Genomic DNA, 56,439 nt, shown 5'->3' with positions numbered 1-56,439 from the left:
TCAGCGCCAGGCCGCCCGCCGCAGCCGTGATGAAAAACGGTTGGCAAACGATCCGCTCTACATCTCGGCAGCCCACGAACGCGAGGATGACTGCGATGACGCTCTCTGGACCTCTGTCCGCACCCTGCCCGAAAAGCAGCGTGACGCGGTCCTGCTCGTTTATGCCGAGGGTCTCAGTCACGCAGCGGCGGCTGATGTCATCGGCTGCTCCGAAAAGACCGTGTCCTGGCACCTGCACGAGGCGCGCAAACGATTGAAGGACCTTCTGAGGAAGGAGGCAGTCTGATCATGACCGATGAATTCGACAGATTGCGGAACAGTCCGCCGGCCCCCAAGCCGTCTGAGGCTGCGCGTTCGCGCGCGCTATCCGCCGCCATGCAGGCTTTCGATGCCGAGGAAAAAAATGCGGACCAGACCCAAGGAACAAGCTGGCTGCGCCGTCAAAGCTCCATCCTCAACCGGATCTGGAGCAACAACATGATTACCCGGCATCATTATCTCGCAGGCTCGGCGCTCGCCACGCTTCTGCTCGTTCCGTCTGCCGCCTATCTCACTTTCGAGCTGACCCGCGGCAGCCTGCCGGTCGCGACCGAAATTTCTGCCTCGCCGCCGGCGGAGACACCCGCACCACAGGCTCAAAAACAGGAGAGCAGCCCGGATGTCCGGCAGCAAAGCAACTTCACCGCGGATGAAGTCGCGAGGTCGCTGAACAGTGAAGGTGCATCCGGAGGAGGCGCGAAGCGGTCTTCCCAGATGCTGGCCAAGCCATCGACAGTGCCGATGGTCGAGCCTGTGTCACCTTCACCCGCTGCCCCCTTGGCCTCTGGTGCCGCGCCTCAGGCGGATGCGCGTTACGGCAATATCGCGACCCTTGATGCCATCGCACCGCCTGATCAAGGTCGTGATCGTTTCGCCAATGCCGACACCAATCCGGTCAAGAGCGTCGCCACCGATCCGGTCTCGACCTTCTCCGTCGATGTCGACACGGCGTCCTATTCGATTGTCCGTCGTGCGCTGCTGCAGGGGCTGATTCCGGATCCCGACAGCGTTCGTGTCGAGGAATTGGTCAACTATTTCCCCTATGACTGGCCGCGTCCGCAATCGGCCGACACACCGTTCCGCACCACCGTCACCATGACGCCGACGCCTTGGAACACCGGCACACAGCTGATGAGTGTGGCAATTAAGGGATATGACGTGGCACCGTCAGCGGCACCGCCCGCCAATCTGGTTTTCCTGATCGATGTCTCGGGTTCGATGAACGCGCCCGACAAGCTGCCGCTCCTCAAAAGCGCCTTCCGCCTTCTGCTTGGCAAGCTCAGGCCTGAGGACAAGGTCTCGATCGTCACCTATGCCGGTTCCGCCGGCACGGTGCTTGAGCCTACATCGGCAGGCGAGCGTGAAAAAATCCTGAACGCCATCGACACGCTGCAACCGGGCGGCTCGACGGCCGGTGCAGAAGGGATCGAGGCCGCCTACAGCTTGGCGCGCCAGGCCTTCATCAAGAATGGCGTCAACCGCGTCATGCTGGCCACGGATGGCGATTTCAATATCGGTGCATCGAGCGATGAGGATCTTAAGCGCCTGATCGAGGATCGCCGCCGCGACGGTATCTATCTTTCGGTTCTCGGTTTGGGCCAGGGCAATCTCAACGACAGCCTGATGCAGACGCTCGCCCAGAACGGCAACGGCACGGCGGCCTATATCGATACGCTGGCCGAAGCGCAAAAAGCTCTGGTGGAAGAGGCGGGGTCGACGCTTTTCCCGATCGCCAAGGACGTAAAAATCCAGGTCGAGTTCAACCCGGACCGGATCGCCGAATACCGGCTGATCGGCTACGAGACCCGGGCGTTGCGGCGTGAGGATTTCAACAACGACCGCGTCGATGCCGGCGACATCGGTTCCGGCCATACGGTGACGGCAATCTACGAAGTGACGCCGAAGGGCAGTGAGGCCGTGCTCAACGATCCGCTGCGCTACAGAAAGCCATCTGCCGAAACGCCGCCCGCATCAGCCTCCGATGAACTGGCCTTCGTAAAAATCCGCTACAAGCAACCGGATGGTGACACGAGCAAACTCATCACCACGGCGGTAACGCAGGCGAATTCTGTCGGTGATTTCAACGCTGCCCCGCAGGACGTCCGCTTTGCCACAGCCGTCGCCGCCTTCGGGCAGAAGCTGCGCAGCACCCAGGCGCTGGACGCCTATTCCTACGGCTCGATCCTCGACATTGCCCGCAATGCCAGAGGCGAAGACCCGTTCGGTTATCGAGCCGGATTTCTCGATCTGGTCCGGCTCGCCGATACGCTAAAGCATTAGAAGAGACGTTTTATACGGGTGCCTTCGGGTAGGCCCGCTCCAGACCGCCGGAGCGGGTCAGGCCCTGCTTGAAAGCCTGATAGGCGGGATGCTGACCGGATTTTGCCGCTTCGGCCAGACGGATCTGCAGGCGGTCAGGGGCTGCATTGCCCAGCCATTCGCCGCATTTCTCTAGCTTCAGCGTGTTCAGGAACCGCGCTTCGGAAGCCTTGTCGAGATAGAGATGCAGACCGGCCAGCATCAGGTCGTCCTGCACCGGGTTTTCCATCAACAGCTTCAGCCAGCCCTGTTTTTCGTCCGAAAGATCGGTCAGTCCTTCGGCGATGGTTTCGCGGCTTCCGATTGTCGATACGCTGGTCATGCTTCAAAGTCCCCGTTGCCTTCAGCCCCGGCGACGACGGCGCTCCCGGCCGGAATCGCCACCGGATTCGCTGGCCATCTTATTGCGGAGCGGGCCTATCTTGTCGACGATTTCCTCGATCGTCGGGCGAGGACGCGGTGTATAATCGTCGAGAGCCGAACGCATTGCCGCCAGATGTTCGCAGGACGTACCACAGCATCCGCCGATAATCTTTGCGCCGGCATCGCGGGCAAGCCGTGCATATTCCGCCATCAGCGGCGGCGTGCCGGAATAATAGATTTCCGAGCCACGAAATTCCGGAATACCGCAATTGCCCTTGACGATAGTGATCGCATCCGGGTCGGCTTCCGTCATGTCGAGCAGCGAAGAGAGAATGTCGGATGCTCCGACGCCGCAATTGGCGCCGACGGCTTCCGGTCCGCTGCCGATATCGGCGGCAACCCCGTGGATATCCTTGGGGTTCAAGCCCATCATCGTCTTGCCGGCCGTGTCGAACGATCCGGTATAAGTATAGGGCAGGCCGACCTTTACCGCCGCTTCCGCCGCCGCCCGAATTTCGTCGGCTGCAGACATGGTTTCGATCCAGGCGACATCAACCCCGCCGGCCTTCAATCCTTCCATCTGCTCGGCAAAGGCCTGAACTGCATCCTCATAGGATAATGCTCCAAGCGGAATCAGCAATTCACCGGTCGGCCCGACCGAGCCCGCGACGATCACCTTTCGGCCGGCATTGTCGGCCACTGCACGGGCAATCTCTGCAGCGCGCTTGTTGAGGTCAAATACCCGGTCCTGAGCGTGATGCAGCTTCAGCCGGTGGCGCGTGCCGCCGAACGTGTTGGTGAGGATGATATCGGCACCCGCATCGACGAAATCCTGATGCAGTTTTGTAATCCGCTCCGGATTCGCCTCGTTCCACAATTCCGGCGCTTCGCCGGCTTCCAGACCCGCAGCAAACAGATTGGTTCCAGTCGCACCATCCGCCAGAAGAAAGCCTTTTTCGGCAATCAGAGCAGTCAATGGATTGGTTGTCGGCATGGCACCCTCCTGAAAGCTGAATATCAGATATAAAGATCCCTTTATATCCTTTCAAGAAAAAGGGCATGCGCCGGCTGCGACGCCGGCGCTTCTGTTTCCGTCTTTACTCGGCGGCCATCATCGATGCGTCGGAACCGGCAGGCGTCACCATCGCTGCCATCATCGTCTGCAGGTCGAGTGTGCCGATCGGCGTTCCCGCCTCGTCAATGATCGTTGCCTTGGTCTGGCCGCTCTCGGTCATCGCTTTGGCGGCGGCTTCGAGCGTGGTGGTCGCCTCGATACGTACTCCATCAGCCGCTCCGTCGAACGGCTTCATCACCGTCTTGGCCTGGATCACACGGCCGCGGTTCACCTCCTTGACGAAGGCGGTGATGTAGTCATCGGCTGGTGACAACACGATTTCCTGCCCGGTTCCTTGCTGCACGACCTGACCATCGCGGAGAATGGCGATCTTATCACCAAGCCTGAGTGCTTCGTCGAGGTCATGGGTGATGAAGACCACGGTCTTTTTCAGTTCCGCCTGCAGGTCGAGAAGCACGGTCTGCATGTCGACGCGGATCAACGGATCGAGCGCCGAATAAGCCTCATCCATCAGCAGGATGTCGGCATCGTTGGTGAGAGCCCGTGCAAGCCCAACGCGCTGCTGCATGCCGCCGGAGAGTTGGTTCGGATAGTGATGTTCGAACCCGGACAAGCCCACCCGGTCGATCCAGTACTGTCCCTTCTTCAGGCTTTCCGAGCGGGAAACGCCTTGGATATCGAGCCCGTAGACGGTGTTTTCGATCACCGTGCGATGCGGCAAAAGAGCGAATTTCTGGAACACCATCGCCGTCTTATGGCGGCGGAATTCGCGCAGATCCCGCTCGTTCATGCCGCAGACATTGACCCCGTCATAGACGACTTCACCGTAAGTCGGCTCGATCAGCCGGTTGATATGACGGATCAGTGTCGACTTTCCCGAACCCGATAGACCCATGACAACGGTAATGCCGCCGGCCGGCATGGAAATGTTGATATCCTTCAGCCCCAGCACATGCCCGTAGCGCTCGTTGAGTTCCGCCTTGGAAAGCCCGTTTCTGACGGCCTCCACATGCTGGCGGGCATTCGATCCGAAGATCTTGTAGAGGCCTTTGATCTCGATGCCGTGACTAGCCATGCACCACCTCCGTATGACGCTGAAGACGCTTGCCGAAGGCCTGGCTCGTCCGGTCGAAGATGATGGCGATCGCCACCAGTGCAAAACCGTTGAGGAAGCCGAAGGTGAAGAACTGGTTGTTGATCGCTTGCAGCGTATTGCGGCCCAGCCCGCCGACGCCGACCATCGAGGCGACGACCACCATGGCGAGCGACATCATGATCGTCTGGTTGATACCGGCCATGATCGTCGGCAGCGCCAGCGGCATCTGCACGTTCCACAGTTTCTGGCCACGCGATGAGCCGAATGCATCGGCCGCCTCCAGCACTTCCTTGTCGACCAGCCTGATGCCGAGATTGGTGAGGCGGATCATCGGCGGAACGGCATAGATGACCACCGCAATCAGACCCGGCACCTTGCCGATGCCGAAAATCACCACGACCGGAATGAGATAAACGAAGCTTGGCATCGTCTGCATCACGTCGAGTATGGGATTGATCACGCCCTGCACGCGCTCCGACCTTGCCATCAGGATACCGATCGGCAGACCGATGATGATCGCGATCAAGGTCGATACGGTAACGATCGCAAGTGTCGTCATCGTATCTTCCCACAGGCCGAACAGGCCGATGAGCAGCATGCCGATCGCCGTGCCGATGGTGATGCGGATGCTGCGACTACCGAAATAGACGACCAACAGCATGACGATCAGAACCACCGTCCAGGGAGAGGTGGTGAACAGCCTCTCGAGATAGTTCAGGAACCACTGCAATGGCGCCTTGAGCGCGTCGATGATGTAGCCGTATTCACGCACAAGTCCCCTGAAACCGTCGTCGATCACCTGGCGTAGCTGGCGGATGGTGCTGTCGCTGATGGCCGGGAACCGACAGAAGGCTCGCGGCAGAAACTCGCAGATAGCCATGCTTTTCCCCTTGTTTTGCCTGTTTTGATCTCGCCCGTGCAGTCTTGTCGAAGCGTCTCGCCGGCATGGCTTTCCGGCATCGCCTTTTAGCTCGGGCAGGCAATCATTGCGGACGACTTTGCGCGCCGCCCTTCCATGAACGACATCATGTTGTCGCGCTTTGCGACGTCATCCGGTCGAGAGGCGGCAGTGATCCGCCACCTCTCTCGTCCGTATCAAAGCGATGCCTTGACCTTTTCGGCAATCTCCGGAGAGACCCACTTGGTCCAGACATCCGGTTGGGTTTCCAGGAAATGCTTGGCAGCGTCGGCATTGGTACCCTGGTTGTCGGTCTGCCAGGCAAGGATGCCGTTGACCGTGGCATTGGTCCACTTGCGGGCCTTGATGTAGTCCATCGCAACGCCGGCCTTGTCGGCGAAGGCCTTGGTCACGACGGTGAATGCCTGCGAAGTCGGGTAGGAATTGACCTTGGGGTCGGCGCAATCGGGCACGGCGGTGCAGGCATCCCAGTTTGCCTTGTCATGCGGCACGTCGAAGGACAGTTTCACCATCTCGTATTTGCCGAGAATGGCGGTCGGTGCCCAATAATAGCCCAGCCAGCCGGTCTTTTTCTCGAATGCGTTGGCGATGGAGCCATCAAGGCCTGCAGCCGAACCGGTATCGACAAGGTCAAACCCCTTGTCCTTGGCACCGAGTGCTTTGTAGAGATTGGCGGTCGAAACCTGGCAGTTCCAGCCTGACGGGCAGTTGGTCACGGCAGCCTTGGACGGATCTTCGGGAGCAGGGAAAAGTTCGGGATGCTGGAGCGCCTGCTCGACTGTCTTGATGTCGGGATGGGCGTCGGCGAGGAATTTCGGTATCCACCAGCCTTCGACCGCGCCGTCGGCGAGAATTTCGGCAGCCTCGATGAGACGGCCTTCCTTGACGGCAGCATCGAGCGGGGTGCGCACGGCATTTACCCAGAATTCCGGCGCCATGTCCGGCTGGGCTTTTTCGTTCATCGAGGTAAAGGTCGGCATCGTGTCGCCGGTGACCAGCTCGACGGTACAGCCGTAACCCTCTTCAAGAATGATCTTGTCGACATTGGCGGCGACGCCGGCCGAGGCCCAGTTCATTTCAGCAATCGAGATTGAACCACAGTCCGCATAGGCTGCCCCGGCAAACCCATAAAGACCGGCTGCAAAGACGGTGGAAGCGAGGAGTTTTTTCATCGTAAGACCTCCCAGTCTTAGTGTTGACAATCGATACGTGGAGCCGGTGCTACCGAAATCCGTAATGAAAGCGCCTGGGAGCGACAGGATCGCGCCCTCTGAATGGTCGCTGTCCCCATGCGTCTTTTTCTATCTGTCAAAAGCCGCAGATAGGGCGCATTTTTCTGTCAGCACGGGCAGCCTACGGCTTAAATCAAATAAATCAACAGCAGCTGTCAGCGCCGCTTATCCGAGATTTTCTCGTAACGCGTTGGAAGAGAATGATTTGTGTGCGATGAAGGCCTAAAAACGGTCAAATGCCGCCTAATCGCGCTGTCCGTCTCTGGGCAATTTGGGTGCGATCAGAAATGTCGGCAAAGTCACGCCCGAGTTTTGACGTGTTATAGCCGATTAGCGGCGTGGAAAAAAATCTGAGAAAATTACAGCGCAGTGAAAAAAACCGCTTTGGAGCAACATTAAAGGCTGCCTTCGCACCCGCCAATAACCATCCGGTAAGGAAGTCACGCTAGATGTTGGGACGCGGACGAAAGTCCCGTCAGTGGCGCCGGATTATTGTAATGCGTGCCGGTCGCCCCTTCTACGGCTTCAAGCCGCTCCCTGTATCGAAAATTCACGATGGCCGCTTGCCGCATTTTGCGACTTGCCGCATTGCCGTGGGCGTCGATCAACAGTTTCCAACCGTAAAAGACACGGTTGGAAAAACAGTGAAAGCGGAGCAGGCCGAATTCAGCCGGAATTCGAGGTTCTGATAAATCCGAAGATCGACATGCGTCGTGTGCTGTCTGACGGACGCGCGTTCCTGAAGGCCTTGGGAGCCTCCGAATTCCAGGCGATCTGCAGGCCGTTATTGTTCCTGAATACGTAGAGCATGTGGGTGTTTCCTCGGTGGCTGCGATCTCGTCGCGAAGCCTTGTCTTTTGTCGATCCAATACGCCGAAGAACACGCCGCGCCTCGCCGCAAATCGTCACTCGATGTCGCAAAGTGAATAGTGCGTCCAAATGCGCCGAACGCCGGTAATCGGCTCCCGTTCAACGAGACCGGTTGACTTCCCGCCAAGCACGTCCGATCATTCATCTGCAATGCGAATCCAGACAAACCCGAACACGGACCGGACGCCTCTGACATCTACGAATCGTCCGGTTTCGTCTGGCCTCCACGCGACCTTTCCCCAATGATCCTATCCGGCAAAACTGCTCTCGTACTTGGTGGTGCCCGTTCCGGCAAATCGGCTTTCTCCGAGCGCCTGGCGCAGGCGACTGGCCTTGAGCGCCACTATATCGCGACCGGTCGCGCCTATGACGACGAGATGCGTGAGCGGATAGTCCGCCATCAGGACGATCGCGGACCGTCCTGGGTGACGCATGAAGAGCCTGTCGAACTGATCCGCACACTTCGGGAAATCGACAGGCCTGGACGCGTTGTCCTCGTCGATTGCCTGACGCTCTGGGTCACCAATCTGATGATGGCAGGCGAGGACATCCCGGCGCGTTCCGCTGACCTCGCCGCACAACTCCTGAGCCTCGAAGCCAAAATCATCTTTGTTTCGAACGAAGTCGGCCTGGGGATCGTGCCTGAGAACAGGATGGCGCGCGAGTTTCGCGATCACGCCGGACGGCTGCATCAGCAGATGGCGGCCGCAGCCGACGAGGTGTTTTTCGTCGCCGCCGGCCTGCCTCTTCGCATGAAGGGCTGACGGCTTACCAGCCGAGCCAGAGCCGGGCAGGGTGGTTCGGGTCAGTCAACAGTTTTGTCGCCAGCACCAGACATGACAGTACCAGAAGCGGCTTGATGATCTTGGCGCCCTTTTTCATTGCCAATCCGGAACCGATCTGGGCGCCGATGAACTGGCCGACACCCATCATCAGTCCGATTTTCCAAAGGATCGATCCTGTCGCGACGAAGACCAGGAATGAGCCGAAATTCGAGCCGAAATTGATGAGCTTCGTATGGGCGGTTGCCTTCAGCATGCCGAAACCGGCGAGAAGCACGAATCCCAGCATATAGAACGAGCCTGCACCCGGCCCGAAAACGCCGTCATAAAGTCCCACAAGCGGCACGACGGTCAGGCCAAAGACAAACGGCGTCACCCGCCGCCGACCATCCGCATCCGAAAGGCTGGGTTTGAAGGCGAAGAACAGGGCGATTGCGATAAGCAGGAAAGGGATAGCGGCTGCCAGGGCCGAGGCAGGCACGATCGAGGCAAGCACTGCCCCCACGGCACCACCCACAGCAGCCGTCAGCGCCATGGGCAACTGGCTGCGCAGGTTGATATGGCCCTTGCGCGCATAGGCAATCGTTGCCGAGGCTGCGCCGAACTGGCCTTGCAGCTTGTTGGTCGCGATCGCCTCCAGCGGCGGTATGCCTGCAATCAGCAGAACGGGAATGGTGATCAGTCCGCCGCCGCCGGCGATCGAATCGACGAAACCGGCGAAAACGGCGGCAAGAAACAGGAGGAACAGAAGTTCGAATGCGATATCGGGCACGGGATGAGGCTCGGAGGAGGGGTAATTTCAGGAAGGAGCCGCCTTCTTCCACGGAACGCCCGGTCGGGCAAGTCCACTCGACTGCATAGCCGTTCTGCGTTGCGCCAGTGAGCACAGCGGGATTGCACCAGTCGGAGCAGTGGGCGTCTGCGGGATTGCGCCTCGTTCGAATGCCGTTATGGTGCGCGGCTTCGCATTCGTATGAAAGACTGGATAAGCCCGCATGCTCAAAGTGATATTCGACACCGACCCCGGCGTGGATGATGCCATGGCGCTCCTCTATCTGCATCGGCATCCGGGCATAGATCTCGTTGGGGTCACGACGGTGTTCGGCAATGCGCCGATCGAGATCACCACCCGAAACGCACAGTTCCTGCATCAGAAGTGGAATATCGAGGCACCGATCGCCAAGGGGGCAGGGCGGGCCTATGACGATGGCCGCGATGCCGCACATTTCGCGCCGGTCGTGCATGGCGAGGACGGTCTCGGCAATATCGGCGTTCCACTGGAAATCGACCATCCTCTCGACGAGCGCTCGGCGGCGCAGTTCATCATCGATACGGTCAGGGCCGATCCCGGCAATGTCACGCTTGTCGCCGTCGGCCGCATGACCAACCTCGCACTGGCGCTGAAGGCCGATCCCGAATTCGCAAGCCTGGTCAGGGAAGTGGTCATCATGGGCGGCGCCTTCGACGTCAACGGCAACGTCACGCCGGCGGCCGAGGCCAATATCCACGGTGATCCGGAAGCCGCCGATGTCGTTTTTACCGCCCCCTGGAAAGTGACGATCATCGGTCTCGACGTGACCCTGAAAACCACCATGTCGTCGGACTATCTGGCGAAAATGGTCGAGGCCGGACCTTCGGAGCTCAAGCTCCTGTCGGACCTCTCGCAATATTACATCGACTTCTATCGCCAGCGCGTCGGCCTTGACGGCATGGCGCTGCATGACAGTTGCGCCTGCGTCTATCTCACCGAACCGCATCTTTTCGAGGTTCGCACCGGCCCGGTCCGCGTGGTTTGCGGCGGCCTGGCCGATGGCAAGACCATCCAGGCGCCGGATCAAGGACGCAAGTTCGTCGGCAGCGCATGGGATGGCGTGCCGAGCCAGATCATCGGCACCGGCGTTCAGCCGGATGGAGTTTTGGAAGCTATCCGCGCCGTTCTCGTTGAAGGACGCGCGCCTTAACTCTCTCGCATGAAGATGACGCGGGCGGTCAGTCGCCGCCCGCAGTCACGGCCAGCTTTTCCAGATCCGGCACAAAGATCTGCCGGTTGTTCTCGATCTGGATGAGCCCGTCCTTGCGCAGCTTGGTCATCTGGCGGCTGACGGTCTCTATCGTCAGTCCGAGGAAATCGGCGATATCGGCGCGCGACAGCGGCAATTCGAAAGCGCAGGAACCGAACTGATCGCCGTCCGTGTGGGATGCCACCAGCACCAGCAGGCTGGCCACCTTTTCTCGGGCGGATTTGCGCCCGAGCGTCAGCATCCAGTCGCGTGCTTCGTCCAGTTCCGTTAGCGCCTGGTTATGCAGGCGGCTGCCGAGTTCGGCTGATTCGGCAATCATCCGTTCGAGAATTTTTCGCGGCAAGACGCAAAGTTCAGCGTCCGTTGCCGCTTCCGCCGCCATCAGGCTTTCGCCAAGAAAAGGGCGGCCCATGAAATCCGGCGCAAATTGCAGGCCGACGATCTGCTGGCGTCCATCCGCCATGATTTTCGACAGTTTGATCACGCCCCTGAGAATGTTGGAATAGGAGTGAACCTGCTGTCCCTGGCCGATAAGCTCGGTGCCTGCCTCCACGGCCTTGCGCTGGGAATGCTTGTTCAGTTCGTTGAGCTGGAGCGGGCTAAGCGTGGAACAGACGCCATTGTGCCGGGCATCACAGGCGCGACAGACGAGCGGCACCTCGTGAATGTCCAGTATTTTTAGCTGCGCATCCATTCCCATTCCCCCACACCGGCGCATCCGCCCCGAAAATCGGGATTGATTTTCGGGTGCCTGACGCACTGCTCAAAAGCTACAGCATCCCTGATGCACCTGAATCGAGGTGCAATGCTGCAGGCGGCGTTTAATGGTCCGAACTTGGTTCAGTTGCTCTTCTCATGCTTGATCCAAGTCAAAGTCGCTAAAATATTCCGCAGGTAGCTCTTGAGGCACATGAGAAGAGGTGTGCGATGAGCGAAAGATTGCTTGCGAAATATTCGGGCTCTGTGCCGCGATACACTAGCTATCCGACTGCGCCGCATTTTCACACTGGTGTAAATTGCGACATCTATTCGCAGTGGCTGTCAAAACTCGGCTCTTCGAGCAATCTGTCACTCTACCTTCACATACCCTATTGCGACCGGCTCTGTTGGTTCTGCGCCTGCCATACGAAGCAGACGCTGCGTTACGAGCCGATCACCACCTATCTCGCATCTCTTCGCCAGGAGATTGCCGCTGTCGGGGCCAAAATACCTGCCGGTGCCAGGGTAACTGCCATCCATTTCGGCGGCGGCTCGCCCACCATGCTGAAGCCTGAGGACATGGTCGATCTGATGGCCTGTCTGAGGGCATCGTTCGATGTTGCGGGCGATGCCGAAATCAGCGTCGAGATGGATCCCAATGATCTGGACGAAGCCCGATACGACGCTCTCGCCGCGATCGGCCTGACGCGCGCCAGCCTCGGCGTTCAGGATTTTGATCCGACCGTACAGAAGGCGATCAACCGTATCCAGACGTTTGAGCAGACGAAATCCGTCGTCGACGCGGTGCGGGCGCGCGGCGTCAATTCGGTCAATTGCGATGTGCTTTACGGGCTTCCCCACCAGACGCTTGAAGGCGTTGGCCGCACGCTTTCCGATATTCTGTCCCTGTCGCCCGATCGTGTTGCGCTTTTCGGTTATGCGCATGTTCCGTGGATGAAGAAACATCAGACGATGATACCCGAAACGGCCTTGCCGGATGTCGGCGAACGTTTCCGTCAGAGCAATTTTGCCGCCCGGATGCTTCTGGATGCAGGCTACCAGCCGATCGGTATCGATCATTTTGCCAAACCGTCTGATTCTATGGCTGTCGCCGCAAGAGCCGGCCGGTTGCGGCGTAATTTCCAAGGCTACACGACAGATAGCGCCGATGCGCTGATCGGTCTTGGAGCCTCCTCAATCAGCCAGTTGCCGCAAGGCTATGTGCAGAACATGCCGGCCACCGGTGAATATCAGCGCATCGTGGAAGGTGAAAATCTGGCGGCGGTGAGGGGTATCGAATTGTCGGAAGACGATCGTATGCGTGCTTATGTGATTGAGCGCCTGATGTGCGATTTCGGCTTCGATTTCATGCCCTTGCTGGCAAATTTCCCGACCGGTGCTCATGCGTTGATTGCTGAGGCTCGCGCTTTTGCCCACAGCAATCCGGACGATATCTGTCGTGTCGGAAATGCGTCATTCACAATCACCCCGGAGGGACGCCCGTTCACCCGCACCATCGCCGCGGCGTTCGATCGTTATCTTGAAAACGGTCGTGGTCGGCACTCTATTGCGGTCTAGGCCGCAAGCCTTCATCATTGCGCTCTGGACGATTGCTGTTTAGGCAACAGTTTCGGTGCAAATTTTGCGCCTGAAAGACGAAGCCATTGGCATTTGGAACCGTTTTCCCTATGTGGGGCTACGAATTACCTATTTTCAAAGGACATGGGCGTGACTGCTACATTCGACAAAGTTGCCGACATCATTGCTGAAACCAGCGAAATCGAGCGGGACACCATCACCCCCGAAAGCCACACGATCGACGATCTCGGCATCGACAGCCTCGACTTCCTCGACATCGTCTTCGCGATCGACAAGGAATTCGGCATCAAGATCCCGCTCGAGCAGTGGACCCAGGAAGTCAACGAGGGCAAGGTTTCGACGGAAGAATATTTCGTCCTGAAAAACCTCTGCGCCAAGATCGACGAGCTGCGCGCAGCCAAGGGCTGATCTGTCATGCTGCTTGAATATTTCCAGATGATCGATCGGGTGGAATCACTCGATCTCGATGGAAAGACGTTGAAGGCGCGCTCGACTGTGCCGGCGAAAAGCCCGGTATTCGAAGGGCATTTCCCCGGCATGCCGCTTGTGCCGGGTGTTCTTCTCATCGAAACCATGGCGCAGGCCTCCGGCATGCTCGTGCTTGCTGCGACGGATTTTGCCGCCATGCCGTTCCTGATGTCTGTCGACGGCGCCAAGATGCGCTCTTTCGTCGAGCCGGAAGCCGTGCTCGACATCGAGGCGTTTCTGGAGCACGAGGGCTCGGGTTATGCCGTCACCAAGGCGAAGATTACGTCTGGCGGCAAGAAGGTGTGTGATGCGCAGTTGAAGCTGCGTACCATGCCGTTTTCGGAAATCCCGCTGGCGCCGATCGTGCGCAAGCGCGCCGAGGAAGTCGGCTTGGTTGCAGCCATGAATGCCGGCGCCTGAAGAAAATTGCGCCGGCGCGCAACACGACCGTTGCAACGGCATGCGATGAAACAAGCAATTGAAGCGTGAACCGCGATCCTGATGGATCGCGGTTTGCCTTGAAGACGCGGTCGAGGCCGCTAGTCCGCGAATGAGGACAGAGATGAAGTCTGACAATGATGTTGTGATCACCGGTATCGGTATCGTCACCTGCCAGGGCGTCGGCAAGGAAGCGCATGTTGCGCTCCTGTCGGCAGCCGCAGTTGCCAAGCCGGCCATCGAAGCCGAGCGTTTCGCTCCCTATCCGGTCCATCCGCTGCCCGAAATCGACTGGTCTGCCCAGATCGTCAAGCGTGACCAGCGCCAGATGGAAAACTGGCAGCGCCTCGGCGTCTTTGCCGCCGGTCTGGCGCTTGATGACGCGGGCCTGAAGGAAGATGCGGAAGCCTGCGCCTCGATGGACATGATCGTCGCCGCCGGTGGTGGTGAACGCGATATCAAGGTCGATTCGCTGATCGTCGATGAAGCGCTGAAGCGCAATGATCGCGATATCCTCCTGAACGAGAAACTGACGACCGAACTGCGCCCGACGCTGTTCCTCGCGCAGCTTTCAAACCTGATGGCCGGTAACATCTCTATCGTTCACAAGGTCACCGGTTCCTCGCGCACCTTCATGGGCGAAGAGGCGGCTGGAATTTCCGCCGTCGAAACCGCCTATCACCGCATCAAGGCCGGCCAGTCGAGCCACAGCCTCGTCGGCGGTGCTTTCATTGCCGAGCGCGCCGATATTCTGCTCCTCGTCGAAGGCATCCGTGCCCATGCAACGGGTGAATGGCAGCCGCTCTGGTCCCGTTCGAACGATAACGGCGGCGGGATGATCACCGGTTCGGTCGGCGCATTCCTCGTGCTCGAATCCCGGACCCGTGCCGAAGCCCGCGGCGCCCATATCTATGCCGTCATCGACGCCGTCGAAGGTGATCGCGGTAACCGTGACGAAGGCAAGTTGGAGAAGCGCTTGTCGCGTCTTTCCGCTACGGCCTCCGGCCTGAACGGCGAAGACACGGTGGTTTTTTCGGGCGCGAGCGGCCTGGTTGATCTCGCTACCCGCGAAAAAACGGTGCTGGAGAAAGAATTTGCAGGCGCTGCGATCCGCGGGTTCGGTGGCGTCACCGGCCACGCGCTGGAAGCGCAGTTCCCGCTCGGTCTGGCGCTGGCGGCCCTGTCGCTGGATGGCCAGAGCCTCGTGCCGGCCTTTGATGAGACAAATGAAAAGCCGATGGCAAAGCCGGCAGATCACGCCGTGGTTACAACGGTCGGTTACACGCGCGGCGAGGGCGTTGCCGTCCTCTCGAAGAACGCGTGAAGGAGTAGATCATGAGTGACAACCGCTTCACCGATCATCTCGGTCGCCCGCTCGTAGCCGTCACCGGCATGGGCGTCATCACCTCGCTCGGCCAGGGCCTTTCCGACAACTGGTCGGCGCTGACTTCGGGCACGTCGGGCATCCACAAGATCACCCGTTTCCCGACCGATGGCTTGTCAACCCGCATCAGCGGCACGGTGGATTTCATCGCCGTTCCAGCCAACAATTCCGTCGAGCGTTCCTTTGCGTTTGCCCGCGAAACGACGAAGGAAGCACTGGCTCAAGCAGGCCTCTCCGGCGATTTCGACGGTCCGCTCTTCCTTGCGGCTCCGCCGGTTGAACCCGAATGGCATGATCGTTTTGCTCTTGCTGACCGTTCGCCGCCGTCGAAGGCCGAAGGTGATGCCTATGAGCGTTTCCTCACTGCCATGCGCGAACGTCCGGATCCGGTCTTCCTCGAAGCCGTCCAGTTCGGCTCGATCTCGGAACGTCTGGCCGACATGTTCGGCACCCGCGGCCTGCCGGTCACGCTGTCGACTGCCTGCGCCTCGGGCGCAACCGCAATCCAGCTCGGCGTCGAGGCGATCCGCCAGGGCCGCACCGACCGGGCGCTGGTTGCTGCGACCGATGGCTCCGTCAGTGTCGAGGCGCTGGTGCGCTTCTCGCTGCTCTCTGCTCTCTCCACCCAGAACGACCCGCCGGAAAAGGCCTCCAAGCCGTTCAGCAAGGATCGCGACGGTTTCGTTATCGCCGAAGGTGCTGCAACGCTGGTGCTGGAGTCGGTCGAATCCGCGCTGGCACGTGGTGCGACGGTCCTCGGCATCATCAAGGGCCTCGGTGAAAAGGCCGATCACTTCCACCGCACCCGGTCCTCGCCGGATGGCGGCCCTGCAATCGCCACCATTCGTGCCGCGCTCGAAGACGCCGGCATGGACGAAAGCGGCATCGGCTATATCAACGCCCATGGCACCTCGACGCCTGAAAACGACAAGATGGAATACGGTTCCATGCTCGCCGTCTTCGGCGACCGGATGAAGAACATCCCGGCCTCGTCGAACAAGTCTATGATCGGTCATACGCTGACGGCCGCTGGCGCCGTGGAAGCTGTGTTCTCGATCCAGACCATGCTGACCGGCACGCTGCCGCCGACCATCAACTACACCAATCCCGATCCGACGATCGAGCTCGATGTGGTGCCGAATGTGAAGCGCGACGGCCAGCCCAAGGCAGTTCTATCGAACTCCTTCGGCTTCGGCGGCCAGAACGCCAGCCTTGTCATGACGCTGGAACCGGTCTAAGGCCTGCGCCACAGATAATTGGACGTCATTCTTGGCCTTGTGCCGGAATACAGTGACGTCACTTGAGAAAATGAGTGTTGGCAGATGCCCGGGATATGCCCGGGCATGATGCGTATTTGGACGCCCCATCTGCCTCACGCATCCGGAAGGAAACGAAAAACATGCGCGCGCTGCAACTGATCGATGACCGCAAGCTCGAAGCCGTCGACATTCCCGAGCCGGAAGCGCCCGGTCCCGGTGAAGTGACGCTGCGCGTCAAGGCGGTAGCCTTGAACCATATCGACGTCTGGGGCTGGCGCGGCATGGCGTTTGCCAAGCGCAAGATGCCGCTGACGATCGGTGCGGAAGCCTCCGGCGTCGTCGAGGCGATCGGCCCTGGCGTCTCCAACGTTCTCCCCGGCCAGCTCGTCTCGATCTACGGCGCGCGCACCTGCGGCCTCTGCAAACCCTGCCGCGAAAAGCGCGATAACCTCTGCGAACACGTCTCGGGCGTCCACGGTTTCCACCTCGACGGCTTTGCGCAGGAAAAGGCGAACATTCCGGCTCGCCAGCTGGTGCCAGCTCCTCCGGGTGTTGATGCGGTGGCAGCAGCGCTTGCTCCGGTCACTTTTGGCACGGTCGAGCACATGCTGTTCGACAACGCCAAGCTTCAGCCGGGTGAAACGATCCTCGTCCATGCCGGCGGTTCCGGCATCGGCTCGGCCGCCATCCAGCTCGCCAAGAAGATCGGCTGCACCGTCATCACCACGGTCGGCTCGGACGACAAGATCGAAAAGGCGAAGGCGCTCGGCGCCGATCATGTCATCAACTACCGCACCGACCGTTTTGAAGGCGTCGTGCGCAAGCTGACCAAGAAGAAGGGCGTCGAAGTCGTCTTCGAACATGTCGGCAAGGATACGTTCGCCGCCTCTATGTTCTGCCTGAAGCGTGGCGGCCGCCTCGTCACCTGCGGCTCCACCTCGGGCGTTTCCACCGACGTAAACCTGATGATGCTCTTCCAGCAGCAGTTGAAGCTGCTCGGCTCCTTCGGCTGCCGTATGGAAAACATGGCCGATGCCATGCAGAAGATGGCGCAGGGTATTGTCCATCCGGTCATTGACACGGAAGTCACCTTCGACGAGATCGACCGGGCGCTGGAGCGTATGGAAAGCCGGCAGATCTTCGGCAAGATCGTCCTGAGGATGGATTGAGGCCATCCCATGAAGATGGTCATCACCCGCATCGTTCTGGCGCTCATGCGCTTCCGGCAATGGCTGGTAGCGCAGATGACTTTCGGCATGCTCAACATGCTGAAGATCCTGCCTGCCGATCCAGCCATTCGCTTCGCCGATCGTGTTGCCCGTTTCATCGGCCCGAAACTGTGGCGTCACAAGCTGATGATGACCAATCTCACCAATGCCTTTCCGGAAAAGTCTCAAGAAGAGCTTGAAAAGATTGCTGTCGCCAGCTGGGGACATATGGGGCGCATGGCCGCCGAATATGTCTTTCTTGATCGGTTGTTCGATTTCGACCCGGAAAACACCAAGCCGGGCAGGGTGGAAGTCTCGGGTATCCCGATCTTCCTCGACCTGCGCGACAATCCGCGGCCCTTCATCGTCTTCACCGCCCATACCGGAAATTTCGAGCTGTTGCCGGTTGCCGGCAAGGCATTCGGCCTGGAAGTCATGGTTCTCTTCCGCCCGCCGAACAATCCCTATATCGCCGACAAGGTTTTTTCCTTCCGCGCGGCCCGCATGGGAAGCCTCGTTCCCTCGCATGCGGGCTCGTCCTTCGCGCTTGCCCGTCGCCTTGAAGCCGGCGGCGGCGTCGGGGTGCTCGTGGATCAGAAATTCAAGAAGGGCCAGTCCACGTCCTTCTTCGGCCTTGAGGTGAAAACCAATCCGCTCTTGGCAAAGCTGGTTCGCCAATTCGATGCCGAAGTTTATCCGGCCCGCTGCATCCGGCTTCCGGACAACCGCTACCGGCTGGAAATCGAGCCGAAGATCGAAATGCCGCGCGATGCGAAGGGCAATCTCGATATCCAGGGAACCGCACAGCTGTTGAACGACAAGGTCGAAAGCTGGGTTCGCGAATATCCCGAGCAATGGCTGTGGTACCATGATCGCTGGAGAATTAAGGATACGGTCGAACGCTGATCCTATGGTAAGTTGTGGGCCATTATTTGGGGCCGCACTAGACGAATTGATTAATTATAATCATCTCTTATGCAGGATAGGCTCGCACTAGAGCAATTCCAGCAAAAGTGGGAACCGGTTTGCGTCCGGAATTGCGCTGAAACAAAGAGATAAGCAGTTTCGTGTTTCGAATGAAGGCGGAAATGCTCTAGGTAGAAGGCGCCGCTTCTCGTGTTGCTCTGAGAGGGGTCGATTTTGAAAGCATTGATTGATCTGTTCTGGGCGAAATATTCCGACCTTCGCCAGGCAGTTGAACAGGAAGACGACGATGCCGTTTCCCGGATCGACCGGGAAATCGATCCGCTCGTCAAGGCTATACTTGGAAGTCAGGGCCGCGATCAGGCAGCGATCGGCGTGCAGTTTCGTTTCGCTCTCGATCTCCTGAACGAGGAAGCGGACGATGGCGGCTGCGTAAGGCGTAATGGCCACCTTCTGCAGATGTTGGTGGAGCGTTACCTAGTGGCGGATCAGTCGCTGCCTTCAAGGGCGGAAGCGCCCGAAGACACCGGCCAGCCTGCCGACATCTCTCAGGCCATTGCTGATGGCTATCTCGACGATGCGCTGCTGAACAGCCTGCCGGAGCGGGTCGTGGTCGTCGCCCCCGGCTATCGCATATTCTACAGCAACGAAACCAATGCAGGGCGGATGGACACTCCGCGTGACACGCTTATCGGGCGGCATTTTGCCGAGTTCGTCGGCCTCCACCATTTCCGTCACGATCTGCAGCCCAGTCTCGATCGTTGTTTTGCAGGCGAAACCCTGAAGCTGACCTATGCTGACAAGCTCGACGGTCGCACCGTCGTCATTCACTGCCGCATGTCGCCGATAAGCCGCTCGGGAACCCTCATCGGGGCGCTTGTCGTGATGCAGGAAAAGGAAGATCGCCGTCGCCGGGCGGCGGAGTGAACTTGAACACTATTCAGATATCGGGCTGAACGGCAGATAGTCGTGCAAGAGATGCGCCTTTTCGAAGGCGATATGACGCCTGACCCCTTCGAAGAAGCCGCGTAACATATAGCCGACGGCTTCGACATTGACCGGCTCGCCCGAACCAAGCCGCAGAAGCGCTTCAGTCAGTTCCTCGGCATATCCCTCATCTTCGAAATGCTCGAACTTCAGTCGCGAAAGCGTTGCGAGTATCGGCCCTGAATTCGCCTGTTGTTGCGAAAGATGGGGAAACAGTACGGTCTCTTCGTATTGATGGATGCTGCGGATCAGCGGACAGAGCGCCTTGGCCGCGTAAATGCACTTCTGCCGATTGACGCTTGCCGGCAGGCTGTCGGCGATCTCTTCCAGCTCGCTGCAAAGGGCCAGTTGCTCGTCATGGGCCTGCCGTATCCAAGACATCATCATGTCCTGATTGGATTGTCGGACGGGCTGCGCAGACAGAACTGCATTCGTCAGATCGATGTCGTGTCTCAAGTCTGACCTCCGGAACCTGCATTGGCCGTTGATCGTCCGACGTTCCATCATGGTCGCCTTATTTGCGTTGATTCAAATCAAGGCGTTTGGCTTTGGCTGCTGCCATCTGTCGCGGAGGTCGCGACGGAAAGTGGCAGGGGGGATTCGATCGGAATCGTTGTTTCGCCACCCTCGCGACGGCCAATCACGCCGTTGGGGGATACCAACAATGAACTACCCTTTGGAAACTGCAGCACTGGTGATCGGGACATTCCTGGCGCTGCTTGGCGCGGCTTACGCGCATGATAGTCTGTTCGCCGCCCACATGTGGGTGCTGTTCGCAACGCTCGGCATCAGCAGTATTGTCATGCTGCGCCGCGTGTCTTTCGCGCCCGCCGGTGCGCCGCGCCCCGTTCCGCAAAAATCTGAATATTTCGATGAAGTCGTCAAATATGGCACGATCGCGACCGTCTTCTGGGGCGTTGTCGGCTTTCTGGTCGGTGTCGTTGTTGCACTTCAGCTGGCTTTTCCTGACCTGAATATCGAGCCTTGGCTCAATTTCGGTCGCACGCGCCCGCTGCACACATCCGCAGTCATCTTCGCCTTCGGCGGCAACGCCCTGATCGCCACATCCTTTTATGTCGTCCAGCGTACCTGTCGGGCCCGCCTGTTCGGCGGCAATCTCGGTTGGTTCGTGTTCTGGGGCTATCAGCTCTTCATCGTCATGGCCGCTACCGGCTATCTGCTCGGCATCACCCAGGGCAAGGAATATGCTGAGCCGGAATGGTATGTCGATATCTGGCTGACCATTGTCTGGGTCGCCTATCTCGTCGTCTTCCTCGGCACGATCTTCATGCGCAAGGAGCCGCATATCTATGTGGCAAACTGGTTCTATCTGGCCTTCATCGTCACGATTGCCATGCTGCATATCGTCAACAATCTGGCGGTTCCGGTCTCCTTCCTCGGGGTCAAGAGCTACTCGGCCTTCGCTGGCGTTCAGGATGCTCTGACGCAGTGGTGGTACGGCCATAACGCGGTCGGTTTCTTCCTCACCGCCGGCTTCCTCGGCATGATGTACTACTTCATCCCGAAGCAGGTTAATCGCCCGGTCTATTCCTACCGCCTGTCGATCATCCACTTCTGGGCCCTGATCTTCATGTATATCTGGGCCGGTCCGCATCACCTGCACTATACGGCGCTGCCCGACTGGGCGCAGACGCTCGGCATGGTCTTCTCGATCATGCTCTGGATGCCGTCCTGGGGCGGCATGATCAACGGCCTGATGACGCTTTCGGGCGCCTGGGACCGCATCCGTACCGATCCGATCGTCCGCATGATGGTCATGGCCGTCGCTTTCTACGGCATGGCGACCTTCGAAGGTCCTATGATGTCCATCAAGGCCGTCAACTCGCTCAGCCACTATACCGATTGGACCATCGGTCACGTTCACTCCGGCGCGCTCGGCTGGAACGGCATGATCACCTTCGGCGCGATCTACTTCCTCGTGCCCAAGCTCTGGAACCGCAAGCGGCTTTACAGCCTGCAACTGGTCAACTGGCATTTCTGGCTCGCCACGCTCGGCATCGTACTTTACGCCGCCGTTATGTGGGTCGCAGGTATCCAGCAGGGTCTAATGTGGCGCGAATATGATGACCAGGGCTTCCTTGTCTATTCCTTCGCGGAATCGGTCGCAGCCATGTTCCCCTATTACCTGATGCGCGCCCTTGGCGGCCTCATGTTCCTGGCGGGTGCACTGCTCATGGCATTCAACGTCACAATGACAATTCTCGGTCACGAACGGCAGGAACGCACCCCTGGTGTTGCCCCTGCCGGTTTGCAGCCGGCCGAATAAGGAGCTGACAGCATGTCTCTTCTCGATAAACATAAATTCATCGAGCGAAATGCCACGCTCCTTCTCGTCGGCTCCCTGCTTGTCGTTTCGGTCGGTGGCATCGTGGAAATCGCACCGCTCTTCTATCTCGAAAACACCATCGAGAAAGTCGAAGGGATGCGGCCCTACACGCCGCTGGAACTGGCTGGTCGCAACATCTATATCCGCGAAGGCTGTTACGTCTGTCACAGCCAGATGATCCGTCCGTTCCGCGATGAAGTGGAACGCTACGGTCATTACAGTCTGGCGGCGGAATCGATGTATGACCATCCGTTCCAGTGGGGGTCGAAGCGAACCGGGCCTGATCTGGCGCGCGTCGGCGATCGTTACTCCAACGAATGGCACGTACAGCACCTTGTCGAGCCGCGTTCGGTCGTGCCGGAATCGGTCATGCCGAGCTATTCGTTCCTCAAGGGAACACCGCTCGAAGTGACCGATGTCTCCATGGATCTGAAGGCAAACCGTGCTGTCGGCGTCCCTTACAGCGACGAGATGGTTGCCGAGGCCAATGCCGACCTGAAAGCACAGGCTGATCCGAATGCCGATACTGCGGCCTTGTTGGAGCGTTACCCCAAGGCAAAGGTCGGCGATTTCGACGGGAATCCTGCGGTTCTGACGGAAATGGATGCGTTGGTCGCCTATCTGCAGATGCTCGGCACGCTGGTTGATTTCTCGACCTATGACGATACCACCGGTTACCGCTGAGGAGGGCGCGATATGGAAACCTATACCGCACTCCGCCAATTCGCTGACAGCTGGGGTCTGCTCGCCATGACCCTGTTCTTTGCCGGCGTCATTCTTTTCACCCTGCGCCCGGGCTCGAAGTCTCAAGCACACGAGGCCGCCCAGATCCCTCTGAAGGAGGACTAAGATGGCGGACAAACATATCGATGAGATCAGCGGCGTCGAAACCACCGGTCACGAGTGGGACGGCATCCGCGAACTGAACAACCCCATGCCGCGCTGGTGGGTATGGACGTTTTATGCCACCGTCGTCTGGGCCCTCGGATACACGGTCCTTTATCCGGCATGGCCTTTGGTCAACGACGCAACGCGCGGCGTTCTGGGGTATTCGAGCCGTGGTGAGCTGCGGACTGAAATGGCAGCCGCGAAGGAAGCTCAAGGGGCGATTCTTGAGCGGATCGCGCAGGCTACGCCGGAAGAGATCCTCGCCAATCCGGAGCTGAGCCAGTTTGCCATGGCAGGGGGTGCCGCGGCTTTCCGCGTCAACTGCACGCCCTGCCACGGCTCGGGTGCCGCCGGTGGAGAGGGGTATCCGAACCTCAACGACGACGATTGGCTTTGGGGCGGCAGTATCGATGCGATCTACCAGACTGTCGCGCACGGCATCCGTGATGCCGTCGATCCGGATACGCGTATCGGCGAGATGACTGCTTTTGCCGACGTGATCGAACCTGATGAAATTCGCCAGGCAGCAGCCTACGTCGTCAGCCTGACGGGGAAACCCCGTGATCCGTCTATGGTGGAACCTGGCAAGCAGGTCTTCATGGACAATTGCGCATCCTGTCACGGCGAGAATGCCGAGGGTATTCGCGATCTGGGCGCACCGAATCTGGCCGATGCCATCTGGCTGAAAGTTCAGGGGGAAGATCAAATTGTAAGCCAGATCCGAGCACCGAAGCACGGCGTCATGCCGGCATGGGGCACTCGTCTCGGCGATGTCACGGTCAAGCAGCTGGCCGTCTATGTCCATTCCCTGGGAGGCGGGGAGTAGAGTTTCAGGCCTTTGGTCAGAAACTCTCTTGGGCCGGGATCTTCGGGTCCCGGCCGTCGAATTTCCAGAAAGACAGCCAGAAAGGCAGATTGTGCCGGATAATCAAGGTCGTTCGAGAATGCTTTTCAGGGTGCTGAGATCCTGATGGATCGCGGCGGCATCGGTCTCGAAAGCTTTGTCGTCCGTGCCTGGTTGCCGGAGCAGGGTAAACATGATCTCCGCGCCGTCGCCATTCGGTATGACCCTCAAGGCGTTTTCGACGCTGATGCCGGTCTGAAGCGTGACTGTGTGATCGATGACGCCGAGGTCGTTCTCAGGCGCAAACCGCACTTGGATCTTTCCGATCGGGCCGCCATCGCCAATCCAGTCTTCGCCTTCGGGCTTGAGGCCCGAGGCAAGGCCAGCAGCCCAGCGGGGCATGTTTTCCGGCTGGGATGCGAAGTCATAGACCTCACGCCAAGGCCTGTTGATGGTCAGGTGAATGATGTGAGCGGGCATTGGGGTCATAGTCATCTCCGTTCCCTAACCTGCAGGGGGTAGGGGCGTTAACCGGTCTGCGAAGGCCGCGTGGCTTGACTTGCGTCAAGGAATGCAAGGTCGCGCGGTGGGACAAAGCATGGGACAAAGGAATGTTCCGATGAATATCTATACCGCCGAAAGCGCCGCCGCAGGTGACGCATCTGTCGAACGGATCGATGCCAAGGCGGTCCATTCGCCCGGCGAAAAACGCCAGCCGCTTTACGAAAAACGCCAAAAGATCTTCCCGAAGCGCGCCGAGGGGCGATTCCGCCGGTTCAAATGGCTGGTGATGCTAGTTACGCTTGGCATCTACTATCTCACTCCCTGGATCCGTTGGGATCGTGGTCCCTTCGCTCCGGATCAGGCCGTCCTCGTCGATCTCGCCAGCCGCCGTTTCTATTTCTTCTTCATCGAGATCTGGCCGCAGGAATTCATCTTCGTCGCCGGCCTTCTGGTCATGGCAGGCTTTGGCCTGTTCCTGCTGACCTCCGCCGTCGGTCGCGCATGGTGTGGATATGCCTGTCCCCAGACAGTATGGGTTGACCTGTTCCTGGTCGTCGAACGCTTCATCGAAGGCGATCGTAACGCCCGCATGAAACTCGATGCCGGCCCCTGGACGGTGAACAAGATCGTCAAGCGCGTGGTCAAACACTCGATCTGGATTGCCATAGCGATCGCGACAGGCGGTGCCTGGATCTTTTACTTCGCCGATGCGCCTTCGCTCGCCTTCGATTTCGTCACCGGTCAGGCCGCCTTCGTCGCCTATTCCACCGTCGCCATCCTGACCGCCACCACCTACCTGCTCGGTGGGCTGATGCGCGAACAGGTCTGTATCTACATGTGTCCCTGGCCGCGTATCCAGGGCGCCATGCTCGACGAACATTCGCTGGTCGTGACCTATAACGACTGGCGCGGCGAACCGCGCAGCCGCCACGCCAAGAAGGCGGCAGCCGCGGGGCAGGTGGTCGGTGACTGCGTCGATTGCAACGCCTGCGTCGCAGTCTGTCCCATGGGCATCGACATTCGCGATGGCCAGCAGATGGCCTGCATCACCTGTGCGCTCTGTATCGACGCCTGCGATGGCGTGATGGACAAGATCGGCAAGGAACGCGGCCTGATCGCTTATGCGACGCTCGACGAATACGATGCAAACATGGCGCTTGCGACCGCCAATGGTACCGCGCCGATCGACCCCACCCGGACCCGCAAGCCTGATGGCGGTTTCGTGGACGGCGTTCGCCACTTCGACTGGAAGATACTGCTGCGGCCGCGCACGCTGCTCTACATGGGCGTATGGACCGCGGTCGGCATCGGCCTTATCGTCGCGCTTCTGTCTCGCGACCGGCTGGAGATCAACGTGCTCCATGACCGCAATCCGCAATTCGTCATGGAATCGGACGGTTCCATTCGAAACGGCTACACGGTCCGTCTTCTCAACATGATTCCTGAACCGCGCACGATCATGCTGTCGCTGGATGGCGTGCCCGATGCCACGATGAAGATCATCGGCATCTCCGACGTGCCGGGCCGCGAATTCGCCATCGAGGTCGCACCGGACAAGGCAATGGCGCTTAAGGTCTACGTCACGCTGCCGCGTGATGAAGCCAAGCGCGAAGCATCCTTCCATTTCATCGCCGAAGACCGTTCCAGCCACGAGCGCAACAGCTACTCGGCCAATTTCTTTGTACCAGGAGGCAAAAGATGAGCACTGCATCGCAAAAGGGCTTCGTTTTCACGGGCTGGCACATGGCGGGCGTCATGGTGCTCTTCTTCGGCACGATCATCTCGGTCAATGTCTTCATGGCCTACAACGCCGTCACCACATGGAGCGGCCTTGTCGTCCCCAACACCTATGTCGCCAGCCAGCAGTTCAACGGCAAGGTGGCGCAGGCGCGCGCGCTCGCCGCAAGCGGTGTCAACGGCAGACTTGCCGTCACCGCCGATGGCGCAAGCTACGAAGTTCTGGATGCAGATGGTCAGCCGGTCGAAGCCGACCGCCTTGTCCTCAACTTCAAGCGCCCCGTTGGTGAGCATCAGGATTTCAGCATCGAAATGGTAGCCGGAGCGCCGGGCGTCTTCCATGCTTCCCGCGAGGTTCTGCCGGGTCACTGGATCGTCGAAGCGATTGCCGAGCGTGGCGGTGAACGCATCCTGCATCATGCGGAACGCGTTTCCGTTCATGGAGCAAGAAAATGAGCTGCTGCGCCCCCGGAACGGAAGGCGAGATAGTCAGATCCGCACCGTCTTCCGAAGAAATGCTGCTGGCAAGCCGCGATCTCGGTGAGGGCAGGCGACAGGTGGACCTGAGCGTCCCCGGCGTCCATTGCGGTGCCTGCATCGTCTCGATCGAAAATGCCTTGAAGGCTATGCCTTCGGTGGAAAAGGCCCGCGTCAATCTCTCGACCAAACGCGTCTCTATCGTCTGGCACCAGAAGCCCGACGCGCCTGCTGTCGATCCGGCCGATTTCGTCGGGTCGATAACCGCGGCAACGGGCTATGACGCCTATCTCTTCGATGCCTCGCTCGATGACGGTGACAAGCTGCAGCGCGACCTCGTGCGCGCCGTCGCCCTATGCGGTTTCGCCGCCGCCAACATCATGCTTCTGTCGGTTTCCGTCTGGTCCGGTGCCGATGATGCCACGCGCGACCTGTTCCACTGGATATCGGCCTTTATCGCCGCACCCGCGCTCATTTATGGCGGCCGTTTTTTCTACATATCCGCATGGGGCGCGCTGAAGCGCGGCCGCACCAATATGGATGTGCCGATCGCATTGGCGATCACGCTATCCTATGCGGTGTCTCTGTGGGAAACCATGCATCACGGCCAGCACGCCTGGTTCGATGCCACCGTCTCGCTTCTGTTCTTTCTGCTGATTGGCCGCACGCTCGACCATATCATGCGTGACAGGGCGAGGGCGGCGATCAGTGGTCTTGCACGCCTGTCACCACGCGGTGCCATGGTCGTTTTGCCTGACGGCACACGCGAATACCGCCCGGTCGAGGATGTGAAACCCGGAGATCGCGTTGCGATTGCTGCCGGTGAACGCATTCCCGTCGATGGCACCGTCGAATGGGGCGCGAGTGATCTCGACGTCTCGATCGTCAACGGCGAAAGTGCGCCGCAGGCGGTCGCATCCGGTGCCGCAGTCCATGCCGGCACGCTCAGCCTCACTGGCTCGCTCGTCATCAAGGTCACCGCGACGGCAAGAGAATCCTTCCTAGCCGAAGTGATCTCGCTGATGGAAGTGGCCGAAGGCGCCAAGGCCGGTTACCGCCGTCTCGCAGACCGCGCCGCGCAATATTATTCGCCGGCCGTCCACCTTCTGGCGATCACCGCCTTTGTCTCCTGGGGCTTTGCCGGTGGAGATTGGAAGCGGGCCATGCTGATCGCCATCGCGGTCCTGATCATCACCTGCCCCTGTGCACTCGGCCTTGCCGTACCGGCCGTCCAGGTCGTCGCCGCCGGCCGCCTTTTCAAGAACGGCATCATGGTCAAGGATGGCTCGGCCATGGAGCGGCTCGCCCAGGCGGACAGCGTCATTTTCGACAAGACCGGAACCCTGACGCTCGGCCGTCCGCGCCTTGTCAATGGCAGCGATATTCCGGGACCGGTCCTGTCGCTCGCAGCCGGTCTTGCCGCCCATTCGCGCCATCCGCTGTCTCGGGCGATCTGTGCTGTGGCATCCGGCCCGTTCCCGCTCTTTGACGACGTCATTGAAATCCCCGGAAGCGGGTTGGAGGCGCGCCGTGGCGAAGGGCTCTACCGGCTCGGCAACCGCCGCTTCGCCTGCGGTGACGTGAGCGGCAGCGAAAACGTCGATCTCGAAGTCGTGCTGTCGCGTGACGGTCACGAAGTCACCTGCATCCGTTTCGAGGATGCGCTTCGCCAGGACGCCGCTTTGGCCATCCGCGCGCTCGAGGCCGATGGCATGCCGGTAGACCTCGTCTCGGGTGATCGCGCCGGACCGGTAAGGGCGCTGACGGCTCAACTCGGTATCGCCCGCTGGAAGGCGGAAGTCTCTCCCAAGGGCAAGGCCGATTATTGCGCCTCGCTTGCCGGTGAAGGCCGCAAGGTCCTGATGGTCGGCGACGGCATCAACGATGCGCCGGCGCTCGCCGCAGCCCATGTGTCGATGGCGCCTGCTACCGCGGCAGATATCGGCCGCAAGGCTGCCGATTTCGTCTTCATGCATGAAAGCCTCAATGCCGTGCCGCTGGCGATCGATATCTCGCGTCGGGCCGGTCAACTCATCCGGCAGAATTTCGCGCTTGCCATCGGTTACAACATCATCGCCGTGCCGATCGCACTTGCCGGTTATGCAACGCCGCTGATCGCAGCCGTCGCCATGTCCACCTCGTCGATCATCGTCGTCGTCAATGCGCTCAGGCTGAACCGGATCGGCAGCGAGGATCTGGCGGCACAGGCAGGGCCTGAGGAAATGGCTGACAAGGGGAGGATGCGCGCCGCATGAACATGCTCCTCTATCTCATCCCGGTCGCGCTTTTCCTCGGAGGCCTTGGTCTTGCGGCCTTCCTCTGGTCTTTGAAGAACGGCCAGTATGAGGACCTGGACGGTGCCGCCTGGCGCATCATCGATGATGGTGAGGATCGCCCCGGCTGACGGGCCTCCATTATAGGGGTGGCTATGGGGGCAGACAAATGCAGAATGTGGCCGAATTAGACAATCGCTCCCTTGCCCCCATGGCGCACCAATGCCAAAAGAAGGCGCAACAAAATCGGAGGCTCCTCCCGTGGAACAGGCAGAAATCGGCCTAATCGGTCTCGGCGTCATGGGCGCCAACCTTGCGCTCAACATCGCCGAAAAAGGCAACAAGATCGCAGTCTTCAACCGTACGGTCGAAGTCACGAAGAAATTTTACGCGGATGCAGGCGCTCTTCAGGGCCAGATCATTCCGTGCGAAACGATGGAAGATTTCATCAAGGCAATCCGCCCACCGCGCCCGATCATCATCATGATCAAGGCCGGCGATCCGGTCGATCAGCAGATGGAACTCCTCAAGCCCTACCTGTCCTCCGGCGACATCATGATCGACGCCGGCAATGCCAACTTCCGCGACACGATGCGCCGCTTCAAGAGCCTCGAAGGCAGCGACCTGACCTTCATCGGCATGGGCGTTTCCGGCGGTGAAGAAGGTGCGCGTCACGGACCGTCCATCATGGTCGGTGGCACCGAGGAAAGCTGGAAGCGCGTCGAGAAGGTGCTGACCTCGATCTCGGCAAAATTCAACGGTGAGCCCTGCGTCGACTGGCTCGGCGAAAACGGCGCCGGTCACTTCGTCAAGACGATCCATAACGGCATCGAATATGCCGACATGCAGATGATCGCCGAAATCTACGGCATCCTGCGCGATGGCCTCGGCATGAGTGCGGCCGAAATCGGTGGAGTCTTCGGCCGCTGGAACGAAGGCCGCCTCGATTCCTACCTCATGGAAATCTCGGAAAAGGTGCTGAAGGCGACCGACCCGATTTCCGGCAAACCGATGGTCGACGTGATCGTCGATTCGGCCGGCCAGAAGGGCACCGGCAAGTGGTCGGTCATCGAGGCCCAGAACATGGGTGTCGCAGCGACCGCGATCGAAGCTGCCGTTGCCGGCCGCGTCATCTCCTCGCTCCGCTCCGAGCGCCAGGCCGCTGAAAAAATCCTCGGCAAGCCGGCTCTGGTAGATCGTCCGAAGGATGGCATGGCATTCCTCGCCGATCTGGAACTCGCGCTTCTGGCCGCCAAGATCGGCGCTTATGCGCAGGGCTTTGCCGTCATGGCGGAAGCCTCGAAGGAGTTCGGCTGGAACCTGCCGATGCCGACGATCGCAAAAATCTGGCGCGCCGGCTGCATCATCCGTTCGCAGTTCCTCGATGAGATCACCTCGGCCTTCACCAAGGACCCGAACGTGGCGAACCTCATCGTCACCCCGGCCTTCTCGCAGATGGTCAAGGAAACCGACGGCGCGCTTCGCCGGATCGTCTCCTACGCAGCGCTGAACGGCCTTCCGGCTCCGGCGCTCACCTCTGCTCTTTCTTATTTCGACGCCTATCGTCGGGGCAGGGGCACGGCCAATCTCATCCAGGCCCAGCGCGACTTCTTCGGCGCGCACGGCTTCGACCGTCTCGATGGCGTCGACAAGCACCACGGCCCCTGGGGCAGCGGTCTCGCCGATTTCGCCTGATCGGCATTTGATAGACTAGATGAAAAAGCCCGGCCAAGTGCCGGGCTTTTTGCATGATATGAGCTACAGCATGTCTCCCGAAAGTGGTCACCGGTTTTGGGGTAAAGGCATGCGCAAGAATAAAGAGCTAAGCATGGCGAGCGAACCTGAAAGATCGTGACGTGCTTCAGTCCTTTGGTCCCATCTTCGACCATACCGGCCCGTCGATACTCTGCAGCAATTCCGGTGCGACACCGTCGATCCGCGCCAGAACCGCTTTGGCCAACTCCTGGCCTGCATGGCGTACGTCTTCCGTCACGGTCAGCATTTCCGGCCTTATCCAGTTCAGAAACTCGGCCGATTGTTTCGAGACCATGTCAATCTCTTTGCCCAACCGGCGGCCGGCAGCCTCGGTTCCGGCGACCAGCGCAATCGAGGCAGAGCCGCTGAGCGAAATGATACCGTCCGGTGGTTCGGGCAAACGTGACAGGCGTTCGGCATAAGCACGGAGTTCCTCGAGCGGTGTCTCTGTCGTCATTCGCCCCATGGGAACCTCGATGGCCTGAAAATCGGTTAGACCACGCTCGAAACCTATCCGGCTATGGATCTGGTAGGAAAACCGGCTGAGCGGCGCAAGCAGCGCGATGCGCCGCCGTCCGCGTCGAACAAGCCTCTCCACCGCCTGATAGACATAGGCCTCATTGTCGAAATCGTGGAACGGGTGAATGATGCCCATATCGGTTCGGCCGTGGGTCACGAAAGGCAGGTTGCGCTCCGTCATCAGCCGCACACGCGCATCCTCCGGCTCCATGCGCGAGATGATCACCCCGTCCGCTGAGCCTGTATCGAGAATGTAGCGCACCGGAACCATCGGATCTTTCTCGAAGGAATGCGGCGTCACCACGAGGTGATATTGGGTTCCTCCCAGCACTTCCGAAATGCCCTGTACCATCTGGCTGGTGAAGCCCATCAACTCCTGCTCGATGCTCAGCACCAGCGCGATAACATTGGTCTTGCCGGTCCGCAGACGCACACCCGCCCGGTTCGGTTGGTACCCGAGCTGGCGCGCCACCAGCCGCACACGCTCCTTGGTCTCCGACCCGATATCCGGCGCATCTTTCAGTGCCCGCGAGACGGTCGTGATCCCGAGCCCGGTCATGAAGGCGATCGTCTTGAGGGTCGGCCGCTCATTACTCGCCGCGCTGCGTGTGGATGTCTTTCTGATTTCGTCCATCTTGCTGCTCGCATCGATTGCCGCCATCGGCTTATGAATGACGCAGTCCCGTTATTACAGAAAAAACTGAAACGTTACAGGTAATTTTCAAACGGCGTGCTGTGAAAATACTTCAGTCTGCAACCCCGTGTTGGCATTACGCAATTGCACATCGATTTTTTGCATATGCGAAATAAAATGGTCTTGGATCGATCTTATCGCTGCATTTTGTGGAATTATTTGCCGCATTGTCTCAGATTGATTGCCCTTAAAGGTTGTGCAAACATTTAATCATGCAATAATTTGGAAGGGTGGGCTTGCCACTCATATGGCTTTGCCCTAACTTTTTACTGCAACGTTTCAGTGAGGGAGGAGACTCATGCGTATCCGTGCATTTGCAGCCGTTCTGGCTGCCACCGCGGCGCTGCCTTGCGCAGCTATGGCCGCCGATCTGGAAGTCACGCATTGGTGGACATCGGGAGGCGAGGCGGCTGCCGTGAAGGAGCTGGCAACCGCGTTCGATGCAACCGGCAATAAATGGGTCGATGGTGCGATCGCCGGTTCCGGCAGCACCGCGCGCCCGATCATGATCAGCCGCATCACAGGCGGCGACCCGATGGGCGCCACCCAGTTCAACCACGGACGCCAGGCTGAGGAACTGGTCATGTCCGGCCTGATGCGCGATCTCAACGACGTCGCCGAAAAGGGCAAGTGGAAGGACATCATCAAGCCGGCAAGCCTGCTCGATAGCTGCACCTTTGAGGGCAAGATCTACTGCGCCCCAGTCAACATCCATTCATGGCAGTGGCTCTGGCTGTCGAACGAGGCGTTCAAGACCGCCGGCGTTCCCGTGCCGAAGGACTGGAACGAGTTCGTCGCAGCCGGTCCCAAGCTTCGCGAAGCCGGCCTTCAGCCACTCGCCGTTGGCGGTTCCGCCTTCCAGGTCAACGGCCTGTTCGACACGCTGGTGATCGCGCTCGGCGGCACCGAGCTTTACAACAAGGTCTACAAGGACAAGGACGAGGAGGCTGCGGCCGGTCCTGAGATGGCAAAGATCTTTGCGGCTGCAGACGATGCCCGCAAGCTTGCCAGGGGCTCCAACGTGCAGGACTGGAACCAGGCCACCAATCTGGTCATCACCGGCAAGGCCGGCGGCCAGATCATGGGTGACTGGGCGCAGGGCGAATTCCAGCAGGCCGGACAGGTCGCCGGCAAGGACTATACCTGCCTTCCGGGCCTCGGTCTCAACAAGACCCTGACCACCGGCGGCGACGCCATATACTTCCCCGTTCTGAAGGACGAAGCGAAGTCCAAAGCGCAGGAAGTGCTGGCGGAAACTATCGTTGATCCCAAGGTACAGGTCGCATTCAACCTGAAGAAGGGCTCCGTACCGATCCGCGGTGACGTAGATCTTGCCGCTGCAAACGACTGCATGAAGAAGGGTATCGAGATCATCTCGAAGGGCAGCACGGCAACCAGTACCGACCAGCTTGTTTCGGCCGATACGCAGAAGCAGAAGGAAGACCTGATGTCCGAATTCTTCGCCAATGCGTCGATCACGCCGGAACAGGCGCAGGAACGCTTCGCCTCCATCATCGGCTCGGCGGACTGATCACTCCATCACGATCCTGAACCGCACTGGCCTCGCCCTTTTCGCAAGAAGGGCGGGGTCGGAAGGAAAGGCTACGCCTTGTGTGTGCCGATCGAGGAGGAACTATGTCCCGTACCGTGCCGTCAGCTACCCCATCCAGACCGCTGCCGAAATCGTCCGGCAGGCCTAACCAACTCTTCCGCAATCTCAATTCCAAGATTGCGCTCACCCCCATGATATTGGTTGCCGCTGTCGTCTTCTTCGGCGGCACGATCTGGACGGTGATCTACTCCTTCACCAATTCAAGGCTTCTGCCGCGGGCGAGCTTTGTCGGTTTTGACCAGTATGAGCGCCTCTGGGCCTCGTCTCGCTGGATCATCTCGATCCAGAACCTCTTGGTCTACGGCATCCTGTCGCTGATCTTCTCGCTTGTGGTCGGCTTCGTGCTGGCAGCGCTGATGGACCAGAAGATCCGCTTCGAAAGCGCCTTCCGCACCATCTTCCTCTATCCCTTCGCCCTGTCCTTCATTGTCACCGGCCTTGTCTGGCAGTGGATCCTCAATCCGGAATTCGGCGTGCAGGGGATCGTCCGTTCGCTCGGCTGGACAAGCTTCACCTTCGACCCGCTCTACAATCCCGATATCGTCATCTACGGCATCCTGATTGCAGGTCTCTGGCAGGGGACAGGGCTGGTCATGTGCCTGATGCTCGCCGGCCTGCGCGGCATCGACGAGGATATTTGGAAGGCGGCGCGCGTCGACGGCATCCCCATGTGGCGTACCTATATCTTCGTCGTCATCCCGATGATGCGCCCGGTCTTCATCACCACGCTCGTCCTTATCGGTAGCGGCATCGTCAAGCTTTACGATCTGGTCGTGGCGCAGACATCCGGCGGCCCCGGCAATGCCTCGGAAGTCCCGGCGAAATACGTCTACGACTACATGTTCCAGGCGCAGAACCTGGGGCAGGGCTTTGCCGCCTCCACCATGATGCTTCTCACCGTCGCCATCATCATCATCCCCTGGGCCTATCTCGAATTCGGAGGGAAGAAGCGTGGCTAACGTCTCCACTCTCAACGCGACCGGCGCCGCGATAGACGCCGTCAGAACCGAAATTGCCGCGGGACCGCGCGGAAAGAAGCCGAAGAAGGTTCTCTCCGGTCGCAATGTCATGATCTACGGCATTCTCGGTCTGGCAGCGCTCTATTACCTCCTGCCACTCTACGTGATGGTCGTCACGTCATTGAAGGGCATGCCGGAAGTCCGCCTCGGCAATATCTTTTCGCCGCCGATGGAAATCACCTTCGAGCCCTGGGTAAAGGCCTGGGCCGAGGCCTGCACGGGCCTCAATTGCGACGGCCTTTCCCGCGGCTTCTGGAACTCGGTGCGCATCCTCGTGCCCTCGGTCATCGTCTCGATCGCGGTCGCTTCCGTCAGCGGTTATGCGCTCGCCAACTGGCGCTTCAAGGGTTCGGAACTGTTCTTCTCCGTGCTCATCATCGGGGCCTTCATTCCTTATCAGGTGATGATCTATCCGCTCGTCATCATCCTGCGCGAAATCGGCATCTACGGTTCGCTCACCGGCCTCGTCATCGTCCACACGATCTTCGGCATGCCGATCCTGACGCTGCTCTTCCGCAACTATTTCGCCGGCCTGCCGGAGGAACTGTTCAAGGCGGCGCGCATCGATGGTGCGGGCTTCTGGCAGATCTACGGCCGCATCATGCTGCCCATGTCGCTGCCGATCTTCGTCGTCGCGATCATCATCCAGGTCACCGGCATCTGGAACGATTTTCTCTTCGGTGTCGTCTTCACCCGGCCGGATACCTATCCGATGACCGTCCAGCTCAACAACATCGTCAACTCCGTCCAGGGGGTGAAGGAATACAACGTCAACATGGCAGCGACGCTGCTCACCGGCGCCGTTCCGCTCATCGTCTATTTCGTTTCCGGCCGGCTGTTCGTTCGCGGCATCGCCGCCGGCGCAGTTAAGGGGTAAGCCTTGATGACCGACCTCTCCAATTCCGTTTCCATCCGTGACCTGTCCCTGTCCTTCGGCGCAGTGACCGTTCTTCAGAACCTCGATCTCGACATCAAGGATGGCGAATTCCTCGTCCTGCTCGGCTCCTCCGGCTGCGGCAAGTCGACTTTGCTCAATTGCATCGCCGGCCTGCTCGAGCCGACCGACGGCCAGATCTTCATCAAGGACCGCAACGTCACCTGGGAAGAGCCCAAGGACCGCGGCATCGGCATGGTCTTCCAGTCCTATGCGCTCTACCCGCAGATGACGGTCGAAAAGAACCTCTCCTTCGGCCTCAAGGTCGCCGGCATGCCCAAGGACGAGATCGCAAAGCGCATCGCCCGCGCCGCCGGCATCCTGCAGATCGAGCCGCTGCTGCAGCGCAAGCCCGCAGCGCTCTCTGGCGGCCAGCGCCAGCGTGTTGCGATCGGTCGTGCACTCGTCCGCGACGTCGATGTGTTCCTCTTCGATGAACCGCTCTCCAACCTCGATGCGAAACTGCGCTCGGAATTGCGCGTCGAGATCAAGCGCCTGCACCAGTCGCTGAAGAACACGATGATCTACGTCACACACGACCAGATCGAGGCCCTGACGCTGGCGGACCGGATCGCCATCATGAAGAGCGGTGTCATCCAGCAGCTGGACGACCCGATCACCATCTACAATCGCCCGAAGAACAAGTTTGTTGCCGGCTTCATCGGCTCGCCCTCGATGAATTTTCTGACTGGCGAACTGGCGGAGGAGGGCGGTCGCCCGGTGTTCAAAACCAACGGCACCAGTTTCTCGCTTGCCGGCTACGAAGCAACCGAACCGCTCACCCCCGGCCGCAAGGTCGTGCTCGGCGTTCGCCCCGAACATATCAAGGTCGACGGCGATCTCTCCGGCGAGGAGGCGCATGACGCGATCGTCGATATCGAGGAACCAATGGGCGCCGACAACCTGATCTGGCTGAAACTCGCCGGCCACACGATCTCGGTCCGCATCGGCGGCGCCCGCCGTTACAAGGTCGGCGCCAAGGTCCGCCTCGGCTTCGACATGACCATGGCCTCGCTCTTCGATGCGGGGACGGAGGAGCGGATCTGATGAGCGCGGTGGCAGCGATACCCCCCTCTGGCCTGCCGGCCATCTCCTCCACAAGGGGGGAGATCACATGCTGCACGACGTTCGCTCTCAAGAAAGCGAGAGACTACACTTCAGGTTTGATTGGAATTGGGGAACGCGCACCTAGCGGATCTCCCCCCTTGTGGGGGAGATGCCCGGCAGGGCAGAGGGGGGGATCTCTCCGCACAAGAGACGCTGGCGGAGTATCGCAATGACCAGCATCATCCCACTCTCCGGCCAATGGCACCTCACATCCCCCGACAGCCCTCGCGCCACCAGCATATCCATCCCCGGCGACATCCACACGGCGCTGAAAACCGCCGGCATCATCCCGGACCCCTATATCGGCCGCAACGAAAACGACGTTCAGTGGGTCGCTCATCAGGACTGGCAGATCGAAAAGACTTTCGTCATCGATGACCCCGATGGCTCCTGGTATCTCGACATCACCTATCTCGATACCGTGGCGATCGTCTTCGTCAACGATGTGCCCGTCCTCTCCGCCGACAACTGCTTCCGCCGCTACCGCCCGGATGTATCTCAAGCCCTGAAACCCGGCGAAAACACCGTCCGCATCCTGTTTCATTCCAACATCAAGGCAGGGGCAGAGCGGCAGGCAAAACAGCCTTTCTATCTGCCGTTCTCAAAAAACTGCCCGATCCCCGATGGCAACATGCTGCGCAAGCCGCAATGCCATTTCGGCTGGGACTGGAACCTCGCGGTCGCCCCGCTCGGCCTCTACGGCGAAATTTCCCTGAAGCGCCTGGATATCGCCCGTATCGAGCACGTCGTCACCGAACAGAGACACCATGATGACGGCACGGTCGACCTGCATGTCACGGTCTCCCTCCATGCCGACACACAGGGCGTCATCCCCATACATCTGCAATTCGGTGAAGAACGCCTTCGCCTCGATTGCGGCATGCGCCCCGGCGAAAACAGCATCACCCACGTCTTCCATGTCGAGACCCCGAACCTCTGGTGGCCGGCCGGCAGCGGCGAACAGGCGCTCTATTCATTGATCGTCGACACGCCGAGCGAGACGATTACCCGCCAGATCGGCCTGCGCACCGTCGAACTTTTGACCGACAAGGACGAGGCCGGCAGCCGTTTCGCCTTCCGCATCAATGGTCGCGAAATCTTCTGCCGCGGCGCCAACTGGATCCCAGCCGACGCGCTCTTCTCGCTCAGCAGCGCTGAAAAGACGGAGGACCTGCTGCAGTCGGCCGTCGATGCCAACATGAACATGATCCGCATCTGGGGCGGCGGGTTCTACGAGGACGAGCATTTCTACGACACTTGCGACCGCCTCGGCCTGATGGTCTGGCAGGACTTTCAGTTCGCCTGCAACATCTATCCTTCGACGCCGGATTTTCTCGAAAATGTCGAGCACGAGGTCGAGTACCAGACGAAGCGGCTGATCTCGCATCCCTCGATCGTGCTCTGGTGCGGCGATAACGAACTCGTCGGCGCGCTTCTCTGGTACGAAGAAACCCGCAATAATCGCGACCGCTATCTCGTCTCTTACGACCGCCTCAATCACACGATCGAGCGGGCAATGAAAAAGGCCGTGCCGCAGGCGATCTGGTGGCCGTCGAGCCCCGCCTCGGGTTACCTCGATTACGGCGATGCCTGGCATGCCGATGGTTCCGGCGACATGCATTTCTGGTCCGTTTGGCACGAGAACAAGCCGTTCGAACACTACCGCGATGTCAAGCCGCGCTTCTGCTCCGAATTCGGCTTCCAGTCCTATACGTCGCTGCCGGTCATCCACACCTACGCCGAGGAAAAGGATCTCAACATCGCCTCGCCGGTGATGGAGCATCACCAGCGCAATGTCGGTGGCAACGAGCGCATCGCCGCCACCATGTTCCGCAATTTCCGTTTCCCGAAGGATTTTGCCAATTTCGTCTATCTGAGCCAGGTCCAGCAGGGTGTGGCGATCAAAACGGCGGTCGATTACTGGCGCTCGCTCAAACCCCATTGCATGGGCGCGCTTTATTGGCAGCTCAACGACACCTGGCCCGTCGCCTCCTGGGCAAGCCTCGATTACGGCGGCGGCTGGAAGGTGCTGCACTACATGGCCAAGCGCTTCTTCCAGCCGGTCGCCGTCGCCGCTATCCCATCTGAGGACGGAAAGGAGATCCACTTCTCTCTGGTCAACGATACGCCCGAAGACATCACCGTCACGCTCACAATCTCGACCCTCAGCCTGACGGGCGAACGCCGCTCGCTGCAGAGCATCGACGCCGTCTGCTCACCGGATGCTGCCGTCACGGTCCTGACCATTCCCGCAGACACGATCCCCAGCGACAGCCTGCTTGCCTGGAGCTTCACCGCCTCGAACGGTTCAGGCGGCGAGGGCCATCACGTGATGGACAGCTACAAGGCGCTCGAGCTTCTGCCCGCGAGCCTGGAAATGTCCGTGTCTCCATCCGGTGACGGATCGTTCGACATTCTCGTCCAGTCCGCCGGTCTTGCGCTTTTCGTCATGATCGAGAGCGAGACCCCCGGCCGTTATTCCGAAAACGCTTTCGATCTTGCCGCCGGCGAAAACCGAAAGGTTCGCTTTACCCCGAGCGTGCCGGCGGCAAGCCCCCCAGAGGCGGCAAGTCCATCTGGCTCCCCGCCAGTTTTCCGCATCTACGATCTTCAATCCTGCCAGTCCGCGGGCTGATATTTCATTTCAAGGAGGATGACATGACGACCTTTGGTTTCCAGCTTTATAGCGCCCGCAATTTCCCGCCGCTCTCCGACGTGCTGAAACTCGTGGCGAAGAACGGCTACAAGCATGTCGAGGGCTATGGCGCGCTCTACGCGACACTGGACGAGGCGGGCCTCAAGGCCATGCGTGCAGAACTCGACGCAAACGGCCTCACCATGCCGACCGGCCATTTCGGCATCGACCTTCTCGAAAAAGAACCGGAACAGGCGCTGCTGATCGCAAAGACGCTCGGTGTGGAGGCAATCTATTGCCCGCATCTCGTCGCCGACCAGCGCCCGACCGATGCGAGCGGCTGGTTCGCTTTCGGCAAGCGCCTCGCCGAAGCGGGCAAGCGTTATCAGGATGCCGGCTATACATTCGGCTGGCATAACCATGATTTCGAGTTCAAGGCATTGCCGGATGGCTCCACCCCGCAGGAGCAGATTTTTGCCGGCGGCCCGGATCTCACCTGGGAAGCCGATATCGCCTGGGTCATCCGCGGCGGTGCCGATCCGTTCGCCTGGATCGAGAAATACGGCCGGAAAATAACCGCGGTCCACGTCAAGGACATCGCACCGGCCGGCGAAAACACCGATGAGGATGGCTGGGCGGATGTAGGCCACGGCACCGTTCCGTGGAAGGATCTGATCGCCGCCTTGAAGGCGAAGACCTCGGCAAAATACTATGTTCTGGAGCACGATAACCCCAAGGATATCGAACGCCTTGCCTCCCGTTCCATCGCCGCCTTCAACACCTACTGATCTCACATAATCATTCGGAGTTTCCCCAATGACCAAGGAACTTGGCGTCGGCATCCTCGGATGCGGCAACATTTCCACCACCTACTTTTCGCTGTCACCGCTGTTCAAGGGCATCAGGGTTCTCGCCTGCGCCGACCTGAACCCGGCCGCTGCCGAGGCGAAAGCCAAAGAATATGGCGTAAAGGCGCAAACGGTCGAAGAGCTTCTCGCCAATGACGAAATCGACGTGATCGTCAATCTGACCATCCCGGATGCGCATTTCCCCGTTTCGAAGGCGATCCTCGAAGCCGGCAAACACGTCTATTCCGAAAAGCCGCTGACGGTGACGCTGGAAGAGGGCAAGCAGTTGCAGGCGCTGGCAAAGTCGAAGGGTCTGGCCGTCGGCTGCGCGCCCGACACCTTTCTCGGCGGCGCGCACCAGTTGGCGAGAGCCTATATCGATGGCGGCGGGGTAGGGCGCATCACGTCCGGCACCTGCCACGTCATGAGCCCCGGCATGGAAATGTGGCACCCCAATCCGGGCTTCTTCTTCCTGAATGGCGGCGGCCCGATCCTCGATCTCGGTCCCTATTACATCGCCAACCTCATCAACTTCCTCGGCCCGGTTAAGCGCGTCGCGGCCTTGACCTCGATGGCAAACAAGACCCGTACAGTCACCAGCGAACCGTTGAACGGCACGATTATCCCAGTCGAAACCCCAACCAACATCCATGCGCTGCTGGAGTTTTCCGAAGGCGCAACGATCACGCTCTCGGCCAGTTGGGACGTCTGGTCTCATCGCCACGCCAATATGGAACTCTACGGCACGGAAGGCTCGCTCTACGTGCCCGACCCGAACTTCTTCGGCGGTGTGGTCGAGGCGAGCGGTCGCGACAAGGACATCAAGCCCTTGAAGGATTGGGACCATCCCTTCAGCAAAGCCAATCAGGAACATCCGAACGGCCCGCGCGCCAATTACCGCACGGCGGGGCTGGCCGATATGGCGGTGGCGTTGATCGAAGGCCGCGATATCCGTTGCTCGATCGATCGCGCGCTGCACGGTGTCGATGTCATGACCTCGATCCTGAAATCCGGTGCCGAAGGCAATTTCGTCGCCACGACCACGACCTGCACCAAACCTGCGGCACTTGGCATAGACGAGGCACTGGCGCTTCTCGCCTGACCAGTTAAAACAGCAACCGGCGCCGGAAATGAGGTCCGGCGCCGGTTTCATTTGGAGGACTTTTAGTATGGCTTGGCTCCCGGCGGAAAACCGCTACGAAAGCATGAACTATAATCGCTGCGGCAAATCCGGCCTCAAGCTGCCGGCAATCTCGCTCGGCCTCTGGCATAATTTCGGTGATGACACCCCGCATCAGCGCAAGGTCGATATCTGCAAGAAGGCCTTCGATCTCGGCATCACCCATTTCGATCTCGCCAACAACTATGGCCCGAAGCCCGGCAGTGCCGAACTCGCTTTCGGCCAGATCCTGCGCGAAGAATTTTCCAGCCTGCGCGACGAACTGATCATCTCGTCGAAAGCCGGCTACAACATGTGGCCCGGTCCTTATGGCGAATGGGGCAGCCGCAAATATCTGATCGCCTCCTGCGACCAGAGTTTGAAGCGCATGGGCCTCGATTACGTCGATATCTTCTATTCGCACCGTTTCGACCCGGATACGCCGCTCGAAGAAACCTGCGGCGCGCTGGATCACATCGTTCGCTCGGGCAGGGCGCTTTACGTCGGTCTCTCGTCCTACAATTCCAAACGCACCCGCGAGGCTGTCGAAATCTTGAAGGCAATGGGCACGCCGGTCCTCATTCATCAGCCGAGCTATTCGATGATCAATCGCTGGGTCGAGGAGGATGGCCTGCTTGATACGCTGGAAGATCTCGGCGTCGGCTCGATCGTCTTCTCGCCGCTGGCGCAGGGCATGCTGACCTCGAAATATCTCGGCGGCATCCCGGAAGACAGCCGCGCCGCTCAGGGTAAGTCACTGCGCCCGGCGTTCTTGAATGACAAGAACATCGAGAACCTGAAAGGCCTCAACGCAATCGCAGAACGCCGCGGCCAGACTTTGGCGCAGATGGCGCTCGCCTGGGTCCTGCGCGGCAACCGCGTCACCACAGCCCTCATCGGCGCCAGCCGCCCCGAACAGGTCGAGGACTGCGTCAAGGCTCTCGAAAAACGCGATTTCACGAAGGAAGAGCTGGCCGAAATCGATAGTTTCGCCAAGGAAGCCGACATCAATATCTGGGCAGCATCGGCCGAGCGTCAGGGGCCGGCACGGAATAAATAATTCTGTGCTGCTGATCTTTTCGTAAGGCTCACGGAGGGGCATCAAGACCCCTCCCAACCCTCCCCACAAGGGGGAGGGCTTAACCAAGCCGCTTCGCTGTCGCTCCTCATGGGCCAATTGAGGCAGGCGGGTGCGACGAGTCTTCTCCCCCTTGTGGGGGAGATGGCCGGCAGGCCAGAGGGGGACTGGCCGCAAGCTCGGAAGACGCAGCTTGCATACCGCGACCGTAAAGCAATGAATGTGGGAGGAGACACAATCATGATCCGCAACCCGATCCTGCTGGGCTTCAACGCCGATCCGTCCATCTGCCGTGTCGGCGAGGATTATTACATCGCCACCTCCACCTTCGAATGGTATCCCGGCGTCCAGATCCACCACTCCCGCGATCTCGTCAACTGGACGCTCATCCGCCGTCCTCTGGAGCGAAAATCCCAGCTCGACATGCGCGGCAATCCCGATAGCTGCGGCGTCTGGGCGCCATGCCTGAGTTACGCCGACGGCCTGTTCTGGCTAGTCTATACCGACGTCAAACGTTACGATGGCAATTTCAAGGATGCGCATAACTACATCGTCACCTCGCCGACGATCGAAGGCGAATGGTCCGATCCTGCCTATGCCAATTCCTCCGGTTTCGATCCGTCGCTGTTCCACGATGACGATGGCCGCAAATGGTTCGTCAACATGCAGTGGAATCATCGCACCGAAAGCTATGGTGGCGCGCCGAAACATCCGGCCTTCGACGGCATCCTGCTGCAGGAATGGGATGTCGAGGCGAAGGCGCTGAAAGGCCCGATCACCAACATCTTTCCCGGCAGCCCGCTCGGCCTCGTCGAAGCGCCGCATCTCTTCAAGCGCAATGGCTGGTATTACCTGACGACTGCCGAAGGCGGTACCGGTTACGACCATGCGGTGACAATGGCCCGCTCGCGCATCATCGACGGCCAATACGAACTCCACCCGAACACGCATCTCCTGACATCCAAGGATAATCCCGAAGCCGTTCTGCAGCGCTCCGGCCACGGCCAATATGTCGAGACACCGGATGGTGACGTCTATCACACCCATCTCTGCAGCCGTCCCTTGGCGCCGAACCGTCGATCGCCGCTCGGCCGCGAAACCGGCCTGCAGAAATGCGTCTGGCAGGAGGATGGCTGGCTCTATCTCGCCCAGGGCGGCGTGGTCCCGGATGTCGATGTGCCGGCCCCGACCGATGCCGAGCCCGTCGCAAAGCCGGCCCGCATCGATTACGCCTTCAACGGAGAGGCGCTGCCGATCGATTTTCAGTGGCTGCGCACGCCCGAGCCGGACCGCATCTTCAGCCTCACGGAAAATCCCGGCCATTTGCGTTTGATCGGCCGAGAAAGCATCGGCTCATGGTTCGAACAGTCCCTCGTCGCCCGCCGCCAGGAGCATCACAGGTTTCGCGCGGAAACCACGGTCGAGACCTTCGATCCGGAGACCTATCAGCAGGTCTGCGGCCTGACCCACTATTACAACCGCCACAAATTCCACGCCCTCGTCGTCACCCTGCACGAAAAACTCGGCCGCGTCGTGACGATCTTCTCCTGCCCCGGCGATTTTCCGCATGGCCGCATGCAGTTTCCGGTCGGCAGCGGTGTCTCCATCCCGGATGGCCCGGTGGAACTCGCCATGGAAATCCGCGACAACGACCTGCAATTCTTCTGGCGGCCCTCAGGCAGCAATGATTGGCAGGAGATCGGCCCGGCTCTCGATGCCAGCGTCATCTCCGACGAGGGCGGACGCGGCGAACACGGATCCTTCACCGGCGCCTTTGCCGGCATGTTCGCCTTCGATACGTCGGGCAGGGCAAAAACCGCCGATTTCAGCCGTTTTGCCTACGAAGCGATTCTCGGCTGATTCGGCGAAGGGCTTGCGAAATCGTTAAATTCAGCCGTGAAAGCGTTACAACAAGTCCATAATTTCATTACGCATATTTAATCTTGCATTCATATGGCATTCATCGCTTGAAGCCTAATTCTTAGGCGTGTTCAACGCGAGGAATTAGCCATGAAGAAGTTCATTGTCGCACTGGTCGCCGCCACCGTTCTGGCCGGCCCGATCGCCACTGCAGCCCAGGCTCAGGATTGGCGCGGTGGCCCCGACCGCAGCCGCCATGTCGAAAGGCATGTCGATAAGCGGGTGGATAAGCGCGTCGACAAGCGCGTCCATGTCGACAAGAAGGTGGTGATCCACAAGCATCGCTGGTCGAAGGGGCACCGCATGTCGGCTGCCGAGCGTCGCCGCATGGCCGATATCCGCGATTACCGCCGCTACCGCCTGTCGGCACCGCCGCGCGGCTACAAGTGGGTTAAGGTCGATAACGACTACCTGATGATCGGCATCGCCACCGGCGTCATTTCCAGCATCATCGCTGCCCGCTAAGAGCTGTCCCGGCAGGCGTGAAAACCGGCTCTGCGGCCGCAGTTGCTTGAAAACTGAGAGACAGAGCGAAAAAATGAGACCGGCGGGTGTGTCGTTAGGCACCCGCCGGTCGTCTGCCTGAAGGCCGGTCGTGAGGGGAACTCGTTCCCGGCCATTGCATCACTGCGACAGGCAGGTCTTCATCGAGGTCGCAAGGCCCCGCATCAGCTGGAAATAGAGATCCGGTCCGGCCGAAAGCGTCGCTGCTTCCGGATCGAGCGTCGCCGATTTCGCCGGCGTGCCTTCCGTTACCACCTTCACCAGTTTCGGCTCGAACTGCGGTTCGGCAAACACGCAGGTGGCGCCAAGCTGCGTCACCTTGTCGTGGATCTGTTTCACCCGTTCAGCGCCCGGCATGGTTTCCGGGCTGACCGTGATCGAGCCTGCAACCTTCACCCCATAGTGCTTTTCGAAATACTGGTAGGCATCGTGGAAGACGATGAACGGCTTGTCCTTCACCGGTGACAGGGTGTCCTTGATCTCGGTATCCATGGCGTCGATCTGCCTGATCAGCTCGGCCGCGTTTTTCTGATAGGTCGCGGCATGTTCCGCATCCGCCTGCACCAGCTGCTTTTCGATCTCGGCGGCAATCGCCTTGGCATTCGACGGATCGAGCCACAGATGCGTATCGAAGGCACCATGGTCATGCCCTTCATGACCGTGGCCTTCATGGTCGTCGTGATCGGCATGCTGCTCGCCTTCGCCATGCTTGTGGTCATGGCCTGCCTCATGCGCATGGTCGTGCCCGTGATCATGGTCTCCATGACCATGCTCTCCATGATCATGGGCCTCGAAGGCGCCGCCCTCGCGGAAGGGCAGCTTTTCCAGCCCGGGCGCATCTTCCAGCGTCACCACCGTCGCCTTGGAAGCGAGCGCCTCGAGTGGCTTCTCCAGAAAGGCTTCCATGCCATGGCCGACCCAGAACACCATGTCGGCGCCTTCCAGCGTGCGGGCATTGGAAGGTTTCATCGTGAATGTATGCGGGGACGCCGCGCCATCGACGATCAGCTTCGGCTCACCGACTCCCTTCATGATCGCTGCCACCAGCGAGTGGATCGGCTTGATCGACACGACCACATCGGGGGCTGCGGCATTGGCGCTCGGCGCGGCAATCATGGCGGCCGAGGAGAGAAGGAGGGCGGCGGCGAATTTCATGAGCAGGCTTCCTTGTTTGCTGCCGTAATGTTATTACATCAATTGCGTTATGCTATAACGTGTGGCATGACGGGTGACAACAGGAAAATTCGCCGATCATGCTGATGAGCAGCCGGGCATCCTCTGCCCAGAAAAAACGGGAAAAACCCGCAAAAACTCTGGTCTCGCTCGAAAATGCCGGTATCCGCCGCGATGGCCGCTGGCTGGTTCGCGGCGTCGACTTTTCGATTTCCCGCGGCGAGGTCGTCACCCTCATCGGCCCGAACGGCGCCGGCAAGTCGACCACGGCCAAGATGGCGATCGGCGTTTTGAAGGCCGACGAAGGTTCCGTGTCCCGCAAGCGCGATTTGCGCATCGCTTATGTCCCGCAGAAACTGGCGATCGACTGGACCATGCCGCTCACCGTTCGCCGGCTGATGACGTTGACGGGGCCGTTGAAAGAGGCGGACATCCTCTCGGCACTGGAAGCCACCGGCATCCCGCATCTTGCTGGCTCCGAGGTCCGCCACCTGTCCGGCGGCGAGTTCCAGCGCGCGCTGCTTGCCCGCGCCATTGCCCGTAAGCCCGATCTGATGGTGCTCGACGAACCTGTCCAGGGCGTCGATTTTGCCGGCGAGGCGGCTCTTTACGATCTTATCCGCACCATCCGCAATGCCACCGGCTGCGGCATACTGATGATTTCGCACGACCTCCACATGGTCATGGCCGGCACCGATACGGTGATCTGCCTCAACGGCCACGTCTGCTGTCGCGGCACGCCGGAAGTGGTCAGCCAGAGTTCCGACTACGCAAAACTCTTCGGCGGCAATGCCCGCGCGCTGGCGGTCTATAACCACCAGCACGACCACACCCATCTTCCCGATGGCCGCGTGCGCCATGCGGACGGTTCGATCACCGATCATTGCCACAAGGACGACGGCCATCATCATGGTCATGGTCATGGGCATGATCACGATCATGCGCATGGCGACCACGATCACCACCACCACGGCGACCACGCCCATCATCATGCCGGCCATGAAGGCGAGGGCAGCCGCCATGCTTGACGATTTCTTCACCCGCGCGCTTATTGCCGGCATCGGCGTGGCCTTGACTGCCGGCCCGCTCGGCTGTTTCGTCGTCTGGCGGCGCATGGCCTATTTCGGCGATACCATGGCCCATTCGGCGCTGCTCGGCGTCGCCCTGTCGCTGTTCTTCGAGGTGAACCTGCTGATCGCCGTCTTTGGCGTGGCCGTCCTCGTCTCCGTCATGCTGCTGCTTTTGCAGCGGCGCCAGTCGCTCTCGGCCGATGCGCTGCTTGGCATTCTCTCCCATTCCGCTCTGGCGATCGGCCTCGTCCTCGTCGCCTTCATGACCTGGGTCAGGATCGATCTCATCGCCTTCCTCTTCGGTGATATCCTTGCCGTCACGCCCGCCGATATCGCCCTCATCTGGGGTGGTGGGGCCATCGTGGTTGCCGCCATCGCCTGGCTCTGGCGCCCGCTCATCGCCTCCACCGTCAGCGAGGACGTCGCGGAGGCTGAAGGCATGAACCCGGCGCGGACAAAGCTTTTCTTCATGCTGCTGATGGCGCTCGTCATTGCGATTGCCATGAAGATCGTCGGCATCATGCTGATCACCGCGCTCCTGATTATCCCGGCCGCCACCGCTCGCCGGTTCTCGATGAGCCCGGAATGGATGGCCGTCTTCGCCTCGCTGATCGGCGCATTGGCGGTCATCGGCGGCCTTTTCGGCTCGCTCACCTATGACACGCCATCCGGCCCTTCCATCGTGGTCGCGGCACTCCTACTTTTCATCATTAGCCTGATTCCGGCATTTGGCAGAAAACCTGCCGAACGCGCAGCCAATAAGGGAGTGCGAGGATGAACGCACCGATCGTCAATCCGGCCCTGACCAAGAACCAGACGCTCGTCTTCGATGTGCTGGAAAAATCCGAAGGCCCGATGAGCGCCTACACGATCCTCGACAAGCTGCGCGACCACGGTTTTCGCGCGCCGCTGCAGGTCTACCGCGCGCTCGACAAGCTCACCGAATTCGGCATGGTCCACCGGCTGGAAAGCCTCAACGCCTTCGTCGCCTGTGCCCATCGCGAGCATGAATGCTGCGGCGGCGCCCATGGTCACGGCCATGGCACGGTCGCCTTCGCCATCTGCGAAAGCTGCAATCAGGTGCTGGAGTTCCACGACCACAAGGTCGATCACAATCTCGGTGACTGGGCGAAATCCAAGGGTTTTAAGCCGTCCAAGACGACGATCGAAATCCGCGGCCTCTGCGAGAAATGCGCCGCCTGATCACGGACTGATTTCTCTGAGGTCGCGCGAAAACCGCTTCCAGTTTTCCACATAACGAGCGGCGGAAAGTGTCAGCTTCGCCGCCGCTTCGTCATCCAGCACGCGGATCGCTTTGGCGGGCGAGCCGACGATCAGCGAATTGTCGGGAAATTCCTTGCCCTCGGTCACCAGCGCATTGGCCCCGACAAGGCAATTCCTGCCGATCTTCGCCCCGTTCAGGATGGTGGCTCCCATGCCGACAAGCGAATTGTCACCGATCGTGCAGCCATGGATGATCGCGTGATGCCCGATCGTGCAGTCCGAGCCGATCGAAACGGGGAAGGCGGGATCGGTATGCACCATCACGCCCTCCTGGATGTTGGAGCGCGCGCCGATCGTGATCGGTTCGTTGTCTCCGCGCAGTGTCGCCCCGAACCAGATGCCGACATCCTCGCTAAGATCGACCTTGCCGATCACGTTGGCATCCGGCGCCACCCAGTAGCGGTAGGCAGCAGGGAGTTTCGGAGCAAAATCTCCGAGAGCATAGATCGGCATCAGGTCACTCCCCGAAGGACGCAATTCCGGCAAAGGCGTAAATCGGCTTTATGTCCGGAATTGCCCATGAAAATGATCAGACGATCGTCAGCGACAGTTCGCCGACACCGGTTACGCCACAGGTCACCTTGTCGCCCTTGACGATCGCGCCGACACCGGCCGGGGTTCCGGTCATGATGATGTCGCCCGGTGCCAGCTCGAACTGCTTGGAGAGTTCTGCGATGATTTCCGGCAGTTTCCAGATCATCTGGTTCAGATTGCCGTCCTGCTTGCGCGCGCCGTTGACCTCGAGCCAGATCGCGCCTTCCTGCGGATGACCGATCTTCGAGGCCGGTACGAGTGCCGAAACCGGCGCCGACTTTTCGAATGCCTTGGCCACTTCCCAGGAACGGCCTGCCTTCTTCATCTGGTCCTGTAGATCGCGGCGGGTAAAATCGATGCCGACGCCATAGCCATAGACCTTTGACAGCGCTTCTTCGGCCGGAATGTCGCTACCGCCGCCCGAAAGCGCCATCACCAGCTCCACCTCGAAATGCACGTTGGAAGAAAGCGGCGGATAGGGAAAGCTTTCGCCGTTATAGGCATTGTCGGCATTCTTCTGGAAAAAGAACGGTGCCTCGCGCGAAGGATCGTGCCCCATCTCGATCGCATGGTCGGCATAGTTGCGGCCGACACAGTAGACCCGGCGCACCGGAAACTGTTCGAGAACACCGACAACATCGAGCAGCACGGGTTCTGGGGCAGGGATCACGGTAGCGCGCATGGGATATCCTCGAAATCGGTAAATGCTGGAAGGCTTTGTCCAACAATTTTCCAAACAATCCTAGCCCGTTTTGGACCGGCGGGTACGGCTGATGTCGAATTTTTCGTCTTCTATTTGGATACTCCGGCGGGTATGGCGCCGGCGCTTTGCCGACCCGAGTGTCGATCGCTGCGCAGTGGTTGCTGATGACCGCAAGAAAGCCTGCTTGCCTTGACTGAAAAATCCAGCCAATGACTATTGCCAAAGCAAGATAAAGGTTCCGCATCCATGTCCAAGCAGCCGAAACCCGAAAAGTCGAAGCCATCCAAGGAGCCTGTGCTCGAGCATTCCGAATTCTCCGGTGAATTCGAGGACGAAGACATCACGGTGCTCGTCGATATTTTCCGCAATGCCGGAACCAACGAGGACTGGACGCTGGAAGTCATCAGCCAGACCGAAGTCGTCACCACCTGGGAAGACGGTTTTGCGACCGACAAGGACGCCTGGGAAGAGTTTCTCGCCACCGCCGAACGCGACGGCCTGAAAAGCTTTCTGGAAGAAGGCGAGGAAGAAACCTCGGTGCATTGAGGGGATAGGCCTCTACCTCAGAGATCGGCAAACGCCTGCAGGCGCTTGCCTTAGAATAAATCTAGTTCCGGTCCGAACCGGCCTTAGACAACAGAAACGCAAACGCCGCGGTCAGTGCCAACGCACCGATAATGGCGCTGGTCGTTGTGCCGGGATTGCGGCGTACCACCTCCGTCAGGTCATGACCGCCATGGCGAAACTGTCTGGCCACTTGGCGTGCACGCGGCGCGAGATAGCCGGATGCATCTTCGGCCGAAGCGCTGGCCTGTCTTGCCAATGCGCTACGCAAGTCTGCCAGCTGGCTGGTCAGACGGTCGATATCGGCGGAGAGATCGCGGGCCATGAGAATTCCTCGTTTGGCGTGAATATGCCTGATCAACGGTCAGGACGTAATCCGGTTCCAGCCTGCTCGATGCGTTTGGGCCGAGCCTTTCATTTCCGCTCGATCGCCTGTATAGCAGCGCCATTCCGTCCGGCGGCCTCAAGGCGAGGGCAGTTTCCGAAATAGGACTGGCCTTGCGTTCGGGTTTATCCCCGAGGCCAAAGGACGTGGCATAGTGTGTGCCCAGCCACGCGGAGCAGATGACGTGAGTTTTTACGAAAAAGCGCTGAAAACCGGCGAAAAGATCTTCGCGGTAGCCCCGATGATCGACTGGACGGACCGTCATTGCCGTTATCTGCACCGGCAATTGTCAGGCAAGGCGCTGCTTTACACCGAGATGGTCGTGGCCGATGCGATTATTCATGGGCCGCGCGAACGTCTTCTCTCTTTTTCGCCTCAGGAACATCCGGTGGCCTTGCAGCTTGGCGGTTCCGATGCCGGAAAACTCTCCGAAGCGATCCGGATTGCCGCTGATTATGGATATGACGAAATCGGGCTGAATGTCGGCTGCCCGTCGGACCGCGTTCAGTCTGGTACGTTCGGTGCCTGCCTGATGCGTGAAGCCGGCCATGTCGCAGATCTCGTCACTGCGATGAAGAAAGTCTCTTCCGTGCCGGTCACGGTCAAATGCCGCATCGGCGTCGATGATCAGGAGCCGGCCGATGTCTTGCCGGATTTTCTGGCTCGTATGGTCGGGGCAGGGGCGGACGCAATCTGGATCCATGCCCGCAAAGCCTGGCTTCAGGGATTGAGCCCGAAGGAAAACCGCGAGATACCACCTCTCGATTATGATCTCGTACACCGTATGAAGCGTGAGAATCCAAATGTGTTTCTCGGCATCAATGGTGGTATTTCCGATCTCGATCAGGCGAAAAGTCACCTCGCGGTGATGGACGGTGTCATGCTCGGCCGCGCCGCCTATCAGAATGCCGGTCTTCTGACGGGCGTTGACGCCATGCTGGAAGGTTTGGACCCAGCGGCGGTCGTCACCACCGAAGCCGATTGGATGGCTCTGCGCGATGCGATGATCGCCTATGCCGAAGAGGTCATCGCCTCGGGCGGCAGGCTGCATCACGTCACTCGCCACATGGTCGGTCTTTTCCAGGGGTATGCCGGTGCCCGGCGTTTTCGCCAGATCCTCTCCTCCGAGGCCACAAAACTCGGTGCCGGAACCGAAATCATCACCGCAGCCTTCGCCGCTGTTGACCTTGACGGCAACGCCGAGCGCAAACGGGAGAAAATCGCGGGATAAGCCCCCCCAGAATCTTATGGGTTTGCGTGCGTGTGTCGGAATGCGACATCCTTGCGTTGCTTCGTATTAGATATTTCTTAAATAGCGTACACGTAATGTTCCAGCTTATAGACGGTGAAATCAATCACCGCTGAAATCTGGTAGTGTATGATGTTCAAGGTTCTGGAATGCGTCGCGGTCCAGCATGATCATGCCCTTGTGGCTCTTGCGGCCGGCATTTGTGTCGTCGGCATGCTGGCATTTTTCCTCATCCATCGACGGGCGATCGAATGCAGTGAGAAGCGCCGGAAAATCTGGTTGCTCATCGCGGCCGTCACCGGCGGACTTTCGGTCTGGGCCACCCATTTCGTCGCGATGCTTGCCTATCAGGGTACGATTTCGATCGAATTCGAGCTGGTGCTGACGATCATCTCCGCCGTGATCGCCGCCGTCGGTTTCTGGGTGAGCCTCAGGATTGTCGAAGAGGGCACACTCAAGAGCGAGGTCATCGCCGGCACCGTTGCAACGCTGACGGTCGCTGCGATGCATTTCATCGGCACCGAGGCGATCCGGGCTGCTGCGACCATCCGCTACGAGATCGGCGTCATCCCGGTCGCCGCCGTGCTGTCGATTGGCCTGCTGACATTCGCCTTCCGCATGTCGATGCGCCGCAAGAACCGCCGCGGCCTCTGGGCGGCCATCGGCGCAAGCGTCCTTTCGATCTGCCTTCTGCATTTCTCCGCCATGTCGGCCACCACGCTCGTGCCGGATCCGTCGCTGCCGGAAGTGTCTCTTGATGGTGATATCGGCCGGATCTGGATGGTTTGGGCGGTCTCGGTCGTTGTCGGCATGATCGTGCTGGCCGGGACGATCGCGAGCTTTCTCGACCGTTATCTCACCGATTTGCGCGGGTTCGCTAATGCGACGCTTGAGGGGCTGGCCGTCGTCCGCGAGGGTGTCATTATCGAGGCCAATGCCCGGTTCCCCGCCATGCTTGGCCTCAGAGACCGCGATGTCATCGGTCGCTCGCCGGACGCGCTGATGGTGGCTGCCGACGGGATCTCGCTGATCGACGTCGAGCGCAGCCGCGCGGTCGAGGCGGCGCCATTGAAGGCGGGGCCGTTGAAGCCCGGCAAGGAGGCCTTCCTCGAAGTTGCTGTCCACACGATCGAATACCGCGGCCGCCAGTGCCAGGTCTTGGCCGTCCGCGACCTCACCGAAAAGCGCATCGCCGAACTCAGGGTCGAGCATATGGCCCGCCATGATGCGCTGACCGATCTGCCGAACCGTTCGCTGTTCAACGAGAAGCTCGAGACCGCGATCGATGTCGCGGGCAGTGCCGATGAGCGGCTGGCGGTTCTGGCGCTCGATCTCGACCGCTTCAAGGCCGTCAACGATGTGTTCGGCCATGCCGAGGGCGACCGGGTTCTGGTCAAGGTCGCCGACATATTGCGCCGCTGCGCCGGGGTGACCGATACGCCGGCCCGTATCGGCGGCGACGAATTCATCATCCTCCAGCCCGGTCTCGACCAGCCGACCGCGGCCTACCTCCTGGCCGACCGGATCCTCGATACGTTCCGGCAGGAGATGAACGTCAATTTCGACCCCAAGGCGGTCGGTGTCTCGATCGGCGTTTCGATCTTCCCCGAGGACGGCCGCACCGCCGACGAGCTGCGCAACGCCGCCGACATGGCGCTCTACAATGCCAAATTCAACGGCCGCGGTACCGCCGCCTTCTACTCGGCCGACATGGATGCGGACCTGCGCCAGCGCCGCCTGCTGGAAAGCGAGTTGCGCCACGCGGCCCTGCGCGACCAGCTGTCGCTGGTCTTCCAGCCGCTGTTCGACGCCTCGAACGGGACCTGCACCGGATACGAGGCGCTGATGCGCTGGAAGCATCCGGACCTCGGCCAAGTCTCGCCGGCAACCTTCATTCCGGTCGCCGAAGAAACCGGAATCATCGTCACGCTCGGCGAATGGGCGCTGCGCGAGGCCTGCCGCACCGCAGCCTCCTGGGATGACGGACTGGCGGTGGCGGTCAATGTCTCGGCGGTGCAGTTCCGGTTCCCCGATCTGGTCGACACGGTCGCGGCGGCGCTGACCGACAGCGGTCTGGAGCCGCACCGGCTGGAGCTGGAAATCACCGAAACCTCGTTGATTGAAAACCGCGAGACCGTGCTTGCCATGCTGAAAAAGTTGCGCAACCTCGGCGTGATGATCGTCATCGACGATTTCGGCACCGGATACTCGTCGCTCAGCAACCTGCAGACTTTTCCCTTCGACAAGATCAAGATCGACCGCAGCTTCATCTGGCAGATGGAGGAGGACGACAGCGCCCGCGCCATCGTCAAGGCGATCATCGGGCTGGGCAAAAGCCTCGACCTGCCGGTCGTCGCCGAAGGCATCGAAACCTTTGGCCAGCATCGCATGGTGATCGAGGACGGTATCGAGCAGCTGCAGGGCTTTCTGCTCGGCAAGCCGAAAAGTGCCGGCGAAGTGGAAGTCCTCTCCGGCATCCGCCGCGTGCCGTCCTTCCGCAAGCGGGGATAGCCGAGGCGGCAAGGGCAGGGCGCTGGCCGCAGGTTTGGTGGAGACGGCCGCCGCATCGCCTCAATCCTCCGCGCCGGCCAGCCGATCGGCGATCGCCATCCGCTTCTCCCTTGCGCGCCTTGTGGCATCCCATCGCTGCGCCAGGTAGCGGTTCGACACATTACGGGCGATCGCGATCGCCAGATCGTCGCGCATCCGCTGCGGTCCGCTTTGGTCCTCGAAAAACGGGCCTTCCCAGCCGAGAAACTCCCTGGCGAAACGTGCGTCCTCGTAGAGGCGGTCGAATATCGCCCGCTGACCGGCATCGAGATTACGCAGGCAGCCGGGTTCGCCGGTCGATTTGAAATGCCAGCGGCAGCGCTGGCCACGCCGGCAATCGCGGTGGCGGCAGACCATCAGCGGCAAGGCCATCGCCTCGGCGGTACGCGCGGCGAGATGGGTATCGATCGGCTGCTTTTCACGGGACATGCTTCCCCCTTGGCGATCCTCGGGTCTCACTTCGTTCGCCCGAGGAGGACGAGTGATTGTACGGACGGGGCGCAGAAAGCTGCCTCGTAAGTTAGTTAGTAAGTGACACCTCTCAGCGTCCCGTTCGGCAGTTTTTATCCGCGACTCCGGTCCCTCTGCCGTCGCCTTGTCGGATGGTGTTCGTCTGGCGCCACGAAACACGGACGGAACGACTTACCGCCAACACTTCGCTTTGCCGCCGCCGGGCTTCCCGCTTTCACGAGCGGACTTAAAGCCCGGCGAAACCATCCTTGAGGCCACCATGTGTGCCGCACAGGCACATCCGACGCGCCATTCGGGCATCAGAAGCGGCAGGCCGGTCCGAAAACCTTGCCGCTTCCCCCGTGTCGCCGGAGGGAGGCCATTTTCCGCGGACCCCGGTGGTGACGGTTCACGTCGTCCCTCCACCCCCAGCGCAGATCCCGCCTCGCCGGCACGCCTGCCGGTGTATCCGTGACGGAACGGGGTGATTGTAGGCATGGGTTTGGAGGGTGGGGATGAAAGGGGAAGGAATTTCGTGCAAGCCGTTGGTTTTGCTTACCGGAAGGAGCGGCAGCGTCCACGGTTATGGATTGCCACCACCGCCTGCCGTCATCCTCGGGCTTGACCCGAGGATCCAAAACCAAGCGAGCGGAGATAGGCCCTTTGAAGTCACCTGCGGGGACCGCGCATGGATCCTCGGGGCAAGCCCGAGGATGACGGCCGAGAGGTTGGGCGCAAGGGTGCCTAAAGCAACCGGGGTGGAAGCCGCGATGGTTAAGCGCCGCACGCGCGAAATTATCCACCTTCTGCCGAGACCGATTTCCCCAACCTCGGAAAACCTGCCGCAATTGACACTCTGTCATCTTCTGTCACTGTGCCCGCAGGCAGGCATCATCGTGTCGGGGGACAGGACGGAATGAACCAGGTATTGCGGCGGCTCAGACCGGGTCGCGGGCGGCGCGGTTGCGCTGCGAATTTTCGATCGGCCAGTCGATCGGCCATGTCATCGTCTGGGTCGTTCTGACGCTCATAACCTTCGGCCTCGCGCTGCTGGTCTTTCCCTATTACCTCAACCGGGCGGTGCTGAACCGTACCGAAGTGCTCGACCAGCAGGGCCGCCCGATCGGCAAGCTGCGCTGCAATTTCGACCTGATCTCCTCGATCGGCCACGTGATCATCTGGGGCATCCTGATCCTCATCACCTTTGGGATCGCCGGGTTCTTTTATCTCTACCGGGTGGTGCGGGTCGTGCTGAGCGATACGGTGATTGAGTATTATTGAGAAAGGTGAGGGCGGATACTCTAAGGGGGGGCACACGCGTCTTGAGTTTCTAAATGTCGTAAAATATTTCTAGGTGCTTATATTGAATTATACTTAAGTAATGGCTGCGGAGAGAACCAGTTTGTGACTTCTCAATGGGGTTGATTAGCGGCTTTAATTTAATGGCTTATGATATAATTTCTAGATTAAGGGTATTCTTTGATTTTATTCTTAAATTTCTTTTGGCACTCAACGTGAAGTGAGTGGTATGGGTCGATTTTAGAAATCAATAGCGGCTCATCTAAGCGCATCGACATCGCATACTTATATAAAAATTCGTTTTTGCCGTCGCCGTATTGCTCAGTTATTTTGGCAAGCAGAGCTGCGCGGCGACCTACCTCGCTAATATCTTGAATTGAGATCTCTTCGCGAGTGACGCCTAGTTTTTGCAAAGCTTTATATGCTTCAGGATCGAAGCGAAAAAGATCGTCTGCCTCGACTTCACACATTTTGAAAGGTTGCTCGACTGAACAGGCATGATTGCAAATCCCCATTGACCTTGCCCCCAAGTTTTATCCAGTTTTGAGTTCGCTCCAGCGGTTTTGGGTTGCTGTATTTGGGGCGGTAGCGGCGGGTTGCGGTGCGGAGCCATTCCGGCTGCGCAGCACCGCATCACGTCGC

56 protein-coding genes (1 of these 56 only partly in view) are annotated in these 56,439 nt (G+C 59.8%); 40 read left to right on the top strand and 16 right to left on the bottom strand.

The genetic code is table 11. The features are described 5' to 3' along the window. Together JNB91_RS19235 and JNB91_RS19230 are read left to right on the top strand one after the other, a co-directional pair. Nucleotides 1-286, top strand: partial view of an RNA polymerase sigma factor gene (locus JNB91_RS19235; protein ID WP_220327105.1) — the 3' portion only. It extends 242 nt beyond the left edge of the window; 286 of the gene's 528 nt are visible here — the last part of the coding sequence; its start codon lies off the left edge, out of view; the stop codon is at nt 284-286. A 2-nt stretch (nt 287-288) separates the two neighbouring features. Next, on the top strand, nt 289-2,319 hold the full coding sequence (locus JNB91_RS19230) for a VWA domain-containing protein (RefSeq protein WP_223218279.1): 2,031 nt from the start codon (nt 289-291) through the stop codon (nt 2,317-2,319). Between the two features lie 10 nt (nt 2,320-2,329). Here JNB91_RS19230 and JNB91_RS19225 read toward each other — a convergent pair whose 3' ends face one another. The 5 genes from JNB91_RS19225 to JNB91_RS19205 all read right to left on the bottom strand — a co-directional run bounded on the left by JNB91_RS19225 (nt 2,330) and on the right by JNB91_RS19205 (nt 6,983). After that, the gene (locus tag JNB91_RS19225; RefSeq protein WP_220327104.1) at nt 2,330-2,680 is read right to left on the bottom strand and encodes a hypothetical protein; all 351 of its coding nucleotides are present in this window, start codon (nt 2,678-2,680) and stop codon (nt 2,330-2,332) included. A 21-nt stretch (nt 2,681-2,701) separates the two neighbouring features. Beyond that, on the bottom strand, nt 2,702-3,715 hold the full coding sequence (gene bmt / locus JNB91_RS19220) for a betaine--homocysteine S-methyltransferase (RefSeq protein WP_220327103.1): 1,014 nt from the start codon (nt 3,713-3,715) through the stop codon (nt 2,702-2,704). A gap of 103 nt (nt 3,716-3,818) precedes the next feature. After that, nucleotides 3,819-4,871 (bottom strand): quaternary amine ABC transporter ATP-binding protein, encoded by a 1,053-nt coding sequence (locus tag JNB91_RS19215; protein WP_220327102.1) that lies wholly within the window; start codon nt 4,869-4,871, stop codon nt 3,819-3,821. Continuing rightward, a complete protein-coding gene (locus tag JNB91_RS19210; protein WP_220327101.1) occupies nt 4,864-5,772 on the bottom strand; it encodes an ABC transporter permease in 909 nt (302 codons plus the stop codon). Before JNB91_RS19210 ends, JNB91_RS19215 begins: the two co-directional genes overlap by 8 nt. A gap of 215 nt (nt 5,773-5,987) precedes the next feature. Then, entirely contained in the window at nt 5,988-6,983 is a 996-nt protein-coding gene (locus JNB91_RS19205; RefSeq protein WP_220327100.1) for an ABC transporter substrate-binding protein, read from the bottom strand. Between the two features lie 557 nt (nt 6,984-7,540). Here JNB91_RS19205 and JNB91_RS19200 point away from each other — a divergent pair. Both JNB91_RS19200 and cobU read left to right on the top strand, forming a co-directional pair. Next, nucleotides 7,541-7,732 carry a hypothetical protein gene (locus tag JNB91_RS19200; protein WP_220327099.1) on the top strand — a complete coding sequence of 64 codons (192 nt, stop codon included), beginning with the start codon at nt 7,541-7,543 and terminating at the stop codon, nt 7,730-7,732. Nucleotides 7,733-8,155: 423 nt separating this feature from the next. Next, nucleotides 8,156-8,677, top strand: coding sequence for a bifunctional adenosylcobinamide kinase/adenosylcobinamide-phosphate guanylyltransferase (gene cobU / locus JNB91_RS19195; RefSeq protein WP_220327098.1), 522 nt, complete (start codon nt 8,156-8,158; stop codon nt 8,675-8,677). A gap of 4 nt (nt 8,678-8,681) precedes the next feature. Here cobU and JNB91_RS19190 read toward each other — a convergent pair whose 3' ends face one another. Next, complete coding sequence (locus JNB91_RS19190) at nt 8,682-9,467, bottom strand: TSUP family transporter (protein WP_220327097.1); 786 nt, start codon at nt 9,465-9,467, stop codon at nt 8,682-8,684. A 223-nt stretch (nt 9,468-9,690) separates the two neighbouring features. Here JNB91_RS19190 and JNB91_RS19185 point away from each other — a divergent pair, with 223 nt between their 5' ends. Continuing rightward, a complete protein-coding gene (locus JNB91_RS19185) occupies nt 9,691-10,656 on the top strand; it encodes a nucleoside hydrolase (protein ID WP_220327096.1) in 966 nt (321 codons plus the stop codon). A gap of 28 nt (nt 10,657-10,684) precedes the next feature. On the opposite strand, the gene JNB91_RS19180 is transcribed toward JNB91_RS19185, so the two are convergent. Then, the gene (locus JNB91_RS19180) at nt 10,685-11,410 is read right to left on the bottom strand and encodes a Crp/Fnr family transcriptional regulator (protein ID WP_220327095.1); all 726 of its coding nucleotides are present in this window, start codon (nt 11,408-11,410) and stop codon (nt 10,685-10,687) included. A gap of 233 nt (nt 11,411-11,643) precedes the next feature. Here JNB91_RS19180 and hemN point away from each other — a divergent pair, with 233 nt between their 5' ends. The 8 genes from hemN to JNB91_RS19140 all read left to right on the top strand — a co-directional run bounded on the left by hemN (nt 11,644) and on the right by JNB91_RS19140 (nt 19,622). Then, entirely contained in the window at nt 11,644-12,993 is a 1,350-nt protein-coding gene (gene hemN / locus JNB91_RS19175) for an oxygen-independent coproporphyrinogen III oxidase (RefSeq protein WP_220327094.1), read from the top strand. A 144-nt stretch (nt 12,994-13,137) separates the two neighbouring features. Then, entirely contained in the window at nt 13,138-13,422 is a 285-nt protein-coding gene (locus JNB91_RS19170; protein ID WP_220327093.1) for an acyl carrier protein, read from the top strand. Nucleotides 13,423-13,428: 6 nt separating this feature from the next. Next, nucleotides 13,429-13,902 (top strand): 3-hydroxyacyl-ACP dehydratase FabZ family protein, encoded by a 474-nt coding sequence (locus tag JNB91_RS19165; RefSeq protein ID WP_220327092.1) that lies wholly within the window; start codon nt 13,429-13,431, stop codon nt 13,900-13,902. A 142-nt stretch (nt 13,903-14,044) separates the two neighbouring features. After that, on the top strand, nt 14,045-15,244 hold the full coding sequence (locus JNB91_RS19160; RefSeq protein ID WP_220327091.1) for a beta-ketoacyl-ACP synthase: 1,200 nt from the start codon (nt 14,045-14,047) through the stop codon (nt 15,242-15,244). 11 nt (nt 15,245-15,255) lie between these two features. Beyond that, a complete protein-coding gene (locus JNB91_RS19155) occupies nt 15,256-16,542 on the top strand; it encodes a beta-ketoacyl-ACP synthase (RefSeq protein WP_220327090.1) in 1,287 nt (428 codons plus the stop codon). Between the two features lie 161 nt (nt 16,543-16,703). Beyond that, nucleotides 16,704-17,732 carry a zinc-binding dehydrogenase gene (locus JNB91_RS19150; RefSeq protein ID WP_220327089.1) on the top strand — a complete coding sequence of 343 codons (1,029 nt, stop codon included), beginning with the start codon at nt 16,704-16,706 and terminating at the stop codon, nt 17,730-17,732. A 9-nt stretch (nt 17,733-17,741) separates the two neighbouring features. Next, nucleotides 17,742-18,677: a lipid A biosynthesis lauroyl acyltransferase gene (locus JNB91_RS19145; RefSeq protein ID WP_220327088.1), complete on the top strand. Its 936-nt coding sequence runs from the start codon at nt 17,742-17,744 to the stop codon at nt 18,675-18,677. A 234-nt stretch (nt 18,678-18,911) separates the two neighbouring features. Further along, the gene (locus tag JNB91_RS19140) at nt 18,912-19,622 is read left to right on the top strand and encodes a PAS domain-containing protein (protein WP_220327087.1); all 711 of its coding nucleotides are present in this window, start codon (nt 18,912-18,914) and stop codon (nt 19,620-19,622) included. A gap of 9 nt (nt 19,623-19,631) precedes the next feature. On the opposite strand, the gene JNB91_RS19135 is transcribed toward JNB91_RS19140, so the two are convergent. Next, nucleotides 19,632-20,063, bottom strand: coding sequence for a hemerythrin domain-containing protein (locus tag JNB91_RS19135; protein WP_223218278.1), 432 nt, complete (start codon nt 20,061-20,063; stop codon nt 19,632-19,634). Nucleotides 20,064-20,346: 283 nt separating this feature from the next. Here JNB91_RS19135 and ccoN point away from each other — a divergent pair, with 283 nt between their 5' ends. The 4 genes from ccoN to ccoP are packed head-to-tail and all read left to right on the top strand — an operon-like array spanning nt 20,347 to nt 23,743. Further along, on the top strand, nt 20,347-21,969 hold the full coding sequence (ccoN, locus tag JNB91_RS19130) for a cytochrome-c oxidase, cbb3-type subunit I (RefSeq protein ID WP_220327086.1): 1,623 nt from the start codon (nt 20,347-20,349) through the stop codon (nt 21,967-21,969). A 12-nt stretch (nt 21,970-21,981) separates the two neighbouring features. Next, nucleotides 21,982-22,713: a cytochrome-c oxidase, cbb3-type subunit II gene (gene ccoO, locus JNB91_RS19125; protein ID WP_220327085.1), complete on the top strand. Its 732-nt coding sequence runs from the start codon at nt 21,982-21,984 to the stop codon at nt 22,711-22,713. Nucleotides 22,714-22,725: 12 nt separating this feature from the next. Continuing rightward, entirely contained in the window at nt 22,726-22,878 is a 153-nt protein-coding gene (locus JNB91_RS19120) for a cbb3-type cytochrome c oxidase subunit 3 (protein ID WP_220327084.1), read from the top strand. 1 nt (nt 22,879) lies between these two features. Continuing rightward, nucleotides 22,880-23,743, top strand: coding sequence for a cytochrome-c oxidase, cbb3-type subunit III (gene ccoP, locus JNB91_RS19115; protein WP_220327083.1), 864 nt, complete (start codon nt 22,880-22,882; stop codon nt 23,741-23,743). A gap of 102 nt (nt 23,744-23,845) precedes the next feature. Here ccoP and JNB91_RS19110 read toward each other — a convergent pair whose 3' ends face one another. Then, entirely contained in the window at nt 23,846-24,250 is a 405-nt protein-coding gene (locus JNB91_RS19110; RefSeq protein ID WP_220327082.1) for an SRPBCC family protein, read from the bottom strand. A 130-nt stretch (nt 24,251-24,380) separates the two neighbouring features. Between JNB91_RS19110 and ccoG the strand changes: the two genes are divergently transcribed. The 6 genes from ccoG to JNB91_RS19080 all read left to right on the top strand — a co-directional run bounded on the left by ccoG (nt 24,381) and on the right by JNB91_RS19080 (nt 30,607). Further along, nucleotides 24,381-25,967 carry a cytochrome c oxidase accessory protein CcoG gene (gene ccoG / locus JNB91_RS19105; protein WP_220327081.1) on the top strand — a complete coding sequence of 529 codons (1,587 nt, stop codon included), beginning with the start codon at nt 24,381-24,383 and terminating at the stop codon, nt 25,965-25,967. Beyond that, entirely contained in the window at nt 25,964-26,458 is a 495-nt protein-coding gene (locus JNB91_RS19100; protein ID WP_220327080.1) for a FixH family protein, read from the top strand. The genes ccoG and JNB91_RS19100 overlap by 4 nt, the downstream gene beginning before the upstream one ends. Beyond that, nucleotides 26,455-28,734: a cation-translocating P-type ATPase gene (locus tag JNB91_RS19095; RefSeq protein WP_220327079.1), complete on the top strand. Its 2,280-nt coding sequence runs from the start codon at nt 26,455-26,457 to the stop codon at nt 28,732-28,734. The genes JNB91_RS19100 and JNB91_RS19095 overlap by 4 nt, the downstream gene beginning before the upstream one ends. Then, entirely contained in the window at nt 28,731-28,883 is a 153-nt protein-coding gene (ccoS, locus tag JNB91_RS19090; protein ID WP_220327078.1) for a cbb3-type cytochrome oxidase assembly protein CcoS, read from the top strand. The genes JNB91_RS19095 and ccoS overlap by 4 nt, the downstream gene beginning before the upstream one ends. A 91-nt stretch (nt 28,884-28,974) precedes the next feature. Beyond that, nucleotides 28,975-30,447, top strand: coding sequence for an NADP-dependent phosphogluconate dehydrogenase (gene gndA / locus JNB91_RS19085; RefSeq protein ID WP_222857568.1), 1,473 nt, complete (start codon nt 28,975-28,977; stop codon nt 30,445-30,447). Between the two features lie 19 nt (nt 30,448-30,466). Then, nucleotides 30,467-30,607, top strand: coding sequence for a hypothetical protein (locus JNB91_RS19080; RefSeq protein WP_220327076.1), 141 nt, complete (start codon nt 30,467-30,469; stop codon nt 30,605-30,607). A gap of 6 nt (nt 30,608-30,613) precedes the next feature. Here the strand turns inward: JNB91_RS19080 and JNB91_RS19075 are convergent, their stop codons facing one another. Beyond that, nucleotides 30,614-31,660, bottom strand: coding sequence for a LacI family transcriptional regulator (locus JNB91_RS19075; protein ID WP_220327197.1), 1,047 nt, complete (start codon nt 31,658-31,660; stop codon nt 30,614-30,616). A gap of 358 nt (nt 31,661-32,018) precedes the next feature. On the opposite strand from JNB91_RS19075, the gene JNB91_RS19070 reads away from it, so the two are divergent. From JNB91_RS19070 to JNB91_RS19025, 10 genes are all read left to right on the top strand, one after another. Beyond that, nucleotides 32,019-33,251: an ABC transporter substrate-binding protein gene (locus JNB91_RS19070; RefSeq protein ID WP_220327075.1), complete on the top strand. Its 1,233-nt coding sequence runs from the start codon at nt 32,019-32,021 to the stop codon at nt 33,249-33,251. Between the two features lie 104 nt (nt 33,252-33,355). Then, nucleotides 33,356-34,291, top strand: coding sequence for a carbohydrate ABC transporter permease (locus JNB91_RS19065; RefSeq protein ID WP_220327074.1), 936 nt, complete (start codon nt 33,356-33,358; stop codon nt 34,289-34,291). Next, nucleotides 34,284-35,228: a carbohydrate ABC transporter permease gene (locus JNB91_RS19060; protein WP_220327073.1), complete on the top strand. Its 945-nt coding sequence runs from the start codon at nt 34,284-34,286 to the stop codon at nt 35,226-35,228. The genes JNB91_RS19065 and JNB91_RS19060 overlap by 8 nt, the downstream gene beginning before the upstream one ends. Before the next feature lie 6 nt (nt 35,229-35,234). Further along, a complete protein-coding gene (locus JNB91_RS19055; protein ID WP_220327072.1) occupies nt 35,235-36,332 on the top strand; it encodes an ABC transporter ATP-binding protein in 1,098 nt (365 codons plus the stop codon). Between the two features lie 229 nt (nt 36,333-36,561). Beyond that, the gene (locus JNB91_RS19050) at nt 36,562-39,027 is read left to right on the top strand and encodes a beta-mannosidase (protein WP_220327071.1); all 2,466 of its coding nucleotides are present in this window, start codon (nt 36,562-36,564) and stop codon (nt 39,025-39,027) included. A gap of 23 nt (nt 39,028-39,050) precedes the next feature. Further along, complete coding sequence (locus tag JNB91_RS19045) at nt 39,051-39,815, top strand: sugar phosphate isomerase/epimerase family protein (RefSeq protein WP_220327070.1); 765 nt, start codon at nt 39,051-39,053, stop codon at nt 39,813-39,815. A 28-nt stretch (nt 39,816-39,843) separates the two neighbouring features. Next, entirely contained in the window at nt 39,844-40,977 is a 1,134-nt protein-coding gene (locus JNB91_RS19040) for a Gfo/Idh/MocA family protein (protein ID WP_220327069.1), read from the top strand. A 67-nt stretch (nt 40,978-41,044) separates the two neighbouring features. After that, nucleotides 41,045-42,094, top strand: coding sequence for an L-glyceraldehyde 3-phosphate reductase (gene mgrA / locus JNB91_RS19035; RefSeq protein ID WP_220327068.1), 1,050 nt, complete (start codon nt 41,045-41,047; stop codon nt 42,092-42,094). Nucleotides 42,095-42,352: 258 nt separating this feature from the next. Then, on the top strand, nt 42,353-43,972 hold the full coding sequence (locus tag JNB91_RS19030) for a glycoside hydrolase family 43 protein (protein ID WP_220327067.1): 1,620 nt from the start codon (nt 42,353-42,355) through the stop codon (nt 43,970-43,972). Nucleotides 43,973-44,122: 150 nt separating this feature from the next. After that, complete coding sequence (locus JNB91_RS19025) at nt 44,123-44,497, top strand: RcnB family protein (protein WP_220327066.1); 375 nt, start codon at nt 44,123-44,125, stop codon at nt 44,495-44,497. A 159-nt stretch (nt 44,498-44,656) separates the two neighbouring features. Here the strand turns inward: JNB91_RS19025 and znuA are convergent, their stop codons facing one another. Then, entirely contained in the window at nt 44,657-45,691 is a 1,035-nt protein-coding gene (gene znuA, locus JNB91_RS19020) for a zinc ABC transporter substrate-binding protein ZnuA (protein ID WP_220327065.1), read from the bottom strand. A 104-nt stretch (nt 45,692-45,795) separates the two neighbouring features. Here znuA and JNB91_RS19015 point away from each other — a divergent pair, with 104 nt between their 5' ends. From JNB91_RS19015 to JNB91_RS19005, 3 genes are read left to right on the top strand one after another with little or no spacing between them, the layout of a single operon-like run. Beyond that, the gene (locus JNB91_RS19015; RefSeq protein WP_223218285.1) at nt 45,796-46,737 is read left to right on the top strand and encodes an ATP-binding cassette domain-containing protein; all 942 of its coding nucleotides are present in this window, start codon (nt 45,796-45,798) and stop codon (nt 46,735-46,737) included. After that, complete coding sequence (gene znuB / locus JNB91_RS19010) at nt 46,730-47,557, top strand: zinc ABC transporter permease subunit ZnuB (RefSeq protein WP_220327196.1); 828 nt, start codon at nt 46,730-46,732, stop codon at nt 47,555-47,557. The genes JNB91_RS19015 and znuB overlap by 8 nt, the downstream gene beginning before the upstream one ends. Before the next feature lie 8 nt (nt 47,558-47,565). After that, on the top strand, nt 47,566-47,982 hold the full coding sequence (locus JNB91_RS19005) for a Fur family transcriptional regulator (RefSeq protein WP_346269371.1): 417 nt from the start codon (nt 47,566-47,568) through the stop codon (nt 47,980-47,982). On the opposite strand, the gene JNB91_RS19000 is transcribed toward JNB91_RS19005, so the two are convergent. Together JNB91_RS19000 and JNB91_RS18995 are read right to left on the bottom strand one after the other, a co-directional pair. After that, nucleotides 47,983-48,516, bottom strand: coding sequence for a gamma carbonic anhydrase family protein (locus JNB91_RS19000; protein ID WP_220327062.1), 534 nt, complete (start codon nt 48,514-48,516; stop codon nt 47,983-47,985). Between the two features lie 76 nt (nt 48,517-48,592). After that, nucleotides 48,593-49,279: a fumarylacetoacetate hydrolase family protein gene (locus tag JNB91_RS18995; RefSeq protein WP_220327061.1), complete on the bottom strand. Its 687-nt coding sequence runs from the start codon at nt 49,277-49,279 to the stop codon at nt 48,593-48,595. 267 nt (nt 49,280-49,546) lie between these two features. Between JNB91_RS18995 and JNB91_RS18990 the strand changes: the two genes are divergently transcribed. After that, entirely contained in the window at nt 49,547-49,846 is a 300-nt protein-coding gene (locus JNB91_RS18990; RefSeq protein WP_220327060.1) for a hypothetical protein, read from the top strand. A 61-nt stretch (nt 49,847-49,907) separates the two neighbouring features. Here the strand turns inward: JNB91_RS18990 and JNB91_RS18985 are convergent, their stop codons facing one another. After that, nucleotides 49,908-50,189, bottom strand: a complete 282-nt coding sequence (locus tag JNB91_RS18985; RefSeq protein WP_220327059.1) for a hypothetical protein — start codon at nt 50,187-50,189, stop codon at nt 49,908-49,910. A gap of 301 nt (nt 50,190-50,490) precedes the next feature. Here JNB91_RS18985 and dusA point away from each other — a divergent pair, with 301 nt between their 5' ends. After that, complete coding sequence (dusA, locus tag JNB91_RS18980; RefSeq protein WP_222857572.1) at nt 50,491-51,480, top strand: tRNA dihydrouridine(20/20a) synthase DusA; 990 nt, start codon at nt 50,491-50,493, stop codon at nt 51,478-51,480. Nucleotides 51,481-51,627: 147 nt separating this feature from the next. After that, a complete protein-coding gene (locus JNB91_RS18975) occupies nt 51,628-54,009 on the top strand; it encodes a bifunctional diguanylate cyclase/phosphodiesterase (protein ID WP_223218277.1) in 2,382 nt (793 codons plus the stop codon). Nucleotides 54,010-54,069: 60 nt separating this feature from the next. Here JNB91_RS18975 and JNB91_RS18970 read toward each other — a convergent pair whose 3' ends face one another. Beyond that, nucleotides 54,070-54,477, bottom strand: coding sequence for a hypothetical protein (locus JNB91_RS18970; RefSeq protein ID WP_220327057.1), 408 nt, complete (start codon nt 54,475-54,477; stop codon nt 54,070-54,072). Nucleotides 54,478-55,461: 984 nt separating this feature from the next. On the opposite strand from JNB91_RS18970, the gene JNB91_RS18965 reads away from it, so the two are divergent. After that, the gene (locus tag JNB91_RS18965) at nt 55,462-55,779 is read left to right on the top strand and encodes a DUF6693 family protein (RefSeq protein WP_220327056.1); all 318 of its coding nucleotides are present in this window, start codon (nt 55,462-55,464) and stop codon (nt 55,777-55,779) included. A gap of 185 nt (nt 55,780-55,964) precedes the next feature. On the opposite strand, the gene JNB91_RS18960 is transcribed toward JNB91_RS18965, so the two are convergent. Continuing rightward, a complete protein-coding gene (locus JNB91_RS18960; RefSeq protein WP_220327055.1) occupies nt 55,965-56,267 on the bottom strand; it encodes a hypothetical protein in 303 nt (100 codons plus the stop codon). Nucleotides 56,268-56,439 lie beyond the last annotated feature (172 nt).

The organism is Aliirhizobium wenxiniae, assembly GCF_019511445.1.
Taxonomy (GTDB): Bacteria; Pseudomonadota; Alphaproteobacteria; order Rhizobiales; family Rhizobiaceae; genus Neorhizobium; species Neorhizobium wenxiniae_A.
This window is presented reverse-complemented; position numbering and strand designations above follow the sequence as displayed.

Bases quoted from the DNA above. Each gene is read 5' to 3' on its own strand.
- JNB91_RS19155 (WP_220327090.1), top strand. From the start codon at position 15,256: ATGAGTGACAACCGCTTCACCGATCATCTCGGTCGCCCGCTCGTAGCC.
- dusA (WP_222857572.1), top strand. From the start codon at position 50,491: ATGATCGACTGGACGGACCGTCATTGCCGTTATCTGCACCGGCAATTG.
- JNB91_RS18990 (WP_220327060.1), top strand. From the start codon at position 49,547: ATGTCCAAGCAGCCGAAACCCGAAAAGTCGAAGCCATCCAAGGAGCCT.
- JNB91_RS19075 (WP_220327197.1), bottom strand. From the start codon at position 31,660: ATGGACGAAATCAGAAAGACATCCACACGCAGCGCGGCGAGTAATGAG.
- JNB91_RS19000 (WP_220327062.1), bottom strand. From the start codon at position 48,516: ATGCCGATCTATGCTCTCGGAGATTTTGCTCCGAAACTCCCTGCTGCC.
- JNB91_RS19185 (WP_220327096.1), top strand. From the start codon at position 9,691: ATGCTCAAAGTGATATTCGACACCGACCCCGGCGTGGATGATGCCATG.
- JNB91_RS19095 (WP_220327079.1), top strand. From the start codon at position 26,455: ATGAGCTGCTGCGCCCCCGGAACGGAAGGCGAGATAGTCAGATCCGCA.
- JNB91_RS19165 (WP_220327092.1), top strand. From the start codon at position 13,429: ATGCTGCTTGAATATTTCCAGATGATCGATCGGGTGGAATCACTCGAT.
- ccoG (WP_220327081.1), top strand. From the start codon at position 24,381: ATGAATATCTATACCGCCGAAAGCGCCGCCGCAGGTGACGCATCTGTC.
- znuB (WP_220327196.1), top strand. From the start codon at position 46,730: ATGCTTGACGATTTCTTCACCCGCGCGCTTATTGCCGGCATCGGCGTG.
- JNB91_RS19045 (WP_220327070.1), top strand. From the start codon at position 39,051: ATGACGACCTTTGGTTTCCAGCTTTATAGCGCCCGCAATTTCCCGCCG.
- JNB91_RS19210 (WP_220327101.1), bottom strand. From the start codon at position 5,772: ATGGCTATCTGCGAGTTTCTGCCGCGAGCCTTCTGTCGGTTCCCGGCC.
- JNB91_RS18960 (WP_220327055.1), bottom strand. From the start codon at position 56,267: ATGTGTGAAGTCGAGGCAGACGATCTTTTTCGCTTCGATCCTGAAGCA.
- JNB91_RS19015 (WP_223218285.1), top strand. From the start codon at position 45,796: ATGAGCAGCCGGGCATCCTCTGCCCAGAAAAAACGGGAAAAACCCGCA.
- JNB91_RS19070 (WP_220327075.1), top strand. From the start codon at position 32,019: ATGCGTATCCGTGCATTTGCAGCCGTTCTGGCTGCCACCGCGGCGCTG.
- ccoP (WP_220327083.1), top strand. From the start codon at position 22,880: ATGGCGGACAAACATATCGATGAGATCAGCGGCGTCGAAACCACCGGT.
- ccoO (WP_220327085.1), top strand. From the start codon at position 21,982: ATGTCTCTTCTCGATAAACATAAATTCATCGAGCGAAATGCCACGCTC.
- JNB91_RS18975 (WP_223218277.1), top strand. From the start codon at position 51,628: ATGATGTTCAAGGTTCTGGAATGCGTCGCGGTCCAGCATGATCATGCC.
- JNB91_RS19025 (WP_220327066.1), top strand. From the start codon at position 44,123: ATGAAGAAGTTCATTGTCGCACTGGTCGCCGCCACCGTTCTGGCCGGC.
- JNB91_RS19065 (WP_220327074.1), top strand. From the start codon at position 33,356: ATGTCCCGTACCGTGCCGTCAGCTACCCCATCCAGACCGCTGCCGAAA.
- JNB91_RS19040 (WP_220327069.1), top strand. From the start codon at position 39,844: ATGACCAAGGAACTTGGCGTCGGCATCCTCGGATGCGGCAACATTTCC.
- cobU (WP_220327098.1), top strand. From the start codon at position 8,156: ATGATCCTATCCGGCAAAACTGCTCTCGTACTTGGTGGTGCCCGTTCC.
- JNB91_RS19180 (WP_220327095.1), bottom strand. From the start codon at position 11,410: ATGGATGCGCAGCTAAAAATACTGGACATTCACGAGGTGCCGCTCGTC.
- JNB91_RS19160 (WP_220327091.1), top strand. From the start codon at position 14,045: ATGAAGTCTGACAATGATGTTGTGATCACCGGTATCGGTATCGTCACC.
- ccoS (WP_220327078.1), top strand. From the start codon at position 28,731: ATGAACATGCTCCTCTATCTCATCCCGGTCGCGCTTTTCCTCGGAGGC.
- gndA (WP_222857568.1), top strand. From the start codon at position 28,975: ATGCCAAAAGAAGGCGCAACAAAATCGGAGGCTCCTCCCGTGGAACAG.
- JNB91_RS18995 (WP_220327061.1), bottom strand. From the start codon at position 49,279: ATGCGCGCTACCGTGATCCCTGCCCCAGAACCCGTGCTGCTCGATGTT.
- bmt (WP_220327103.1), bottom strand. From the start codon at position 3,715: ATGCCGACAACCAATCCATTGACTGCTCTGATTGCCGAAAAAGGCTTT.
- JNB91_RS19215 (WP_220327102.1), bottom strand. From the start codon at position 4,871: ATGGCTAGTCACGGCATCGAGATCAAAGGCCTCTACAAGATCTTCGGA.
- JNB91_RS19110 (WP_220327082.1), bottom strand. From the start codon at position 24,250: ATGACCCCAATGCCCGCTCACATCATTCACCTGACCATCAACAGGCCT.
- JNB91_RS19100 (WP_220327080.1), top strand. From the start codon at position 25,964: ATGAGCACTGCATCGCAAAAGGGCTTCGTTTTCACGGGCTGGCACATG.
- JNB91_RS19080 (WP_220327076.1), top strand. From the start codon at position 30,467: ATGAAAAAGCCCGGCCAAGTGCCGGGCTTTTTGCATGATATGAGCTAC.
- ccoN (WP_220327086.1), top strand. From the start codon at position 20,347: ATGAACTACCCTTTGGAAACTGCAGCACTGGTGATCGGGACATTCCTG.
- JNB91_RS19225 (WP_220327104.1), bottom strand. From the start codon at position 2,680: ATGACCAGCGTATCGACAATCGGAAGCCGCGAAACCATCGCCGAAGGA.
- JNB91_RS19230 (WP_223218279.1), top strand. From the start codon at position 289: ATGACCGATGAATTCGACAGATTGCGGAACAGTCCGCCGGCCCCCAAG.
- JNB91_RS19150 (WP_220327089.1), top strand. From the start codon at position 16,704: ATGCGCGCGCTGCAACTGATCGATGACCGCAAGCTCGAAGCCGTCGAC.
- JNB91_RS19200 (WP_220327099.1), top strand. From the start codon at position 7,541: ATGCGTGCCGGTCGCCCCTTCTACGGCTTCAAGCCGCTCCCTGTATCG.
- mgrA (WP_220327068.1), top strand. From the start codon at position 41,045: ATGGCTTGGCTCCCGGCGGAAAACCGCTACGAAAGCATGAACTATAAT.
- JNB91_RS19030 (WP_220327067.1), top strand. From the start codon at position 42,353: ATGATCCGCAACCCGATCCTGCTGGGCTTCAACGCCGATCCGTCCATC.
- hemN (WP_220327094.1), top strand. From the start codon at position 11,644: ATGAGCGAAAGATTGCTTGCGAAATATTCGGGCTCTGTGCCGCGATAC.
- JNB91_RS19120 (WP_220327084.1), top strand. From the start codon at position 22,726: ATGGAAACCTATACCGCACTCCGCCAATTCGCTGACAGCTGGGGTCTG.
- JNB91_RS19055 (WP_220327072.1), top strand. From the start codon at position 35,235: ATGACCGACCTCTCCAATTCCGTTTCCATCCGTGACCTGTCCCTGTCC.
- JNB91_RS19135 (WP_223218278.1), bottom strand. From the start codon at position 20,063: ATGTCTTGGATACGGCAGGCCCATGACGAGCAACTGGCCCTTTGCAGC.
- JNB91_RS19205 (WP_220327100.1), bottom strand. From the start codon at position 6,983: ATGAAAAAACTCCTCGCTTCCACCGTCTTTGCAGCCGGTCTTTATGGG.
- JNB91_RS19050 (WP_220327071.1), top strand. From the start codon at position 36,562: ATGACCAGCATCATCCCACTCTCCGGCCAATGGCACCTCACATCCCCC.
- JNB91_RS19170 (WP_220327093.1), top strand. From the start codon at position 13,138: ATGGGCGTGACTGCTACATTCGACAAAGTTGCCGACATCATTGCTGAA.
- JNB91_RS18970 (WP_220327057.1), bottom strand. From the start codon at position 54,477: ATGTCCCGTGAAAAGCAGCCGATCGATACCCATCTCGCCGCGCGTACC.
- znuA (WP_220327065.1), bottom strand. From the start codon at position 45,691: ATGAAATTCGCCGCCGCCCTCCTTCTCTCCTCGGCCGCCATGATTGCC.
- JNB91_RS18985 (WP_220327059.1), bottom strand. From the start codon at position 50,189: ATGGCCCGCGATCTCTCCGCCGATATCGACCGTCTGACCAGCCAGCTG.
- JNB91_RS19145 (WP_220327088.1), top strand. From the start codon at position 17,742: ATGAAGATGGTCATCACCCGCATCGTTCTGGCGCTCATGCGCTTCCGG.